At 74.5% G+C, this 41,137-nt stretch carries 38 protein-coding genes (1 of these 38 cut by a window edge); 21 read left to right on the forward strand and 17 right to left on the reverse strand.

What is annotated here, in order from left to right:
* Positions 1-208, forward strand: partial view of an HNH endonuclease gene (locus ACFWDO_RS03555; RefSeq protein ID WP_380317746.1) — the end only. It extends 704 nt beyond the left edge of the window; only the last 208 of its 912 coding nucleotides appear in the window; its start codon lies beyond the left edge, outside the window; its stop codon occupies positions 206-208.
* On the opposite strand, the gene ACFWDO_RS03560 is transcribed toward ACFWDO_RS03555, so the two are convergent.
* On the reverse strand, positions 163-1,305 hold the full coding sequence (locus ACFWDO_RS03560) for an FAD-dependent oxidoreductase (protein ID WP_380317743.1): 1,143 nt from the start codon (positions 1,303-1,305) through the stop codon (positions 163-165). The genes ACFWDO_RS03555 and ACFWDO_RS03560 overlap by 46 nt on opposite strands.
* A 117-nt stretch (positions 1,306-1,422) precedes the next feature.
* Here ACFWDO_RS03560 and ACFWDO_RS03565 point away from each other — a divergent pair, with 117 nt between their 5' ends.
* The 4 genes from ACFWDO_RS03565 to ACFWDO_RS03580 all read left to right on the forward strand — a co-directional run bounded on the left by ACFWDO_RS03565 (position 1,423) and on the right by ACFWDO_RS03580 (position 4,599).
* Complete coding sequence (locus ACFWDO_RS03565) at positions 1,423-1,725, forward strand: putative quinol monooxygenase (protein WP_380317740.1); 303 nt, start codon at positions 1,423-1,425, stop codon at positions 1,723-1,725.
* A 1-nt stretch (position 1,726) separates the two neighbouring features.
* Entirely contained in the window at positions 1,727-2,893 is a 1,167-nt protein-coding gene (locus ACFWDO_RS03570; RefSeq protein WP_380317737.1) for an FAD-dependent monooxygenase, read from the forward strand.
* A 106-nt stretch (positions 2,894-2,999) separates the two neighbouring features.
* Entirely contained in the window at positions 3,000-3,602 is a 603-nt protein-coding gene (locus tag ACFWDO_RS03575; protein WP_380317734.1) for a DUF6318 family protein, read from the forward strand.
* A 1-nt stretch (position 3,603) separates the two neighbouring features.
* Positions 3,604-4,599 (forward strand): hypothetical protein, encoded by a 996-nt coding sequence (locus ACFWDO_RS03580; RefSeq protein ID WP_380317731.1) that lies wholly within the window; start codon positions 3,604-3,606, stop codon positions 4,597-4,599.
* 97 nt (positions 4,600-4,696) lie between these two features.
* Here ACFWDO_RS03580 and ACFWDO_RS03585 read toward each other — a convergent pair whose 3' ends face one another.
* Entirely contained in the window at positions 4,697-6,445 is a 1,749-nt protein-coding gene (locus ACFWDO_RS03585) for a glycosyl hydrolase family 28-related protein (protein WP_380316762.1), read from the reverse strand.
* 216 nt (positions 6,446-6,661) lie between these two features.
* Between ACFWDO_RS03585 and ACFWDO_RS03590 the strand changes: the two genes are divergently transcribed.
* Positions 6,662-7,087: an Hsp20/alpha crystallin family protein gene (locus tag ACFWDO_RS03590; RefSeq protein ID WP_380316765.1), complete on the forward strand. Its 426-nt coding sequence runs from the start codon at positions 6,662-6,664 to the stop codon at positions 7,085-7,087.
* A gap of 153 nt (positions 7,088-7,240) precedes the next feature.
* A complete protein-coding gene (locus ACFWDO_RS03595; protein WP_380325229.1) occupies positions 7,241-8,491 on the forward strand; it encodes an NAD(P)/FAD-dependent oxidoreductase in 1,251 nt (416 codons plus the stop codon).
* A 97-nt stretch (positions 8,492-8,588) separates the two neighbouring features.
* Here the strand turns inward: ACFWDO_RS03595 and ACFWDO_RS03600 are convergent, their stop codons facing one another.
* The 4 genes from ACFWDO_RS03600 to ACFWDO_RS03615 all read right to left on the reverse strand — a co-directional run bounded on the left by ACFWDO_RS03600 (position 8,589) and on the right by ACFWDO_RS03615 (position 11,617).
* The gene (locus ACFWDO_RS03600; protein ID WP_380325226.1) at positions 8,589-9,353 is read right to left on the reverse strand and encodes an ABC transporter permease; all 765 of its coding nucleotides are present in this window, start codon (positions 9,351-9,353) and stop codon (positions 8,589-8,591) included.
* Positions 9,353-10,150 carry an ABC transporter ATP-binding protein gene (locus tag ACFWDO_RS03605; RefSeq protein ID WP_380325223.1) on the reverse strand — a complete coding sequence of 266 codons (798 nt, stop codon included), beginning with the start codon at positions 10,148-10,150 and terminating at the stop codon, positions 9,353-9,355. Before ACFWDO_RS03605 ends, ACFWDO_RS03600 begins: the two co-directional genes overlap by 1 nt.
* Positions 10,151-10,176: 26 nt before the next feature.
* A complete protein-coding gene (locus ACFWDO_RS03610; protein ID WP_380325220.1) occupies positions 10,177-11,016 on the reverse strand; it encodes a DUF4097 domain-containing protein in 840 nt (279 codons plus the stop codon).
* A gap of 82 nt (positions 11,017-11,098) precedes the next feature.
* Positions 11,099-11,617 carry a toxin-antitoxin system HicB family antitoxin gene (locus ACFWDO_RS03615; protein ID WP_380325217.1) on the reverse strand — a complete coding sequence of 173 codons (519 nt, stop codon included), beginning with the start codon at positions 11,615-11,617 and terminating at the stop codon, positions 11,099-11,101.
* Positions 11,618-11,735: 118 nt separating this feature from the next.
* On the opposite strand from ACFWDO_RS03615, the gene ACFWDO_RS03620 reads away from it, so the two are divergent.
* Entirely contained in the window at positions 11,736-12,524 is a 789-nt protein-coding gene (locus tag ACFWDO_RS03620) for a class I SAM-dependent methyltransferase (protein WP_380325214.1), read from the forward strand.
* A 27-nt stretch (positions 12,525-12,551) separates the two neighbouring features.
* Here ACFWDO_RS03620 and ACFWDO_RS03625 read toward each other — a convergent pair whose 3' ends face one another.
* Together ACFWDO_RS03625 and ACFWDO_RS03630 are read right to left on the reverse strand one after the other, a co-directional pair.
* The gene (locus tag ACFWDO_RS03625) at positions 12,552-13,403 is read right to left on the reverse strand and encodes a VOC family protein (protein ID WP_380325211.1); all 852 of its coding nucleotides are present in this window, start codon (positions 13,401-13,403) and stop codon (positions 12,552-12,554) included.
* 36 nt (positions 13,404-13,439) lie between these two features.
* The gene (locus ACFWDO_RS03630; protein WP_380325208.1) at positions 13,440-14,015 is read right to left on the reverse strand and encodes a GNAT family N-acetyltransferase; all 576 of its coding nucleotides are present in this window, start codon (positions 14,013-14,015) and stop codon (positions 13,440-13,442) included.
* A 93-nt stretch (positions 14,016-14,108) separates the two neighbouring features.
* On the opposite strand from ACFWDO_RS03630, the gene ACFWDO_RS03635 reads away from it, so the two are divergent.
* Entirely contained in the window at positions 14,109-15,380 is a 1,272-nt protein-coding gene (locus ACFWDO_RS03635) for an endonuclease/exonuclease/phosphatase family protein (RefSeq protein WP_380325205.1), read from the forward strand.
* A gap of 74 nt (positions 15,381-15,454) precedes the next feature.
* Entirely contained in the window at positions 15,455-16,600 is a 1,146-nt protein-coding gene (locus tag ACFWDO_RS03640; protein ID WP_380325202.1) for a ScyD/ScyE family protein, read from the forward strand.
* Between the two features lie 85 nt (positions 16,601-16,685).
* Here the strand turns inward: ACFWDO_RS03640 and ACFWDO_RS03645 are convergent, their stop codons facing one another.
* Both ACFWDO_RS03645 and ACFWDO_RS03650 read right to left on the reverse strand, forming a co-directional pair.
* Positions 16,686-17,759 carry a Gfo/Idh/MocA family protein gene (locus tag ACFWDO_RS03645; protein WP_380325403.1) on the reverse strand — a complete coding sequence of 358 codons (1,074 nt, stop codon included), beginning with the start codon at positions 17,757-17,759 and terminating at the stop codon, positions 16,686-16,688.
* Entirely contained in the window at positions 17,756-18,910 is a 1,155-nt protein-coding gene (locus tag ACFWDO_RS03650) for a Gfo/Idh/MocA family protein (RefSeq protein WP_380325400.1), read from the reverse strand. Before ACFWDO_RS03650 ends, ACFWDO_RS03645 begins: the two co-directional genes overlap by 4 nt.
* 132 nt (positions 18,911-19,042) lie before the next feature.
* On the opposite strand from ACFWDO_RS03650, the gene ACFWDO_RS03655 reads away from it, so the two are divergent.
* Entirely contained in the window at positions 19,043-20,104 is a 1,062-nt protein-coding gene (locus ACFWDO_RS03655; RefSeq protein ID WP_380325397.1) for a LacI family DNA-binding transcriptional regulator, read from the forward strand.
* 19 nt (positions 20,105-20,123) lie between these two features.
* Positions 20,124-21,254, forward strand: a complete 1,131-nt coding sequence (locus ACFWDO_RS03660) for a threonine aldolase family protein (protein WP_380325395.1) — start codon at positions 20,124-20,126, stop codon at positions 21,252-21,254.
* Between the two features lie 96 nt (positions 21,255-21,350).
* On the opposite strand, the gene ACFWDO_RS03665 is transcribed toward ACFWDO_RS03660, so the two are convergent.
* Positions 21,351-22,619 carry an MFS transporter gene (locus ACFWDO_RS03665; RefSeq protein WP_380325392.1) on the reverse strand — a complete coding sequence of 423 codons (1,269 nt, stop codon included), beginning with the start codon at positions 22,617-22,619 and terminating at the stop codon, positions 21,351-21,353.
* Positions 22,620-22,801: 182 nt separating this feature from the next.
* Here ACFWDO_RS03665 and ACFWDO_RS03670 point away from each other — a divergent pair, with 182 nt between their 5' ends.
* From ACFWDO_RS03670 to ACFWDO_RS03690, 5 genes are all read left to right on the forward strand, one after another.
* A complete protein-coding gene (locus tag ACFWDO_RS03670; protein WP_380325389.1) occupies positions 22,802-23,701 on the forward strand; it encodes a winged helix-turn-helix transcriptional regulator in 900 nt (299 codons plus the stop codon).
* Positions 23,702-23,742: 41 nt separating this feature from the next.
* Positions 23,743-24,216, forward strand: coding sequence for an SRPBCC family protein (locus ACFWDO_RS03675; protein WP_380325386.1), 474 nt, complete (start codon positions 23,743-23,745; stop codon positions 24,214-24,216).
* Complete coding sequence (locus ACFWDO_RS03680; RefSeq protein ID WP_380325383.1) at positions 24,213-25,496, forward strand: glycoside hydrolase family 3 N-terminal domain-containing protein; 1,284 nt, start codon at positions 24,213-24,215, stop codon at positions 25,494-25,496. The genes ACFWDO_RS03675 and ACFWDO_RS03680 overlap by 4 nt, the downstream gene beginning before the upstream one ends.
* 232 nt (positions 25,497-25,728) lie before the next feature.
* The gene (locus ACFWDO_RS03685; RefSeq protein ID WP_380326104.1) at positions 25,729-26,553 is read left to right on the forward strand and encodes a methyltransferase domain-containing protein; all 825 of its coding nucleotides are present in this window, start codon (positions 25,729-25,731) and stop codon (positions 26,551-26,553) included.
* 43 nt (positions 26,554-26,596) lie between these two features.
* The gene (locus ACFWDO_RS03690; RefSeq protein WP_380326107.1) at positions 26,597-27,496 is read left to right on the forward strand and encodes a CHAD domain-containing protein; all 900 of its coding nucleotides are present in this window, start codon (positions 26,597-26,599) and stop codon (positions 27,494-27,496) included.
* A 25-nt stretch (positions 27,497-27,521) separates the two neighbouring features.
* On the opposite strand, the gene ACFWDO_RS03695 is transcribed toward ACFWDO_RS03690, so the two are convergent.
* The 6 genes from ACFWDO_RS03695 to ACFWDO_RS03720 all read right to left on the reverse strand — a co-directional run bounded on the left by ACFWDO_RS03695 (position 27,522) and on the right by ACFWDO_RS03720 (position 36,599).
* Entirely contained in the window at positions 27,522-27,803 is a 282-nt protein-coding gene (locus ACFWDO_RS03695) for a hypothetical protein (protein ID WP_380326110.1), read from the reverse strand.
* Positions 27,800-29,071: an anion permease gene (locus ACFWDO_RS03700; protein WP_380326113.1), complete on the reverse strand. Its 1,272-nt coding sequence runs from the start codon at positions 29,069-29,071 to the stop codon at positions 27,800-27,802. The genes ACFWDO_RS03695 and ACFWDO_RS03700 overlap by 4 nt, the downstream gene beginning before the upstream one ends.
* A gap of 142 nt (positions 29,072-29,213) precedes the next feature.
* Positions 29,214-30,233 carry an NAD-dependent epimerase/dehydratase family protein gene (locus ACFWDO_RS03705; RefSeq protein ID WP_380326116.1) on the reverse strand — a complete coding sequence of 340 codons (1,020 nt, stop codon included), beginning with the start codon at positions 30,231-30,233 and terminating at the stop codon, positions 29,214-29,216.
* 5 nt (positions 30,234-30,238) lie between these two features.
* The gene (locus tag ACFWDO_RS03710; protein WP_380346795.1) at positions 30,239-33,130 is read right to left on the reverse strand and encodes an alpha/beta fold hydrolase; all 2,892 of its coding nucleotides are present in this window, start codon (positions 33,128-33,130) and stop codon (positions 30,239-30,241) included.
* Complete coding sequence (locus tag ACFWDO_RS03715; RefSeq protein ID WP_380325339.1) at positions 33,127-34,149, reverse strand: 3-oxoacyl-ACP synthase III; 1,023 nt, start codon at positions 34,147-34,149, stop codon at positions 33,127-33,129. The genes ACFWDO_RS03710 and ACFWDO_RS03715 overlap by 4 nt, the downstream gene beginning before the upstream one ends.
* Positions 34,150-34,346: 197 nt before the next feature.
* A complete protein-coding gene (locus ACFWDO_RS03720) occupies positions 34,347-36,599 on the reverse strand; it encodes a S9 family peptidase (RefSeq protein ID WP_380325342.1) in 2,253 nt (750 codons plus the stop codon).
* 225 nt (positions 36,600-36,824) lie between these two features.
* On the opposite strand from ACFWDO_RS03720, the gene ACFWDO_RS03725 reads away from it, so the two are divergent.
* Genes ACFWDO_RS03725 through ACFWDO_RS03740 form a run of 4 tightly spaced genes read left to right on the forward strand, consistent with a single transcriptional unit; the run spans position 36,825 to position 41,082 of the window.
* The gene (locus ACFWDO_RS03725; RefSeq protein WP_380325345.1) at positions 36,825-38,291 is read left to right on the forward strand and encodes a branched-chain amino acid ABC transporter permease; all 1,467 of its coding nucleotides are present in this window, start codon (positions 36,825-36,827) and stop codon (positions 38,289-38,291) included.
* Positions 38,292-38,304: 13 nt separating this feature from the next.
* On the forward strand, positions 38,305-39,306 hold the full coding sequence (locus ACFWDO_RS03730; RefSeq protein WP_380325348.1) for a branched-chain amino acid ABC transporter permease: 1,002 nt from the start codon (positions 38,305-38,307) through the stop codon (positions 39,304-39,306).
* A 1-nt stretch (position 39,307) separates the two neighbouring features.
* A complete protein-coding gene (locus ACFWDO_RS03735; RefSeq protein WP_380325351.1) occupies positions 39,308-40,306 on the forward strand; it encodes an ABC transporter ATP-binding protein in 999 nt (332 codons plus the stop codon).
* Entirely contained in the window at positions 40,303-41,082 is a 780-nt protein-coding gene (locus tag ACFWDO_RS03740) for an ABC transporter ATP-binding protein (RefSeq protein ID WP_380325354.1), read from the forward strand. Before ACFWDO_RS03735 ends, ACFWDO_RS03740 begins: the two co-directional genes overlap by 4 nt.
* The last annotated feature ends 55 nt before the right edge of the window (positions 41,083-41,137 follow it).

Here is a 41,137-nt window from a genome sequence, read left to right on the forward strand (position 1 = left end):
GCTGGGCGTGACGCCGGACTACGAGGTGCGCATCGCGTTCCGACTGCTGGAGGAGATCGACGGGCCGATGCTCAAGCACGGGCTGCAGGAGATGCACGGGCGCCAGCTGTCCCTGCCGCGGCGGCACCCCGACCGGCCCGACCGCGACCACCTGGCGTGGCGCTACGAGAGGTTCGGCGCCGCAGGCGAAGCGGCGTCGTCGAGGTAGCGCACGATCCGCACCACGGCGTCGCGCCCGGCGCGGTTGGCGCCGACGGTGGACGCGGACGGCCCGTAGCCGATGAGGTGCACGCGCGGTTCGCCGTCCACCTGCGTGCCGTCCATGCGGATGCCGCCGCCGGCGGTGCGCAGGTGCAGCGGGCGCAGGTGGTCGAGGGCGGCGCGGAAGCCGGTGTTCCAGAAGATGACGTCGACGGGGAGCAGCTCGCCGTCGGGCAGGACGACGCCGTCGGGCGCGATGCGCGTGAACATCGGCCGGCGGTGCAGCACGCCGCGCGCCTCGGCGGCGAGCAGCGTGGGCGTCTTGATGAGGCCGGTGACGGACACGACGCTCAGGGGCGGCAGCCCCTCGCGCACGCGGTCGGCGACCATCGCCACGGCGCGCGAGCCGTCCTCGGGCTCGAAGGAGTCGCGCCACACGGGCTCGCGCCGCGTGAACCAGAAGGTCTGCGCGACGTGCGAGACCTCCTCGAGCAGCTGGACGGCAGAGATCCCGCCTCCGACGACGGCGACGCGCTGCCCGGCGAAGTCCTCCGCGCGGACGTAGTCGGCGGTGTGGAGCTGGCGGCCGCGGAACGTCTCCTGCCCGGGGTAGGCGGGCCAGAATGGCTTGGACCACGTGCCCGTCGCGTTGATGAGCGCCCGCGCGACGACGGTGCCGCCCCGACCGCCGCCCTCCCGTCCGTCATCCCAGCGGACGAGCAGGCCGCCGTCGCCCGCCTCCTCGACGCGGCGCACGCGCACCGGCCGCACGACGGGCAGGTCGAGCTCGCGCTCGTAGTCCCCGAAGTAGGCGGGCAGCACGTCCACGCTCGCCGCCTCGGGCTCGACGTCGGGCTGCTCGATGCCGGGCAGGTCGTGGATGCCGTTCACCGTGCTCATCCGCAGCGACCGCCACCGGTGCCGCCACGCCCCGCCGGGCCCGTCCTCGGCGTCGAGCACCAGGAAGGTACGCACCCCGGGCGCCGGCGCGTCGGCGGGGACGAACCCGCGCCGCCGCAGGTGGTAGGCGGCGGACAGGCCCGCCTGACCCGCGCCGACCACGACGGCGTCGGCTGCACCCGGCATCGCCTCGATCGTCGTCATGCCTGCGGCAACGCCGCGGGCGACGGCGGGCTTCCGGCGTGGGCGTGTGGCGTCGCGCACCCGTGGGCCGATGTCCGTCCAGAACCGTGTCCGCGGCGGGGACTAGCGTCGCGACCCATGACCTACGCGAACGTTGGGACGCTCGGCACGGCCCCCGGGAGGCGCGACGAGCTGGTCGCGCACCTCACGCAGCGCAGCGCGGAGCTCGCGGACGCGGGCTGCCTGCTCTACGAGGTCGGGGTGCGTGACGACCAGCCGGACACCGTGTTCGTCGCCGAGCTGTGGACGTCGGCGGAGGCGCACCGCGCGTCGCTGCAGCTGCCGCAGGTGCAGGCGTCGATCGCGGCGGCGCGCCCGCTGCTCTCCGGCGAGTTCGGGGGCTTCGACTTCACCGTCGTCGGCTCGCCGCTGCGGGGCTGACGTGGGGCGCACGGCCGTCGTCGTCGGTGGCGGGATCGGCGGGCTCGCGTCGGGCGTGGCGCTGGCGCGCGGCGGATGGGACGTGACCGTCGTGGAGCGCGCGACGTCGCTGGACCCCGTGGGCGCGGGGATCGTCGTCGCGCCCAACGCGGTGCGGTCCCTGGACGCGCTGGGCGTCGGGGACGCGACGCGCGACCTGGCCGCGCTGCAGGGAGAGTTCGGCCTGCGGCGGCCCGACGGACGCTGGCTCATGCGCGGCCGGGCGGAGGCCCCGACGTCGCTGTTCGGCGACCGCACCCTCATGCTGCACCGGGCCCAGGTGGTCGGGCTGCTCGCGGACGCCCTCCCCGCGGGCGCGCTGCGGCTCGGCACGAGCGCCGAGGTCGTCGACCCGGGCACGACGTCGCGGCCCGCGCGGGTCGCACTGTCCGGCCCCGCTGGAGCGTTGGACGTCGACGCCGACCTCGTCGTCGCCGCCGACGGCATCGGCTCGGCGACGCGGACGCGCTGGTGGGCGAGCGCCCCGGCACCCGTGTCGGGCGGGTCGACGGCGTGGCGGTTCGTCACGCCGCCGCTGCCCGGCGTGGTCGGGTCGGAGGTCTGGGGCCGCGGGATCGTCGCGGGCGTCATGCCGCTGGCCGACGGCCGGGTCTACGTGTACGTGTCGGTGGCGGACGCCGTCGGCGTCCCCCGCGACCTGGGCGAGCTGCGCGACCGCCTGGCCGGCTGGCACGAGCCGATCCCCGCGCTCCTGGCGTCCGTCGACGACGCCTCCGTGCTGCGGCACGAGCTGCGCCACCTGCCCGAGCCGCCCGCGTCGCTCACGACCGGCCGGGTCGCGCTCGTCGGCGACGCCGCCCACGCCATGCTGCCCAACCTCGGTCAGGGCGGCTGCCAGGCGCTCGAGGACGCCGTCGTGCTGGGGGTGCGGGTCCGGTCGGAGGAGGACGACGTCGCGACGGCTCTGCAGCGTTGGTCCGCGGAGCGGCGGCCCCGCGTCCGGCAGGTGATGCGGATGTCGGCGCGCATGGCCGCCCCCACCCTGTGGACCTCGCCGGTGGGGACCGCCGTCCGCGACGCCGGGATCCGCGCCTTGGGCCGCTGGACGGAGTCGCTGAGCGCCCGAGCCCTGCGCCCGGTGATGAGCTGGCGCCCGCCCGAGGCGTGACGCTGCCCGCCACCTGCGGCGACGGAGTTATCCACAGACACCCGGGCAACCATCTGTCGTCTTGCCCTACAGTGACGCGCGACGTCACCGCCGACAGGGAGCCCCCATGACCCGCAACCGGGCCATCCTCGCCGCCACCTCCATCGCCGCGGCCGCCGCGCTCCTCGTCGCCGGCTGCGACTCGGACCAGCCCGCCGACCCGTCGCCCGAACCCACGCAGACGAGCGCCAGCCCGGAGACGCCCGCGTCCCCCACGCCCAGCCCGACGCCGACCGTCAAGGCCCCCGAACGCCCCAAGGCGATGGACGACGACGGCCCCGCCGGCGCCGAAGCTGCGGCGGTGTACTTCCTCGAGCTCGACGACTACATCATGAAGACCGGCGACACCGCCGAGTGGGAGGCGATGTCACTCAAGAGCTGCGATCGCTGCTCGGCCCGACTCGAGCAGGCTCAAGGCATCGCAAATCGCGGAGAAGCATGGAAGGGCGGCGAGATTCGAGCCCAAGTCCTTCACACATACGAGCAGGACCTTGCCACGGGAGTGTGGCCCGTCGACGTCGAAGTCAAGGTCGCGCCGGTCGAACTCACCGACAAGGACGGCAAGGTCGTCTTCAGCGAAGGTGCAAACCGAGCGAAGTCGCGCATCGAGATGACACGACAGGACAACCGATGGGTCGTTCTCGGTGTCGGCGACATCCCCGGGTCCTGACGTGTTCCCGTCGGCCGCGGTCGCGGCGTTCGCCATCGCACTGACAACCGTCACACCGACGACAGAGACCGATCCGCCTCTCCCGCCTCCGGAGATCCACGGCTTCAATAGCGACGAGTCCGACACGATGGGCGCGGCCGCCGTCGGCAATGGGTTGCGGCACCCCACGAACGGCAAGCATGAAGCCGATGCCGACGCTCCACGGGACAAGTACATCCGCGCAGACGAGACGACCTGCTTCCTCATCGCGAACACGGAGTACGTCCACGACGTCACGCACACCCCCGGCGCGTGCCCGGCGAACCGCAGAGCCATCCGGCAGGAACTCGACTGCCCGCCCGACACATTCCCCCTCGCCCCGCTGTGGGTGCAACGCGTCCGGAACGACGGCACCTACGACAAGCCCGAGAAGATCGACGACGGCCAATGCATCACCCCCGCCGACATCGCCGCCGCCGCCCGCCGCGAGTTCCGCACCATGAAGATCCCCACCCCGAAGGCCACGCTCCAGGGCAACCCACCCATGGTCGTCAACGTGCACTACCCCGCCTACACCAGCGCGGCACCCCAGGAAAGCCAGGTCACCCTGCTCACGGTCCCCGTGATCATCCGCGCCGAGCCCACGGAGTTCACCTGGGACTTCGACGACCCCCACTCCGCCGACGGCACCACCCTGGTCACCACCGACCCCGGACACCCCTGGCACACCGGCGACCCGCTACCGGACACCTCCTGGGTCGGCCACACCTACACCCGCCTCGGCACCCCCGGCACCGACCCCGGCACCCACGAGGACGAACACGGCAACGCCTACCGCACCGACGTCACCGTCACCCTCACCACCACCTGGCAAGGCGGCTTCCGCGTCCAAGGCTCCAGCACCTGGACCGACATCCCCGACACCCTCACCACCACCAGCACCACCACCCCCACCACCGTCACCGAAGCCCGCACCCGCCTCGTGTGCGACGACCTCGACGGCCACAGCACCTGCTGACCCCCAAGACCACAGCGACGTAGTACCCGGCGACGGTTCCGTCGCCGGAACCGTCACCAGGTACTACGTCACCGGGCCGACGCGACAGCCGGCAGGGTCAGCCGCCGATCTTCAGCTGCCGCCGCTGCTCGGCGTAGAGGTCGGTGACCGCGGGCGCCTCGCCGTGCTGCAGGAGCAGGGACTCGAGGTCGCCGGAGAAGTCGCGCGCGAGCCCGCTGCCCGTGCCCTGCACGCCCTGGATGCCGAGGCTGATGCTGCGCGGCGCGACGTCGGCGATCGCGACGGCGTACGACCGGTCGTTGCCGATCCGCACGTTCCAGTGTGCGAACCGCGCGCCGAAGAGCGGCCCGGACGCCTGCGAACCGCCGACGGCGTTGGTGTTCACGAGCGAGATGTCGGTGCGGACGTTCTCGTACGGCAGGGCGCGGTGGGTGTCGAAGGTGCCCTGCGCCATCGTGCCGCGCCGGTACACGTTGCCGGACGAGAGCCCCTCGACGTTGAGCCCGTGGTGCTGGGAGCCGGACGGCAGCGGCACGGTGAACTTCTCGATCTCGAAGTCCTCCACCAGGTTGTCGTGCGACTGCATCCGGCAGGCGACGTCGTGGTGCGTGGTCCGACCTGCCACGACGGCACCCGTGACGGTGTTCGACTTCGCGCCGGTGAACCCGAAGCCGAGGTCGCAGTTCTCCACGCGGACGTCGCGGGCCCAGCAGTCGTGCACCGCCTGGAAGCACACGCCGTTCGAGCCGGGGTGCTGGTTGTGCGGCGTCATGGGCAGCAGCTCGTTGCGGATGGTGAGCGCCTCGACGCCGGAGTCGTGCACGGTGGGCCCGAGCGCGCGGATCCGCGCGGGCCACTCCGGCCGCAGGTCGTACCGCAGCGGTTGCGCGAGCTGCACGAGGCGCGGCCCCAGCACCGCCTCGACCCGCACCGGCCAGGACGGGACCGCGTACTGCACGTACTGCCCGCCCGAGCCGGCGGTCAGCTGGGGCGCCTTCGTGGCCCAGTCGTACACCTGGGCGCCGGGACCGTCTCCGGCGAGGTGCTGCAGGAAGTGGGCGTCGGGCCGGTTCTCCACCTCGAGCAGCACCATGTCCCCGGCACGCAGACCGCCCGTGTCGGAGACGAGCAGCGTCCGCTGGCCGCGCGCGGCCGACGCCACGGTGGCGAGCGTCTCGCCCGGCAGCCAGCCCTCCTGCCCTGCGTAGTCGTCGGCCTCGGACTGCGCCTTGCGCTCGGGCGCCACGAACCACACCTGCCCGCCGGTCCACGACCAGCGGCTGTTGCCGTTCGACTGTCGCGCGCGCCGGTAGCCGTCGTCGAGCGGGCGGGAGAAGTGGAGCACAGTGTCCGCGGGGCCGTCCCCGCGCAGCACCACGCCGGACCAGTGCATGAAGACGGGCGCGGCGAGCAGGTACGTCCCCGCGGGGACGAGGACGGTGCCGCCGCCGCGCTCGTGGGCCGCGCGGAGCGCGGCCTCGAAGGCCGGCGCGCAGTCGGTGACGCCGTCGGCCACCGCGCCGAAGTCAGTCACCTTGGCGACGACGGGCAGCGGGCGCGGGCGCGCGCCGAGCCGATACCCGGCCTGCGCGACGAACGGCACGAGCGGGTGCGCCCCCGGCGCGGCGGCCCACTCGGCGACGAGCCGGGTGGAGTCGTCGACGACGGCCGCGTCGGCGCCGGTCGGCATGGCGTCGGACACGGCGGTCGCCGGCACGGGGGCGGCCGTGGCGACCGCTGCGGGTGACGCGATCGCCCCGGCGCCGGCGGCGGCCACGCCGCCGAGGAAGAGCCGCCGGCTCAGAGGGGAGTGGTTCGCGGAGTTCTGACCTGGTTCTCGTCGCACGTCGTGACCTCTTCGTCGTCGTCGTGATGGATGGTCCGGGGCAGCGCCACGCTCTGCAATCGATTGCAGGCCGAGGCGACAGCACGATCATGGCGAAGGCCGCAGCGCCGGGCAAGGGGTCCGCGTCGGCGCCGTCCGCCGTCGGCGAACCCGGAAATTGAGTCGGAGGCGCTCAAGTTGAACCGGTCAGCAGCAACCCACCTGGAGGAGGACAGCATGACCACCACCCTGACCCGCACCCCGTTCGCCGACGCGTGGCTCCGCGACCTGTGGACCCCGCGCGCCACCGACCTCGCCCGGACCGAGCGGCCCGTGCCCGCGGCCGACGTGTACCGCGACGGCGAGGACCTCGTCGCCCGCCTCGACCTGCCGGGCGTCGACCCGGCCGAGGACGTCACCGTCGAGGTCGAGGGGCGCAAGCTCGTCGTGCGCGGCGAGCGCAAGGACCAGCGCTCGGAGGAGTCCGAGGGCCGCCGCATCTCGGAGGTCCGGTTCGGCGAGTTCCGCCGCGTCGTGACCCTGCCGAAGGCCGTGGACGGCGACGCCGTCCGCGCGTCCTACGACGCGGGCGTCCTGACGGTCACCGTCGCCGGCGTCTTCGCCGGCACGACGCCGCAGCGCATCGAGGTCACCACCGCCTGACCCGCTCAGGCATCACCCGACGGCGTCCGGTCGCACCCGCGACCGGACGCCGTCGCGCGTCCCGCCCTCGCACCCTCGGAGCAGTCACACCTCCACCCCTCGCCTCGTCGTCACCGTGAGGAACGGATGAGGAACGACGACCGAGGAGACGAGATGTCGCACAGGACGCAGATCGTGGTGGTGGGCGGCGGGTACGCCGGCGTGACGGCGGCCAACCGCCTGACGAAGCGCGACGACGTGACGGTGACGCTGGTCAACCGACGCCCGCAGTTCGTGGAGCGGATCCGCCTGCACCAGCGGGCCGCGGGCACCCACGGCGCCGTCGTGGACTACGCGGACGTGCTGGCGGGCGGGGTGCGGTTGGAGGTCGCCACCGTCGACCGGATCGACGCGCCCGGGCGCCGCCTCGTGCTGGCTGACGGCAGCACGCTCGCCTACGACTACCTGGTCTACGCGGCGGGCAGCACCGGCGCGACGCCGACGGTGCCGGGCGCCGCGGAGCACGCCCACCCCCTGACGAGCCTGGAGGAGGCCGACCGGCTGGTCCCCGCCCTCGCGGCGGCCGGGCCAGCCGCGCGGGTGACGGTGGTGGGCGCGGGCCCGTCGGGGATCGAGACGGCGTCGGAGCTGGCCGAGCAGGGCCGCGCGGTGACGCTGGTCTGCGGCGACCTCCTCGGCCCGTACCTGCACCCGAACGGCCGCCGGGTGGTCGCGGCCGCGCTCACGCGACTCGGAGTGCAGGTGGTCGCGGGGGTGGGCGCCACGGTGACGGAGGTGACGGAGGGCGCCGTGCGGCTCGCCGACGGCCGCGACCTGCCGAGCGACGTCACCGTCTGGACCGTGGGGTTCCGCGCGGCGGGCCTCGCCGCCCGCAGCGGCCTGAGCACCGACGACGCCGGCCGCCTGCGCACCGACGAGTCGCTCACCAGCCTGGACGACGACCGCATCGTCGCCGCCGGCGACGCCGCCGCGCCGTCGGGCCTGCCCTACCGGATGAGCTGCCAGGCCGCGGGCCAGCTCGGCGCGGCGGCAGGCGAGACGGTGCTCGCCCGGATCGCCGGGCGGGAGCCGCGGCCGGCCACCGTCGGCTTCGTCGGGCAGTGCCTGAGCCTCGGCCGCGCCGACGGGCTCTTCCAGTTCGCCGGGCGCGGCGACGTCCCGGTCCGCGCGGTCCTGGGCGGCCGGCGGGGATCCCGCGCCGGAGCATGGCTCAAGGAGCTCGTCTGCCGCAGCACCGTGCTGCAGCTGGCCTGGGAGGCGAAGCGGCCCGGCCTCGTGCGGTACCCCGCCTTCGTCGGCGACCCGCACCGCCCGGCCGCCCTGCGCGACCGGGGGCAGGAGACCATGCCGGAGAGCACGCAAGGGACCACCGCGCCCGACGTCGTCCCCGCGGCCTCGGTGTAGTCCCGCCGGAGCGCGACGAGGGCGGCAGCGACGAGCACGGCCGAGCCTCGGTGGCGGTCCACCGGGGCTCGGCCGTGCGACGTCGTGGGCGGGACGGTCAGCCGACGCGCCGCCGGTAGGCGGCGACGGCGAGGGCGTAGCCGATGACGAGGATGCCGACGAGCCAGGCCAGCGCCACCCAGATGTCGCTGCCGACGGGCTGCTCGGCGAACAGGGCCCGCACGGTGTCGACGATCGACGTCACCGGCTGGTTCTCGGCGAACCAGGCGACCGGGGCCGGCATCGTGTCGGTGGGCACGAAGGCCGAGCTGATGAACGGCAGGAAGATCAGCGGGTAGCTGAAGGCGCTCGCGCCGTCGACGGTCTTGGCCGAGAGGCCGGCGAGGACGGCGAGCCAGGTCAGGGCGAGGGTGAACATGACGAGGATCCCGGCCACGGCGAGCCAGGCCCCCACCGACGCCCCGGTGCGGAAGCCCATGATCAGGGCCACCCCCACCACGATCGCGACGGAGACGATGTTCGCCACGACCGACGTGAGCACGTGCGCCCACAGGACGCTCGACCGGGCGATCGGCATGGACTGGAAGCGGTCCACGATGCCGCCCTGCATGTCGAGGAACAGCCGGTAGGACGTGTAGGCCACGCCCGACGCGATCGTGATCAGCAGGATGCCGGGCAGCATGTAGTTGATGTACGACTCGTCGGAGCCCGTGTCGATGGCGCCGCCGAGGACGTAGACGAACAGCAGCATCAGCGCGATCGGCGTCACCGCGGTGGTGATGATCGTGTCGGGGCTGCGCAGGATGTGGCGCAGCGAGCGGCCCGTGAGGACGCGGGTGTCGCTGAGGACGGCGGTGGTCATCAGGATTCCTTTCCGGTGCTCTGGTCTGCGGGGGTGGCGCCGACGAGGGTGAGGAACACGTCCTCGAGGGACGGCTGCTTCTCGACGTACTCGACCTCGGCGGGCGGGAGGAGCTGCTTGAGCTCGGCGAGCGTGCCGTTCTGGATGATCGTGCCCTGGTGGAGGATCGCGATCCGGTCCGCGAGCTGCTCGGCCTCGTCCAGGTACTGGGTGGTGAGCAGCACTGTGGTGCCGCCGCTGGCGAGCTGCTTGACGGTCTGCCACACCTCGATGCGGGCCTGTGGGTCCAGGCCCGTGGTCGGCTCGTCGAGGAAGATGATCGGCGGGTTCCCGATGAGGCTCATCGCGATGTCGAGGCGGCGGCGCATGCCGCCCGAGTACGTGCCGGCCCGGCGGGCGCCCGCCTCGGTGAGCGAGAACCGCGCGAGCAGGTCGTCGGCGATCGCGCCCGGGTGCGGCAGGTGCCGCAGGCGGGCCACGAGCACGAGGTTCTCGCGCCCGGTGAGCACCTCGTCGACGGCCGCGAACTGGCCGGTGAGGCTGATCGACTCGCGCACGTCGCCGGGCTTGGCCGCGACGTCGAACCCGTGCACGACGGCGGTGCCCGCGTCGGCCTTGAGGAGGGTCGACAGGATCCGCACGAGGGTGGTCTTGCCGGCGCCGTTCGAGCCCAGCAGCGCGAAGATGCTGCCCGACGCGACGTCGAGGTCCACCCCCCGCAGCACGTGCAGGTCGCCGAAGGACTTCTCGATGCCCCGCACGCGGATGGCGGGATCGGGGGTCTGTGCAGTGGTCATGTCCGGAGCTCCGTTTCCTGTGTCGTTCACGGCCGGCGGACGACGACGTCGCCGTAGCCGGTGCTGGCGTGGATCTCTGCGGTGGCCTCGTCCTCGACCGGGCCCTCGGTGGGGGTCAGCTGGTTGCGGACGGAGCCGCTGTCCGACGCCAGGTCGAGGAAGGCGGCGGTGCCCTCGGGCACCCCGACCTCGATCGAGCCGTACGAGGTGGTGAGCGTGACGGCGCCGGTCTCGAGGTTGTTCACCCGGATGCCGGCGTGCGCGGACTTCGCGGTGAGGGTGCCGCGCACGCGGCTCACCGCGATGTCGCCGTGCGCCCCGAGCACCTGGAGGGTGCCGGTGACGGATCCGACGGTGGTGGTGCCGTTGGTCGCGCGGATCGCGCCGTCGCCGGAGATCTCGTCGACGAACACGGACCCGGCGCTCACCTTGACGTCGAGCGAACCGGTGACGCGGCCCGCGGTCACGGAGCCGGCGGAGACCTTGACGTCGAGTCGCTCGACGTCGTCGACGCGGGCGTTCCCGGCGGACAGCGTCATGTCGACGACGGCGAGCGCGCCCTCGGCGTAGAGGGAGCCGGCCTTGCCGCTCAGCGAGGACCCCTCGGGGAGCTCGACGGTGATGTCGGCGGTGCCGGCGGCGAACGGGAGCACGTACTGCTTCCACGAGCCGGGGTAGGTGATCGAGACGGCGTCGCCGTCCCGGTCGACGCGGACCTGCTCGGCGGCGCGGGTGCTGCCGGACTTCGCGTTGGTGGGCAGCACGGTGACGACGACGTCGTCACGATCGCCGGCGACGACGTGCACGTTGGCGAAGGGCACGTCCACGAGGACCGGGACGGGCTGGGGGGCGGGGTAAGTGGGCATGACGGAGCTCCAACAGTGGTGTCGGTGTGGTGTCAGGCTGGTCGGTGGGGCGGGTGGCGGTGCGGCGCGATGTCGCGTGGAGTCAGCGCACCCAGCCGGTGACGCGGCCGGAGCCGCGCTGCTGCGGACGGGCCTGGGCGGCCGGACGTCCGGTGGACTGCTCGAGCGCGGCGGCGACCGCGCGGACGAGCCACGTGTTGACGGAGACGCCGTCGCGGGCGGCGGCGACCTCGGCCTGGGACTTCAGGTGGTCGGGCAGGCGGAGGGTGGTGCGGGTGGTGGCGCCGCCCTCGACGTCCGGGGCGGGGAGCGGCGTCTCCTCGGCGGCGGGCGCCGGGGCGGCGGCCTCGGCCGGCGCGCGAGGGACGGTCACGACGAACTCCGGCGACCCGCCGCGGAGGCGGATGTCGACGGAGCCCGGGGCGAGCTCCGCGGAGATCTCCCCGGCCGCGTCCGACAGCGCCTCGAGGAGCACGAGCCGCGCGGCGACGTCGAGCGGGGCGGTGAGACGGCCGGCGAGGTCGCGCGCCTCGTCTCCGCCTGCTGCGGCTGCGGTGGCGAGCTGCCGCTGCAGCTCGTCGGCGTATCGGGTCAGGTCCATGACTCCACTATGACACCACTGTGGTGTCATCGCAAGGGGTTTGGTGTCATGAATGTCGCCGAGTGGTGTCACGCCCCTCGGGGCCCGGCGTCCCGGCGTCGCGACTAGCGTGGGCGAGGTGACCCAGCACCCCGAGGACGCGCACGGCGTCCGCCTGTTCGACGACGTGCGCCCGGACGAGGCGGACCGCGCCTACCTGCCGGGCATGAGCAGCGCGTGGAAGATGCCCTGGTACGACATGCAGAGCTGGTGGCGCCACGCCGGGCGCCTGCACCGCCGCACGGTCGCGCTGGCGGGCGTCACCCCCGGGCAGCACGTGCTCGACGTCGGCTGCGGCACCGGCAACCTGGCGCTCACGGTGCTGCGGGAGGTGCCGGACGCGGCCGTGACCGGCGTCGACCCGGACGGCTCCGCGCTGCGACGCGCGGCCCGCAAGGCGCGGCGTCGCGGGATCGGACGACGCGGGATCGGACGACGCGGGGGCGGACGGCGCGGCTCCCTCACGCTGGTGCGCGGGTTCGCCGACCGCCTTCCCGCCGCGGACGGGAGCGTCGACCACGTCGTGTCCTCGCTCGCGCTGCACCACGTGCCGCTCGACGAGAAGCGGAAGTTCGCCGCCGAGCTCGTGCGCGTGCTACGCCCCGGCGGGACCGTCACGATCGCCGACCTCGACGCGCCCGACCACGACCACGGCGGGCACGACCACGGCGGGCACGACCACGGCGGCGGGCACGGGCGCGGCGGCCACCGGCACCACGAGATCGGCGTGAACCAGCACCGCGAGGACAACGCCGACGGCGGCATCCAGCGGCTGCTGACCGACGCAGGGCTGGCCGACGCGCGCGAGGTGGACCGCGCCACGTTCATGGACACGCCGGTCATGTGGGTGCAGGCGCGCCGTCCCTGAGGCCGCGCCCGTGACACCGGGGCCCGGTCAGGCCCCCTGCGGCGCGAACTGGGACAGCACCAGCTCGGCGCCGAACGGGTCGCGCACGGTGACCGCGCGGACCCACGCGTTGTCGTCGGTGGAGACCACGGTGCCGCCGGCGGCCCGCGCGGCCTCGGCGGCGGCGTCCCGGTCGGCGACGGCGAACACGATGGACCAGTGCGCGGGCCCGTCCGTGGGTTCCAGCCCGGCGACGGCGTCGGCGAACCCGGGCGGGGCGAACCCGGCCTGCCGGTCGTAGATGTCGGGGTCGGACGTCGCGGCGAGGTGGTCGCCGTACCCGGGCACGCGGGCCATGCCGATCGCGAGCTCCGGGTCCACCGCCCAGCCGAGCAGCGGGCCGTAGAACGCGAGCGCCGCGTCGGCGTCAGGCGTGCGCAGGTTGCTGAAGTTCCAGGTGCCGGGCGCGTTCACCACCTGCGCGCCGGGGCGGGTGCCCGCCTGCCAGAGCCGGCCGGGCGCGCCCTGCGGGTCGCGGAAGCGGACCATCGTGCCGGCCACCGACCCCGGCGGCCCCACGGGCTCGGGCGGCGTCACGACCTGCCCGCCGAGCTCCGTGATCCGCGCCGCCGCCGCGGCGGCGTCGTCCACGGCGAGGTAGGTGTTCCAGGCCACGGGGCCGCCGGCGGGGGCCCCCGGGTCCGGCGTCGCGAACGCGGCAACGGCGGTGGCGTCCGTGCCGTCGAGCGACGCGACGACGTAGCGGCCCGGCGCGCCGGGCGGCAGCTTCTCGGTGAACGACCAGCCGAACAGCGCGCCGTAGAACGCGAGTGCCGCGTCGACGTCGGCCACCTCCAGGTCGATCCAGCTCGGGACGCCGTGCGGGTAGGTGTGCGTCATGCCCCCACCCTGCTCCCCGCCGCCGCACCGGCAGCGTCAGGCCGACCCGTCCGTGTCCGCGCCAAGGCCGGTCGCCAGGTCGGTCACGAGGTACAGCGAGTCGCCGTGCGCGGCGTCCGCCTCGACGCGGCCGCTCTCGACGAAGCCCACCTTCGCCAGCACCCGGAGCGAGGCGGCGTTCCAGTCCCGCACCGTGGCCCACACGCGGGGGCAGCCCGACTCCCGCGCCCAGCCGAGGACGGCCCGCGCCGCCTCGGTCGCGTACCCGCGCCCCCACGTGCGGCGCAGCAGCTCGAACGCGAGCTCCGGCTCGTCCTCGGGGCCGGCGTCGCCGTCGATCAGGCCGCAGTACCCGACGACCTCCGCGGTGGCCACGACCTCCACGGCCAGCAGCCCGCGCCCGGGCGGCCGTACGCCGTCGCGGACCCAGGCCTCGACGTCCTCGAGGGTGGGCCGCCCGGCGATGTCGATCCGGCGGTGCGCGGGGACGCGGGGGTCGCGCTCCGCCCACAGCTGCCGCTGGACCGGCGCCTCCTCGACCCGCCAAGGGCGCAGCCGCAGCCGGTCCGTCTCGAGCACGACGGCGGGCCCGCGGGCGGAGAGGACTCCCATGCTCCCGACCCTAGCCAGGGCGGCACCCGCCGTTCATCCACAGGTCGCCGCGCCGCCCTTCCCCCGGCGCCCCCCACTCCCTACCGTGGCCCCATGACCTCTCGCCGTCGCACCCCCGCGCGCAGCACCGTCACCGCGGCCGCCGCCCTCGCCCTCGGCGCGGGCCTCGCCGTCACGCCGCTGGCCGCGAGCGCCGGCGGCACCGGCCACGGGCACGGCGGGGGTGGTGGGAACGGGGGCACGCCGCTGCGCGTCGCGACCTACAACCTGTCGCTGAACCGCGCGACGGAGGGCGAGCTGCAGGCCGACCTGTCCACGGGCGACGACGCGCAGGCGCGCACGGTCGCGGAGGTCATCCAGCGCGCGGACCCGGACGTGGTGCTGCTCAACGAGTTCGACTACGACGCCGCGCACGCGAGCGTGGACCTGTTCCGCGAGAACTACCTGGAGGTGCCGCAGGGCGGCGCCGACCCGGTGCGCTACCGCTACGCGTACACCGCGCCGTCGAACACCGGGGTCGCGAGCGGCTTCGACCTCAACAACGACGGCCGGGTGGGCGGCGGCGACGACGCGTTCGGCTTCGGGGAGTTCGAGGGCCAGTACGGGATGGTCGTGCTGTCGAAGTACCCGATCGACACGTCGCACGTGCGCACGTTCCAGAAGTTCCTGTGGAAGGACATGCCGGGCGCGCTCCTGCCCGACGACCCGGCGACGCCGGAGCCGGACGACTGGTACTCCCCCGCCGAGCTGGACGTCGTGCGGCTGTCGAGCAAGTCGCACTGGGACGTGCCGGTGCGCGTCGGCAAGCGGACGGTGCACGTGCTCGCCGCGCACCCGACGCCGCCCACGTTCGACGGCCCGGAGGACCGTAACGGCCGCCGCAACCACGACGAGATCCGCTTCTGGGCCGACTACGTGACGCCCGGTGTCACGTCCCGGTACATCGACGACGACCAGGGCCGGCGCGGCGGCCTGAAGCCGGGCGAGCGCTTCGTCATCGTGGGCGACCAGAACGCCGACCCGCTCGACGGCGACTCCGTGAACACGGCCGTCGACCAGCTGCTCGACCACCCGCGCATCACGGACCCGCGGCCGACGTCGGCCGGCGCGGTCGAGGCGGCCGCGCTGCAGGGCGGCGCCAACGCGACCCACTGGGGCGACCCGGCCCTCGACACCGCCGACTTCTCCGACTCCGCGCCCGGCAACCTGCGGGCCGACTACGTGCTGCCCTCGAAGGGCCTGCGGGTGCGCGACGCCGGGGTGTTCTGGCCCACGCAGGCCGACCCGCTGTCGCGGCTCACGGGCGTGTACCCGTTCCCGTCGAGCGACCACCGGCTCGTCTGGGTCGATATCACCCTCGGCTGACGCTGCGAGCGCCCGGGGGCGATCGCAGGCTCGAAGGTGCTGTGCCACCTCACCGTCGAGCCCTGGAGCCACCCATGAGACGCGCCCTCACCGCGGCCGCCGCAGCAGCGACGGCCCTGTTGCTCGCCGCGAGCCCCGCCGCCGCCCACGGCGGCAAGCCCGCACCGAAGCCCCCGACCGTCACGGAGATCGCCTCCGGCCTGGTCACCCCGCTCAGCGCCGCGGTCGGCGCCAAGGGCACCTCGTACGTCACCCAGAACTTCGCCGGCCTGCTCACCGAGGTGGACAAGCACGGCGACACCACCGTCCTCTACGGGTCCGCGAACGGCGAGGAGGTCGGCGGGGTCTCCTACCGCGACCGTCGCCTCGCGTTTACCGAGACCCTCATCGACGACGAGACGGGCCCGGTCGCGTCGAGCATCAAGACGCTGCGCCTCGACGCGAAGGGCAACCCGACCGGCCCGGCGCGCACGCTCGCCGACATCCGCGCCTACGAGAACGCGAACAACCCGGACGGCGACGTCACCTACGGGTTCCGCGACGTCGACCAGGCCTGTCTGGACCAGGCGCCGCCGGACGGCATCCCGGTCCGGTACGAGGGCATCCAGGACTCCCACCCGTACGCGACCACCCAGGTCCGGGGCACCACGTTCGTCGCCGACGCGGGCATGAACGCGATCCTGTCCGTGAGCGACCGGGGCCGGGTCCGGACCGTGGCGGTGCTGCCCGCCCAGCCGGCCGTCGTGACCGCGGAGGCCGCGGCGATGTTCGGCCTGCCGGACTGCGTCGTCGGCGAGACGTACTGGTTCGAGCCCGTCCCCACCGACGTCGAGATCGGCCCGTGGGGTCAGCTCTACGTCACCACCTTGCCCGGCGGCCCGGAGGACGACAGCCTCGGCGCACGGGCGGCGGTCTACCGCGTGAACCCCTGGTCGGGTTCGGTGCGGAAGGTCGCGGGCGACCTCCTCAGCGCCACGAACCTCGCCGTCTCGCCGTCCGGGGACGTCTATGTCGCGGAGCTGTTCGGCGGGAAGGTCACGCAGGTGACCCGGGGCGGCCACCGGACCATCGTCGAGACGCCGCTGCCCGCCGGCCTCGAGTGGGACCACGGTGACCTCCTGGCCACCACGAACGCGCTGCCCGGCGAGGACGCCCCGCCCGACGGCCACCTGGTGCGGATCGACCTGACCAGGTCGTACGGCCACGGTCACGGCCACTGACACTGATCCGGCCGCTGGGTGACGAGATCGGCTGGGGCTCGGTCACGAGCCCCAGCCGATCTCGGCCCCCGGCGCTTCCCCAGGATCAGGGCGTGAGCACCCGAGCCTGCTGCTGCGCGAGGACGCTGAGCTCGGCGGCCTTGAACGCGTGCTCCTGCGTCATCGCGTTCTCGGTGCGCTCGAGGCAGTCGAGGATGAGCTGCCCGAAGTACGGGAACCCGACCTGTCCGTTCGCGACGAGGTGGTGCTCGCCCTCGCCGTCGACGAGGAACACGTGCCCGCCGCCCTCACCGGTGCCGACGTTCACGTACTTGCGCAGCTCGATGTACCCCTCGGTGCCGAGCAGGATCGTGCGGCCGTCGCCCCAGGTGCTCAGCCCGTCGGGCGTGAACCAGTCGACGCGCAGGTAGCCGGTGGCGCCGTTGTCCATGACGATGCCGGCCTCGCCGAAGTCGTCCAGCTCGGGGTGGTCCGGGTGGTGGTAGTTCGCGATCGCCGCGTGGCTGACCTCGGCGTCCTTCGCCCCCGCGTAGTGCAGCATCTGGTCGAAGTTGTGGCTCCCGATGTCGCAGAGGATGCCGCCGTACTTCTCCTTCTCGAAGAACCAGTCGGGGCGTCCGGTGCCCAGGCGGTGCGGGCCCAGCCCGATGACCTGCAGCACCCGGCCGATGGCGCCGCGGTCGACGAGCTGCTCGGCCAGCACGGCGGCCTCGACGTGGATCCGCTCGGAGTAGTAGACGGCGTACTTCTGGCCGGTGCGGGCCGTGGCCTCGCGCGCGGCGGCGAGCTGGTCCAGCGTGGTCAGGGGCGCCTTGTCGGTGAAGTAGTCCTTGCCCGCCTCCATGACCCGCAGCCCGAGCGGCGCCCGCTCGGACGTCACCGCGGCGCCCGCGACGAGCCGTACCTCGGCGTCGTCGAGGATCTCCGCCTCGCTGCGCGCCACCCGCACGTCGGGGAACTTGCGGCGCATGACGTCGACCTTGGCCGGGTCGGGGTCGTACACCCACTTGAGCGTGCCGCCGGCGCCGGCCAGCCCGTCGCACATGCCGTACACGTGGCCGTGGTCGAGGCTGGTCGCCGCGAAGACGAACTCGCCCGGCTCCACGACGGGGGCGGGCACGGGGTTCGGGGCGTAGGCGGCACCGCTGGCGGCGCTCATGCCTTGGCCCCCACGATGATCTCGCCCGGCAGGTCGCCCACGGACGCGGTCTTGGAGAAGAAGTGCGGGGCGCGCTCCACGAGGGTGCCGGTGCGGTAGTACGGGTCGTCGGCGCTCAGCGGCAGGTCCACGGTGCGGCGCTCGACGCCGGCCTCGTAGATCGCGGTCACCAGCTCGATGGCGCGGCGGCCGTCCTCGCCGGTGACGGCGGGGCGACGACGGTCGCGCACGGCGGCGAGCATGTCGCCGATCTGCCCAGCATGGCCCGTGTGCTCCAGCGGGCGGTGAGCCGCGGCCACCGCCTCGATCGCGGCGACCCGCTCGGGGTCGCCCTGCCGGTCGGGGAAGCCGGCGGGGTTGGCGGTCTCCGCCACGACCTTCCACGGCTGCGAGACGCGGGCGTGCCGGCCCTGCACGACGATGGCCTGCTCCTCGCCGTGGCTCACCACCGACGCGGTCACCTCAGCGAGCGCCCGGTCGTACTGCAGCACGCTGACGGACAGGTCCTCGACCTCGGCGTTCTCGTGCGCCGCGTTGGTGAGCACGGACGTGACGGCCTGCGGCGAGCCCAGCATCCACAGCGTCATGTCGAGGTGGTGGATGGCGTGGTTGAGCGTGCAGCCGCCGCCCTCGCTCTCCCACGTGCCGCGCCACCACAGGTCGTAGTACTCGGTGCCGCGCCACCAGGCCGAGCTGACCTGGGCATGCGTCACGGGCCCGGCGAGGCCGGAGTCGAGCACCTCCTTGAGGGTGGCGATGTCGTCGCGGAAGCGGTTCTGGGCGACGACGGACAGCAGCCGCCCGTTCCGCTCGGCGGCGGCGATCATGGCGTCGCACTCCTCGAGCGACGGCGCCATGGGCTTCTCGACGAGCACGTCGACGCCGGCCTCGAGAGCCGCGATCGACAGCTCGGCGTGCGTGGACGGCGGCGTCGCGACGCTGACGAGGTCGAGGTTCTCGGCGGCGAGCATCTGGGCGGCGTCCTCGTAGACGCGGGCCCCCTCGAGCCCGAGCTCCGCACGCATGGCCTCGGCCCGGCCGGGCGCCGGGTCGCACAGCGCGACGATCTCGCACTGGTCGCCGAAACGCTGATATCCGGCGACGTGGGCGCGGGCGATGCCGCCGGTGCCGACGATCCCGATGGTGAGCATGGTCCCTCCGATGGAACGAGCTGACGTCGTGCATGATACGTATCATGTGATCGATCACCCAGCGTGGCCGCGACCCGCGGTCGTGTCAAGCGGTAGGAACGGGCGAAAGGTCCGGGAGGTCATACTGTGGCGGTGCCGACCCCACCCACCAGCCGCGACGTCGCGCGCCTCGCCGGGGTGTCGCAGGCGACCGTCTCCTACGCGCTGACCGGTCGCGGCACGATCTCGGCGGCCACCCGCGAGCACGTGCTCCGGGTGGCCGAGTCGATCGGCTACCGCCCCAACCTCGCCGCCCGCTCGATGCGCACGCGTCGGTCCGGCCGACTCGCCGTGATCACCGGCGCGACGCTCGACAACCAGCTCCGCCTCCTCGCCGGCGCGGGCGAGGTGGCCGAGGCCGCGGGCTTCGTCATGGAGACGCAGACCGACGACGACACGGTGGCCCGCCGCTCGGAGCGCGTGCGCGACCTGGCCGCGAGCCGCCAGTACGAGGGGATCCTCACGCTGGTGCCCGTGCTCCCGGAGGTGCTGTCCGACGCGACGGGCGCCCCCGGAGAGGGGGCCACGCCCGTCGTCGCCGAGGCGACGTTCGACGAGCAGATGCGCACCCTCGGCGACCTCGCCGACGCCAGCACCGTCCGGGTGCTCGTCGAGACGCTGGTCGCCGCGGGCCACCGCCGGTTCGCGCACGTCGCGGGGAACGACCAGTACGCGTCGGCCCGCGCGCGGCGGGACGTCTACCTCGACGCGGTCGCGCGGGCGGCGGCGGACCCCGCGACCCCCGGCGTGGTCTCGCTCGGCGTCCTCGGTGGCACGTGGTCCGGCGACGCCGCCCGCCGCGCGATCCTCGAGCTCCCCGCGCACACGCCGCCCGTCGCGGTGGTCGCGGCCAACGACGTCCTCGCCGCGGGCGTGCTGCGCGGCGCGGCGGAGCGCGGTTGGTCGGTGCCGGGCGACCTGGTCGTCACGGGCTGGGACAACTTCGCGATGGGCGCCCTCATGATGCCCTCGCTCACCACCGTCGACGTCGACTTCCCGGAGGCCGGCCGCGCCGCGATGCGCCGGCTGGTCGCCGCCGTGCGCGGGGAGCCGCGCCCGGGCCCGGGCTCCCCGATCCACCGGATCGTGTGGCGGGAGTCGACGGGCGCGGTGCCCGTCCTCCCGGCCGACGACGCCGGGGAGCCTCCCCGGTGACGGTCGTACCCTGAGGCGCGTGACCGACCCCCGCACCCTGCCGCCGTTCGCCTCCGACAACTACGCGCCCGCGCACCCGGATGTCCTCGCCGCCGTCGCGGCCGCGAACGACGGGTACGCCGTCGCGTACGGCGACGACCCGTGGACGGCACGCCTCGACGCCCGCGTGCGCGAGGTGTTCGGCGCGGGGGCGCTCGCGTTCCCGGTGCTCAACGGCACGGGGGCCAACGTCGTCTCGCTCACCGCGCTGTCGCCGCGCTGGGGCGGCGTCGTCGTGTCCGACGTCGCGCACGTCAACACCGACGAGAACGGCGCGCCCGAGCGGGTGGGCGGCCTCAAGCTGCTCGCCTGCCCGTCCGTGGACGGCCGGATCACGCCGGACGACGTCGCCCGGTGGGCCTGGCAGCGCGACGACGTGCACCGCGCGCACCCCGCCGTGCTGTCCCTCACGCAGTCCACCGAGCTGGGCACCGTGTACGCGCTCGACGACCTGCGCGCCCTGACGCACGTCGCGCACGACCTGGGGATGGCCGTGCACGTGGACGGCTCCCGGCTGGCCAACGCGGCGGCGGCGCTCGGCTGCTCGCTGCGGGCCCTGACCACCGACGCCGGGGTGGACGTCGTGTCCCTGGGCGCCGCGAAGAACGGCGGCATGCTCGGCGAGGCCGTCCTCGTCCTCGGGCCCGACGACGCGCCGGACGCCGCGTCCGCCCGCGCCCGGGAGGCGGCGCAGGCCGCCGTGCCGTTCCTGCGCAAGGCGACGATGCAGCTCGCGTCCAAGACGCGGTTCGTCTCCGCGCAGCTCCTCGCGCTGCTCGGGGAGCCCGGTGACGCGGGCGACGACGAGCCGCTGTGGCACCGCAACGCCGCGCAGGCCAACGCCATGGCGGCCCGGCTGCGGGCGGGGCTCGAGGCCCTGCCCGGGTCGGACGACGACGGCGTGCGCGTCACGCGGCCCACCGAGGCGAACGCCGTCTTCGCGACCCTCCCCCGCGACGCCGCCGACCGCCTGCGCGCCGTCGCCCGGTTCTACGACTGGGCCGACGGCGAGACGCCCGGGCGCGTCGAGGTGCGGCTCATGTGCGCCTGGGACACCGCGCCGGAGACCGTCGACGCCTTCGTCGCCGCAGCGGCCGACGCCCTGCCCTGATCGCCGAGGTAGTCCGAAACCCCGCGAGGTAGTCCGAGACGCGGCCAGGTAGTCCGAAGCCCCGCAAGGTAGTCCGGAACCTGCCGCCCTGACCGGTCAGCGCGACGCCGGGGCGGCCTCCGACGGGACCGGCCGAGCGGCGTCGAAGTCCTCGAGGTCCCGCAGCCGGCGCACGGGGCTGAGGCCCACGATGAGCGGGCCGAGCAGCATGACGAACGCGGAGCCGAGCAGCACGGCCCGGTTGCCCACGTGCGCGGCGAGCACGCCGGCCGCGAGCGAACCGAGCGGGATCATGCTCCAGGACACGAACCGGACGGTCGCCATCACGCGGGACAGCAGCGCGGGCGGGCTCGCCACCTGGCGGTAGGTGCGCGTCACGACGCTGCCCGGCACCACGGAGGCGCCGAACACGAGCGTCCCGACGGCGAAGCACAGCCAGCCGAGGGCCCCGGCGCCGAGCGGGATCAGCAGGGCGCCGGCGAACCCGACCAGCCCGTCGAGCAGCAGCACGCGCGCCGACCCGAACCGGCGCACGAGCCATGGGGTGGCGGCCGCGGCGAGCAGCGAGCCCACGCCGTCGGCGGCGAGCAGCACACCGACCATCGCGGGCGGGGCGTCGAGGTCGCGCACCAGGTAGAGGGCGAACAGGCCGGCCTGGACGCCGCACACGAAGTTCACCGCGCAGGCCCACCAGGTGGCCGGCGCCATGACGGGGTGCCGCACGACGAACCGCCAGCCCTCGGCGATCATCTGCCCCATGCCGGGGCGCGTCTCGCCGTCGCCGAGGGCGGGCTCGCGCCGCTCGGGCAGGCGCCGCAGCAGCAGCGCGGACGCGACGTAGGAGGCGACGTCGACCAGCAGCGCGGGCACCGCGCCGACGGCCTGCACCAGGAGCCCCGCGAGCGACGGGCCGCCGAGCTGCGTGGCGGCCTGCGTCCCGGACACGAGGCTGTTGCGGCTGGTCAGCTCGTGCTGCGGCACCACCGTGGGCAGGAAGGTGGTGTTGGCGGTGAAGAAGAACACCTCGGCCACGTTGACGGCGAGCGCGGCGAGGACGAGGTGGACCAGGGAGAGCTCGCCCAGCCACCACACGAGCGGCAGGGCGAGGATCGCGGCGGCCCGGACCAGGTCGGCCACGACCTGCGTGGCGCGCAGCGGGAGCCGGTGCACGATCGCGCCGGCGGGCAGCCCGAGCACCCCCCAGGCGAGGTAGGACGACGCGGCCAGCACACCGGTCTCGACGGGACCGGCGTCGAGCACGGTGACCGCCGTGAGCGGCAGCGCGACGCCGGTGACGGCGGTGCCGACGCCGCTCGTGGTGCTCGCGGCCCAGTAGGTCCAGAACGGCCGTGCACTCGTGGCCACCGGCCACCTCCTCGTCGTCGGGGTCCCGGCTGACCGCTGTGGGCGGGCGTTTGGCCCTCGGTCACCGGGAGAACAGGGCCAAACGCCCGCTCACACCACCGTGCGGGTGTAAGTTTCAAATTGGAACTTACACCACGACGCGGGATGGACGCGCACCCCGGCCCGGCGAGAGGATGACCACCATGCGCCGCGAGGACCTTGCCGACAGCTCGTGCGGCATCGCGCAGTCCCTGGGCGTCGTCGGCGACTGGCAGAGCCTGCTGATCGTCCGCGAGGCCGCCGCCGGCGTCGCCCGGTTCGAGGGGTTCGACCGCGAGCTCGGCCTGTCGCGCCGGGCGCTCACGGAGCGGCTCGGGTCGCTCGTGGAGCACGGCGTGCTCGAGAAGGTGCCCTACTCCGAGCGCCCGCCCCGCCACGACTACCGGCTCACCGCGCGCGGCGAGGGCCTGCTGCCCGTGCTGCTCGCCCTGCAGGAGTGGGGCACGCGGTTCGTCATGGGCGACGGCACGCTGAGCGGCGCCCTGGGCGACGGCGACCTCGCCCGGGCGCGGGCGCTGAAGGGCACGCGGGTGCCCGACGTCGCGCTCACCGCCCACGACGGCTCCACCGTGCACCTCGTGGACCCGGACCGCTGGACCGCGCTGTTCTTCTTCCCCGGCGCGTACGCGCCCGGCACCCACGGGTACCCGCCACGCTGGGGGGACGTCCCGGGCACCGCCGGCTGCACGCTCGAGTGCGTCACCTACGGCCGCCGGCACGCCGACCTCGACGCCGCCGGCGCGCGGGTGCTCGGCGTGAGCACCCAGCACCCCGAGCAGCAGGCGGCGTTCGCCGCGCACGCGGACCTGCCCTACCTGCTCGCGTCGGACCAGGACGGCCTCGCCGCCTCCGCCCTGCGGCTGCCCGTGTTCCGCGCGGGCGGCGCGGACCGGCTCAAGCGGGTCACGCTCCTGGTGGACCCGGCGGGCGTCGTGCGGCACGTGCAGGCCCCCGTGACCGACCCGGCGCAGTCCGTCGACGACGTGCTCGGTCTCCTGCGGGAGCTCGCCCGCGACGGGGCACCCGCTCAGCCTCGGGGATAGGGTCGAGACCTACCGGAGCCGGCGGAAGGAAACCCCCCACGATGACGACCCCGACCAGCCCCAGCAGCGCGTCCTCGCACCGCTACCCGCACGTCGCGGAGGCGTCGATCCACGTGACCCAGCCGCCCGAGCGGGTGTGGGCGGAGCTCATGCACCCGGGCGCGCGGTGGATGCTGGGCGCGAACATCGAGACGGACTTCCAGCCCGGCAGCCCGGTGACCTTCGAGGGGCACTTCTTCGGGCGCCAGTTCGCCGACAAGGGCGTGGTGATCGCCGTCGACCGGCCGCGGCTGCTGCACTTCACGCACTTCTCCCCGCTCGCGGAGCTTGCGGACGTCCCGGACAACTACCACGAGATTCGCATCGGTCTCGAACCGGACGAGACGGGTACGGTGGTGTCCGTGCGGCAGGAGAACATCGACACGGCCCAGCACGCGAGCAGCTCGCAGGCCCACTGGCAGGACGCGCTCGCCACCCTCGCCCACCGCGACGGTGCCCCTGCCCGACGCGCGTGACCCCTCGGCGCGGGGCGGCGCCCGTCGCCGCCCTGCTCGCCGCCGGAGCGCTCGCCGCCGGCTGCTCCGGCCCGGTCGGCGAGCCGTCGCCTGCGCCCGCTCCCGAGTCGTCGTCCGCGGCGTCCCCGACCAGCGCCCCGTCGCCCACCCCCTCCCCGACGCCGCCGCCTTCCCCGACCGCCACCCCGAGTCCGACGCCGACCGCCTCGTCGTCGGCGAAGCCCACGGAGGGCACCGCGGAGCCGGACGACGTGCTCGCCGGCTGGACGCTGCGCCAGAAGGTGGGCCAGCTGGTCATGGTGGGGGTGTCGGTGAGCGACCCGGCCGCGGTGAGCGCCGAGGCGATCCGCGACGACCACGTGGGCAACCTCTTCCTGCACGGCCGCAGCACCGCGGGCGTCCAGGCCACGCGCGACCTCGTCGACCGGTACACCGCGCTGGTCTCGGCCCGTTCCACGCACGGCACCCCCCTGCTGGTGGCGACCGACCAGGAGGGCGGCCTGGTGCAGGTGCTGCGTGGGCCGGGGTTCTCCACGATGCCGAAGGCCACGGAGCAGGCCACCTGGAAGCCCGCCACGCTCGAGAAGCGCGCGCGGGGCTGGGGTGACGAGCTCGCCGCCGCCGGCGTGAACCTCAACCTCGCGCCCGTGATGGACCTGGTCGACGAGGCCGACGCCGCGGACAACCCGCCCATCGGCTACTTCGGCCGCAGCTACGGCTTCACGCCGACGAGCGTGGTGCGCTCCGCGGACGCGTTCAGCGCGGGGCAGCGCGCGGCCGGCGTCGAGACCGTGATCAAGCACTTCCCGGGTCTCGGGCGCGTCACGTCGAACACGGACACCTCCACCCACGTGACCGACGACGTCACCACCCACGACGACCCGTCCGTCGGCGTCTTCGCGCAGGGGATCGACGCCGGCGCGCGGTTCGTGATGATGTCCACCGCCATCTACACCAAGATCGACCCGGACGCGCCCGCCGCGTTCTCCCCCGTCGTCGTCGGCGACCTCCTGCGCGACCGGCTCGGCTTCGACGGCGTCGTCATGACCGACGACCTGTCCGCGGCGGTCCAGGTGCAGGGCTGGTCGCCCGGCCGGCGCGCGGTCGAGGCCGTCGACGCCGGCGTGGACCTGGTGCTCGCGTCCGCCGACCCGTCCGTCGCGCCCGCGATGACCGACGCCCTCGTGGCCAAGGCCCGCAAGGACCCGGCGTTCGCGAAGAAGGTCGACGCGTCCGCGCGCCGCGTCCTTGCCGCCAAGGCCGCCCTCCCCGCGAGGTAGTCCGCATCCCGGCGAGGTAGTCCGAACCCCCGCGAAGTAGTCCAGCTCTCGCCGAGGTAGTTCGAGATCCCGCGAGGTAGTTCGGTTCGCGCCGAGGTAGTCCACTACCTCGACAGGAATCGAACTACCTCGCGGGATCTCGAACTACCTCGGCAGGTTTCGGACTACCTCGGCGGGTCCGCCGGGCGCGAACATCGTTGACCCGCGCGACGGCCGGGTCTTGGCTGACGGCATGACCCCCACAGCACCCGGTGTCCCGGACCCGGCGGAGCTCCGCCAGGTCGCCTCGTCGTTCGGCGTCGACGCCGACCGCTACGACCGAGCCCGCCCGCGCTATCCGGACGCCCTGATCACAGCGGTGGCCTCGGCGGCGGCCCGGGTCGCGCCGGCGGGGCGCACGCCGCGCGTGCTCGACGTCGGGGTGGGCACCGGGATCGTCGCGCGGCAGCTGCGAGCCGCGGGGTGCGACGTGCTCGGCGTGGACGTCGACGACCGCATGGCCGAGGTGGCGCGCCGTGACGGGACGGAGGTGGAGGTCGCCCCGTTCGAGGAGTGGGACCCGGCGGGACGGTCGTTCGACGCCGTGACCGCCGGCCAGACGTGGCACTGGGTGGACCCGGAGGCGGGGGCGAACCGCGCCGCCGACGTCCTGCGCCCCTGCGGGGAGCTGAGCGTGTTCTGGAACGCCGGCGACCCGCCGGCCGCCCTGGCGGCGGCATTCGCGGCCGTCTACGCGCGAGTGCTGCCCGGGTCGCCGATGGCGACGGCGGGGACGATGACGTCGATCGACGGCTACGCGCCCATGGTGGCCCGCGCCGGTGACGGCGTGCGGGCGACCGGCCGGTTCGAGGCCCCACGCGAGCACCGGTTCGACTGGCAGCGCACGTACACCCGCGACGAGTGGCTCGACTGGGTGCCCACCACCGGCCTCGCGACGCGCCTGCCCGCGGAACAGCTGCGCGCCGTCCTGGACGGGCTCGGGGCCGCGATCGACGACGTCGGGGGCAGCTTCGTGCAGCAGGGGTTCACCCTCGCGCTCACGGCGGCCCGCGCCTGACCCCGCCCCGGGCGTGCGCCCGGCCCGCGGGCGAGGATCGAGCATGGCCCGCACGGCCGGCGAGGTGCTCACGGACGCGATCCGCACCCAGGCGGAGACGATCCTGCGCGGCCACGACGACGTGCGCCTCGCGGCGTCGGGCCCCGACGCTCCCGAGGCCGTCCACGACGCGCGCGTGGCCGTGCGACGGCTGCGCGGCACGCTCCGCGCGTTCCGGCCGTGCCTCGACCCGGAGGACGGCACGCTCGACGCGCTGACGTGGTGGGTCCGCACCCTCGGGGCGGCGCGCGACGCCGAGGTGCGGCGCGCGGGCCTCGCGGCGCTCGCCGCCGACCTGACCACCGACCCGCCCGGTGCCGACCCCGAGGTGCACGCGGGCCTGGTGCTGCTCGACGGCGCGCTGCGGGCCGCGCACGAGGACGCGCGGGGCGGGGTGGCGGAGGCACTCGCGTCGCCCCGCTGCCGGGACCTCACCTCGCGGCTGGACGCCCTCGCCGTCGCGCCGCACGCGGTGCTCGGACCCCGGGCGGGCGATCCGGGTGCCGACGCGGCGACGGCGCTGCGCCCGGGCGTCGAGCACGAGCTGGCGCGGGTGCGCCGTCGGGCCGCACCGGTGGCCTCGTGGGCGGGCCCGGACGACGGCCCTCGCCCGGCTCCGGAGGCGGTGCACCGGCTGCGCAAGGCCGCGCGCCGCGCGCGCTACGCCGCCGAGGTGCTCGGCACCTCGGGCGACGCCGGGACCGATCGGTGGGCCGCCGCCGTCGTCGACCGCCATCGCGCCCTGCAGGACCTGCTGGGCACCGTGCACGACGCCGACGTGCTGCGCGCGTCCCTCGTCGGCCTGTCGGGGCCGCGCACGGCCGCCGCCGTCACGGCGTGCACCGCGCTGGGCGACGAGCGCGCCGCGCGTGCTCTCGAGGCCGCCGCGGACCTCGCCCGCTGACCTGTTCCCTTCGAGCAGGGGACGGTCAGTGGCCGCCGGAGACCAGGAAGACGAGGCCGAAGGCGATGGCGCCGACCACGACGCCCATGCACACGATCGCGCCGGCGAGGCGGGCCGGCGACGGGCGCGGGATGGCGATGACGCGGGGCGCGGGGCCGTCGGCGTCGGACGAGGTGGCGGGCGTCTCCGCGGTGGTGCCGGCCAGCAGCCGGAGCCCGAGGGCGAACAGCGCGGGGATGCCGGCGCCGACGATCAGCCCGGCGACGAGCACCTGGCCGAGGGCGCCCCACTCGATGAAGTCGGTCATGCTCCCACCTTCTGGTTCGAGGCCCCGCTGAGGGAGGCGACGGCCGGGGTGACGGACGATGCGGTGGCGACGGCGGGGACCGGGGCGACGCGCTCGCCGCCGGCCTCGCCGGTGGTGGCGGCGACAGCCTCGACGGACGCGCCCTTCTCCTCGTCCCAGGCCTCGTTGACGTTGGTGTGGTCGACGGGCTTGCGGCGCGACACCAGCCAGATCGCGGCGGAGACGACGACCAGCAGCGCGAAGACGGCGATGGTGCCGGCGGCGCCGCCGATGGACGACTCGAGCCAGTGGCACAGGGCGCCGACCAGGCCGGCGGCCGGGAGGGTCACCATCCAGGCCACGAACATGCGGCCCGCGACGCTCCAGCGCACCTTGGCGCCCGGCATGCCGACGCCGGAGCCGAGCACGGAGCCGGTGGCGACGTGCGTCGTCGAGAGCGAGAAGCCGAAGTGGCTCGACAGCAGGATGACGGCGGCCGAGGAGGTCTCGGCGGCCATGCCCTGACGGGTGTCGATCTCGACGAGGCCCTTGCCGAGCGTGCGGATGACGCGCCAGCCGCCCAGGTAGGTGCCGAGCGCCATGGCGAGGGCGCAGCTGATGATCACCCAGAACGGCACGCCCGAGTCGGCCGGCACGGCGCCGCCCGCGATGAGGGCGAGCAGGATGATGCCCATCGACTTCTGCGCGTCGTTGGTGCCGTGCGCCAGGGAGACGAGCGACGCGGAGCCGATCTGGCCCCAGCGGAAGCCGCGGCTGGTGACGTCCTGCGGGACGCCGCGGGTCAGGCGGGCCACGAGCCAGGTGCCGAGGCCGGCCACCGCGATCGCCACGACCGGGGCGATGAGGGCCGGCACCAGCACCTTGGACACGACGCCGGACCACAGCACGCCCGACGTGCCGACGGCGGCGAGCACGGCGCCCACCATGCCGCCCACGAGGGCGTGCGAGGAGCTGGACGGGATGCCGAACAGCCAGGTGATGAGGTTCCAGGTGATGCCGCCGACCAGCCCGGCGAGGACGACGGGGAGCGTGATGACTCCCGCGTCGACGATGCCCTTGGCGATCGTGGCGGCGACGGCGAGGGAGAGGAACGCGCCGACGAGGTTGAGGACGGCGGACAGCGCGACGGCGGTCCGGGGCTTGAGGGCTCGGGTGGCGATGGAGGTGGCCATCGCGTTGCCCGTGTCGTGGAACCCGTTCGTGAAGTCGAACGCGAGGGCCGTCACGACGACGAGCGCGAGCAGAAGCGTCTCGGTCACGGCACCCATCGTGGGGGGTGAACCTCGGAGTTTTCGACGGTCTGCCGTCCGTTCGGTGAACTGTTCCGGGACTGTTCACCTGCTGTTCATCTTGAGGCGGCGTGTCGTGCTCGCGCGTGGCGGGACGCGCGACGAGACGGCCACAGCACGGCTATCGGGGCGACGGCGCCGAGCCCCCGTAGTGCGCGGCCAGGCGGCGCAGGCCCTCGTCGACGTCGACGGCGGGCGTCCAGCGCAGGTCGCGGCGCGTGGCGCGCTGGTCGAACCAGTGCGCGGTGGACAGCTGCTCGGCGAGGAAGCGCGTCATCGGTGGCTCGTCGGCGCCGGGGCGCACGCGCCACAGCGCCTCGACGAGACCGCCCGCGGACCGCGCCAGGCCGGCAGGCACGCGCCACGCGGGCGGCGTGACGCCCGCGGCACGGCAGATCCCGGCGAGCAGGTCCGCGACGGTGCGCGGCTCGCCGTTGGTCAGCACGTAGGCGCGCCCGCCGACGACGTCGGGCGCGTCGTCGAGGCGGTCGAGGGCGGCGAGGATGCCGTCGGCGGCGTTGTCCACGTACAGGGTGTCGATGAGCGCGGCGCCGTGCCCGAGCAGCGGCAGCCGCCCGCGGCGCGCGCGGTCGACGACGCGCTCCACGAGCTGGGTGTCCCCCGGCCCCCAGACGATGTGCGGACGGACGGCGACGACACGCGGCGCGGAGGAGCCCCGGCCCGCCCCGCCGCCGTCCCGGCCCAGCGCCAGCACCTCGGCGGCGGCCTTGGTGCGCGCGTACTCGCCGCGAGCGCGCTCGGGGTCCGCGGGCGTGGCCGGCGCGCCCACCAGCGACGTCCCCAGGTGCGCGACCGACGGCGACGACACCTGGACGAACCGCGCCACCCCCGCGCGCTCGGCGGCGTCCAGCAGGGTCCGCGCGCCGTCCACGTTCACGGCGCGGAACTCCGCGGGGTCCCCGGCCAGCGACACCTTGGCCGCGAGGTGCACGACGGCGCCGACGCCGTCGACGGCGCGCGCGACGACGTCCGGGTCGGTCACGGTGCCGAGCACGTCCGCCGCGCCCTCGACGCCCGACGGCCGCCGCTGCAGCGTGCGCACGTCGTCCCCGCGCGCCACGAGCGCGCGGGCCACCGCGCCGCCGAGCAGCCCGGACGCCCCGGTCACCAGCACGGTCACCCCGGTCACGGCGCGCCCCACCGGCCGCCGGTGAGCACGCCGTCGGCCCAGGCGGCGAGGCGGCCGCGGTCGATCTTGGAGTTGTGCCGCACGTCGGTGGGCATCCGCGGCACCACCAGCACGGCCGCCAGCGGCACGGGGGACGCCGCGCGGACGGCGGCTGCGAGCGCCTCGGACGCGAGCCCGGGGCGCCGCACGCCGGCCACGGTCTCGACCACGGCGACCGCCTGCTGCAGCCCGGCCGGGCCGACGCCGACGACGGCGGCGCGCCGCACCTCGGGCACGCGCTCCACGTGCTGCTCGGGGCCCACCGGAGCGAGCGGGCCGTCGGCGGTGCGCAGCACGTGCGCGAGGCGGCCCTCGATCCACAGGCGGCCCTGGTCGTCCAGGTGCCCGACGTCGCCGGTGCGGTGCCAGCGCCCGGGCGGGGTGTCCCGCTCGGCGGCCAGGTCCGTCAGCCACAGGCGGTCGTAGCGCTCCTTGAGGTGCCCGGCGCGCACCAGCACCTCGCCGAGCACGCCGGGCGCGTCGGACGGCGCGCCGGTCGCGGCGCCGTCGTCGTCGAGCGCGCTGACCAGCACCTCGCCGCCGCCGACGGGCAGGCCCACGCACACGCCGTCGTCGGGCGCCGCGGCGGCCTCCCGGATGCCGTCGAGCGTGACGTCGGTGACGAGCAGGCACTCCGTCATCCCGTACGGGGTGTGTGCGGTCGCGGCGGGCATGAGCTCGGCCGCCGAGCCGAGCAGCGCGGCCGAGATGGGCGCCCCCGTGGACAGGACCGTGCGCACGCGGCCGAGGGCGGTGCGGTCGTCGTCGTCCAGCGCGTCCGCGGTCGCGACGACGTTGAGGATCGCGGCCGGGGACAGGAAGACGATGCGCGCGTCCGACGCCCGCACGGCGTCGGCGACCGCCCTCGCGGTCAGGGTCGCGGGCGAGGACACGTCCATCACCGGCGTCACCGACCGCGTGCCGAGCGCGGGGCCCAGCAGGGCGAACGGCGCGAATCCCGTGACCAGGCCCGTCTCGGGCCCGACGTCGAAGTGCGCGGCGAGCGCGTCGCGCAGGGCCGACAGCTCGGCGTGCCGGTAGACGACGCCCTTGGCCGGGCCCGTCGAGCCCGACGTGAACAGTACGGCGGCCTCATCCTCGGGCCCCGGCTCGGGCGGCAGCGGGAGGCCCTCGCCCGCCCGGGCGACGTCGACCAGCTCGTGCGTCACGCCGAGCGCCCGGCGCGCCGCGGGGGCGAGCGGCTCGGCGGAGATCCGCACCCCCGGCCAGCCCAGCGCCCGCGCGGCGGCCAGGCCCTTGCGCTGCGCCACGACGAAGCGCGGCCACGCCCCGCGCTGCGCGCGCGTCAGCCCGCGCACGCCCAGCCCGGCGTCGGCCACGACGACGACGGCGCCGATCCGCAGGCACGCGTACACGACGGCGGTCAGCGTGGGCCCCGGCTCCACCAGCAGCGACACGCGGTCCCCGCGCCGCACGCCGATCCCGTGCAGCCCGGCGGCGATGCGCCGCACCTGCCGGTCCAGCGCCCGCCAGCTCGCCGTGAACGGCCGCCCGTCGGCCCCGGGCACCGACATGTCCAGCACGGCAGCCCCTGGGTCGCCGGCCCGCGCGTCCAGCGCCGCCCACAACGGCACGAAGCGGGACACAGCACCCGCCCCCGCACCGCCGCCGGCTGGGCGCGTCGACGCACGCCCGGTCGGCTCGGCCGACAAATCGAAAGGCACGTTGTCGTACGAGGCGGCGGGGTCGACAAGCTCGGGCGCGGATGTAGACCTTCCCGAAGTGGAGGGCCCCCTGGGGCCCGTGAACGCATCCGCGCCCGAGCTTGTCGACCCCGCCGCCGAACCTGACCCCGCCGCCGAACCCAACCCCGCCGCCGACGGCACCCCGGACAGGAACCGCAGCACCGCCGGCACCCACTCCACGTCCTCCGCGATCAGGTGACCGGCGTCGACGAACCGGTGCACGTGCGCGTGCGGCAGCCGGTGCACGAGGTCGTCGAGGTAGCGGTCGGAGAAGATCGGGTCGTGGGGGCCCCAGAGCATGACGGCGGGCACGGTCAGCGCGGCGACACCGGCCGCGATGCGGTCCAGCTCCGCCGCGCTGGGGTGGGCGTCGTCGACCGGGATGTCGGCGACGAACCCCTCGATGCCGTCGCGCTCGCCGGCGGTGAGGTACGGCAGCCGGTAGGCCGCGGCCACGTCGTCGGCCAGTCGCGGACGGGCCAGCGCGAGCGTGGTCTCGAGGAAGGCGCGCGTGGTGCGGGTGCCGAGCCGGTGCACGGGCCCGGCGAGGGCGAGGCGCAGCGGCGCGGGGACCGGCGCGCCGTCGGGCTGGTGCACGGCGGTGTTGAGGAGCGCGACGCCGGCGAGCTGGTCGGGGTGGTCCACGGCCCAGCCGAGCGAGACGACGCCGCCCCAGTCGTGGCCCAGCGTCACGACGGGCCCCGTCAGGCCGAGCGCGTCGGTGAACGCGCCGAGGTCGGCGACGCGGCGGGCCAGCGGCCGGTGCTCGCCGGTGCGCCCGGACAGGCCCATCTCGAGCTGGTCGACGGCGACGACGCGCCACGCGGGCGCCCCGCCGACAGCAGCGCCGTCGCCCGCGCCGCCGGCCGCGTCGACGGCCGCGTCGCCGGCGCCGGTCACGAGGCGCCGCCACAGGTACGACCAGGTGGGGTTGCCGTGCACGGCGAGCACGGTGCCGACGGGCTCCACGCCCCGGGCGGCGAGCTCCGGCCCGTTGTCGAGGTAGTGCCACGACCCGCCGCGTGCGTCGGTCAGCACGTGGCTGTACCGGGGGTCGAGGCCGGGGAGGCCGGGCGGGACGGTGTCGGCGGGGCGCAGGACGGTCACGGGACGGGTCACGGGGCCGGTCACGACGCCCGTCACCAGGCGAGCTCGAGCATGGCGGTGTTGATGCCGGAGCCCACGCCCATGAGCAGCACCCGGTCCCCGGCGCCCAGGGTGTCCTGCTGCTCCGCCAGCGTGATCGGCACGGACGCCGGCCCGACGTTGCCCAGCCGCTCGTACGTCGTGGGGACGGCGGCGGGGTCCAGGCCGACGGCCTCGACGATCGCGGTGGTGTGCACGCGCGACACCTGGTGCGTGACGTACCGGTCCATCCCGGACCAGTCCCAGTCGGCGACGGCGTCCTTCCAGGCGTCCACGACGAGCTCCAGGCCGCCGTCGAGCAGCGCCTTCGCGTCGGTGAACATGCCCTCGGTGCTGCCCACGCACAGGTCGTGGAACTGCGTCGCGGCGCGGGTCACGCCGCCGACGACGCGGTGCCCCTCCGGGTGCTCGTCGGCGCGGCCGAGCACGGCGGCGGCCGAGCCGGAGCCGAGGGTGAGCGAGGCGAACTCCTGCATGAAGTCGTCGCGGGTGCGGTCGGCGCGCAGCAGCCGCTCGATGGTGCGGTCGTGGATGACGTCGGCGTCCTCGCCGTCCACGACGACGGCGTAGCGGACCTGGCCGGAGTCGATCATCCCGGCGGCGAGGCTCATGCCGTTGATGAAGCCGAGGCAGGCGTTCGCGACGTCGAAGTTCACCGCCGACGACGGCAGCCCCAGCCCGTGGTGCAGCCGCACGGCGACGGAGGGCTCGAGGTGGCGCCGGGTCACGGAGGTGTTGATGAGCAGCCCGACGTCGGCGGGTTCGACGCCCGCCACGCGTAGCGCCTCCTGCCCGGCGGCGACGGTGGCGTCGTCCACGTCCTCGGCGGTGGTCCAGGCCCGGCGCTCCTGCACGCCGGCGACGCGCTGCAGCAGCGTCGTGGGCAGCCGCAGCCGGCGCAGCGCGGGCGCGAGCCGCTTCTGCACGTCGGCGGAGGTCCGTACGCCGGAGGGCAGGCGGCTGGTGACGGCCAGCAGCGAGACGTTGGCGAACCGGGTGGTGGCGTTCCCTGACACACGAGCTCCAGACGGCCGGTCGTGCGGGCGCGCACGGAGCCGGCTCAGCGGCGACGAAGCGGGGCCGCGCGACCCCGGCCCCGCGACGGTACGACGTCCGGGGCGCGCCCGCCGTTCCAGCATCGCGATGTGGGATCGACCACCCCGGGTTCACCCGGGCCGCTCGCGGGCCCCCCTCCGTCCGCCCGCCGGCCGCCTCAGCCCTGCCCGACGCCGAGGACGTCGAGCGTCCACGCGTGCTCGAACGCGATCTCCTCCCAGCGCGCGTACCGGCCGGACACGCCGCCGTGGCCGGCGGACATCTCGATCTTCAGCAGCGCGGGGGCGCCGGCGGCCCGCAGCCGCGCCACCCACTTGGCCGGCTCCACGTAGAGCACGCGCGTGTCGTGCAGCGACGTGGTGGCCAGGACCCGCGGGTACGCGGACGCGTCGTCGGGCACGTTCTCGTACGGGCTGTAGGCCTTCATGCGGGCGTACACGTCGGCGTCGTGCAGGGGGTCGCCCCACTCGTCCCACTCGACGACGGTGAGCGGCAACGTCGGGTCGAGCATCGAGGTCAGCGCGTCGACGAAGGGCACCCCGGCGAGCACGCCGGCGAACAGCCCGGGCGCCAGGTTGAGCGCCGCGCCCACGGTGAGCCCGCCCGCGCTGGCGCCGTCGGCCACCATGCGCTCGGGCGACGTCCAGCCCGTCTCCACGAGGTGGCGGCCGCAGGCGACGAAGTCGGTGAACGTGTGCTCCTTGGCCGCGAGCTTGCCGTCGTCGTACCAGTGCCGGCCCAGCTCGCCGCCGCCGCGCACGTGGGCGACGGCGAACACGACGCCGCGGTCCAGCAGGCTGAGGCGCGGCACGGAGAAGTAGGGGTCGATGCTCGCCTCGTACGCGCCGTACCCGTAGAGCAGCAACGGCGCGGGCTCCGCGCGGGTGCCGGCCCCGTCGAGCGTCACCGCGTCCCGCCGCCACACGAGGCTGATCGGCACCCGCGTGCCGTCCTCGGCCGTGGCCCACTCGCGGCGCTGCGCGTAGTCGGCCGGGTCGTAGCCGCCCAGCACGGGCTGCTGCTTGCGCACGTGCCGCTCGCCGGTGGCGAGGTCCACGTCCAGCACGGTGGCGGGCGTGACGAACGACGTGTGCTGCACCCGCAGCAGCGGCTGCTCCCACGTGGGGTTCGCGTCGAGGGCCACGGAGAACAGCGGCTCGTCGACGTCGATCTCCCGCGGCGTCCACGGCTGGTCCGCCGTCGTGCGCGTGAGGTCGACGACGGCGATGCGCGGCAGGGCCTCGCGCCGCAGGCTCAGCACCACGTGGCGGGCGAAGGCGTCCACGCCCTCGAGCCGCACGTCCGGGTCGTGCGGCACGACGACACGCGCCGCGGCGGGGTCGAGCGGCCCGGCGGAGTGCTGGCCCGCCCGGGCGGGGACGTCGGTGGCGACGAGCGCGAAGTTCTCCGCGCCGTCGTTGTGCAGCACGAGCAGCACGTCGCGGCCGTCGGTGCCGGAGCCGTCGTCGTCCGACGGCAGGACGGCGTGCTCCACCGTGTACTCGACGCCGTCGCGACGCTCCCAGACCGTGCGGAAGTCGCCGGTCGGGTCGTCCGCCTCCAGGACGCGCGCCTCGCTGGTCGTCTTCGACCCTGCCTCGATCACCAGGTAGCGGCGGGAGCGGGTGAGCCCGACGCCGATCCAGAACCGCTCGTCGGGCTCCTCGAGCACGAGCACGTCGTCGGCCGCCGGGGTCCCCACCTCGTGCCGCCACACCCGGTACGGCCGCCACGCGTCGTCGACCGTCGGGTAGAAGAGGTACCGGCCGTCCGGGGTGAGCATCGCGCCGGGGAACGTGTCCTCGACGACGTCGGGCAGGTCCTCGCCCGTCGTCAGGTCGCGCACGCGCAGCGCGAACCGCTCGTCGCCGGTGGTGTCGACGGCGTACGCGAGGCGGGCGCCGTCCTCCGAGACGTCGAACGACCCGAGGGCGAAGAAGTCGTGCCCCTCGGCCGCGGCGTTCTGGTCCAGCAGCACCTGCTCGCCCGCCGGCACCGTGCCCGGCTCGATCCGCGGCGGAGCCCATTCCCCCGCCGCGGGCACGCGGGCGTGGATCGGGTACTGCCGGCCCTCCTCGGTGCGCGTGTAGTACCAGAAGGAGCCCATCCGGACGGGGACGGACAGGTCCGCCTCCAGGGTGCGTGCCTTGATCTCGTCGAACACGTCCTGCCGCAGCGGCGCGAGGTGCGCGAGCTGCGCCTGCGTCCACGCGTTCTCGGCGGCCAGGTGCGCCAGCACCTCGGGCGAGTCCTTGTCGCGCAGCCACTCGTAGTCGTCGACGACGTCGTCGCCGTGGTGCGAGCGGACGGTCGGGCGGCGCTCCGCGACGGGGGCCTCGGCAGGGGCCGCGACGGGCGCGTCCTGCGAGGTGGGGGCGAGATCGGCGGCGGGCGTGAGGTCGTCGGGCACGCGGCCAGCCTAGGTGCCGCCGGCGCCCGGACGGGATCCGCCCGCGTGATGCACGACTGTGACCTGGATCTGTCAGGTGCGTCACATTTTGCTCGCTACACTCACGGCACGCTCGCGAAACCCTGCGGATACATGGGGCCTTTAGTGTCCCTGCATCGACGGGGCGAGCGGGTGGGACCCCGGGCTCGCCCGGGGAACGACACCGACCTACGGAGGACCCGGCCGATGACGACGGACCGACCGACCAGGGCGATCGTGCTGCGCCGCACCGCGGCGGCGCTCGCGATCGCCCTCGCGCCCCTGGCGCTCGCCCTGCCACCAGCACAGGCGAGTCCCGGAGCGGAGAGCGCGGCACACACCACAGCCGCCGAGAGCACGAGCACAGCCATACCCACCGACTGCACCCCCGGCGACTCCACGGCCTGCATCGCCGTCCGGGTGGTCGACGAGGCGGGCGACCCCGTGGCCGACGCGAAGCTGACGATCACCGGTCCCGGCGGGTTCGACGAGACGGTCACCACCACCACGGACCGGATCTCGATCCCCGTCGAGGAGGTGGGCCGGTACACGGTCACCCTCGACCCGTCCTCGCTCCCCGCCGGTCAGGCACCGCCCGCGGAGACGACGACGGAGGTCGTCGCCCAGACCGGCGGCACGGGCCGCGCGGCCTTCCTCCTCGGGACGGCCGCGGAGGACGAGGCCAGCCCGTCGGCCGAGGCCACGACGAGCGCCCCCGCCGACGACGAGACCGCCACCGAGGGCGACGCCGTGGGCACGGCCCCGGAGGGCGACGCCTCCCAGGGCGACCTGTCCTGGGGCCAGGTGTGGCAGCAGTTCGGCTCCGGCATCCGTTTCGGCCTGCTGCTCGCGCTCGCGTCCATCGGCCTGAACCTCGTCTTCGGCACCACCGGGATGTCGAACTTCGCGCACGGAGAGCAGTTCGCCCTCGGCGCGGCACTGGGGTTCATCGCCATCAACCACTGGGGGATGTCGATCTGGCTCGGCGGCGCGCTGACCATCGCCCTCTGCGCCCTCACGGGGCTCGGGCAGGACGCCGCCATCTGGCGGCCGCTGCGCCGCCGCGGCACACCCGTGATGCAGCTGATGATCGTCTCGATCGGCCTCTCGATCACCCTGCAGTACGTGATCCAGCTCTTCATCGGCGGCAGCTCCCTGCGCATCGTGTCGAGCAACCCGAAGCCGCTGACCCTCGTCGGGATCACGCTCAGCACCACGTCGTGGATCTCGATGGCGGTCGCGCTCGTCTGCCTGGTCGGCTTCGCGCTGTTCCTCACGCGCACCCGCCTCGGGCGCGCCACCCGCGCCGTGTCGGACAACCCCGCGCTCGCGTCGGCCACCGGCATCGACCCCGACAAGGTGATCCGCATCGTCTGGGTACTGGCCACCGCGTTCGCGGCGCTGGCGGGGCTCATGTGGGGCATCTCGTACGGGTCGTTCAACTGGCAGGTGGGCGTGCAGCTCCTGCTCCTGATGTTCGCCGCGGTGACCCTCGGCGGGCTGGGCACCGCCTTCGGCGCCCTCGTCGGGTCGATCCTCATCGGCCTCGTCGTCGAGCTGTCCAACCTCGTGATCCAGAGCGACCTGCGGTACGCGTCGGCGCTCGTGATCCTCATCCTCGTGCTCCTGATCAGGCCGCAGGGCATCCTCGGCCGCCGCGAGCGGATCGGCTGAAGGGAGACCGACCATGGACGAGTTCCTCAGAATCCTCACGCAGTCCCTCGCCGAGCTCATCGCACCCACGACGGCTGCGTACGCGGTCGCGGCGATCGGCCTCAACCTGCACTTCGGGTACACCGGCCTGCTCAACATGGGCCAGGCCGGCTTCATGCTGCTCGGCGCGTACGGCTTCGGCATCGCGACCATCGCCGGCGCGCCGTTCTTCCTCGCGCTGGTGATCGCGCTGGCCGCCGGGCTGCTGTTCGCCCTGGTCCTCGGCATCCCCACGCTCCAGCTGCGTGGTGACTACCTGGCCATCGTCACGATCTCGGCGGCGGAGATCATCCGCTGGATCGGCCGGTCCACCTGGCTGCAGGAGTGGACCGGCGGCGCCTCCGGCCTCCAGGGGCGCAACTACAAGGGCACCTTCCAGGACCTGTCGCCCCTGCCGGACGGCCGCACCGCGCTGGGGCCGCTGGAGTACATCAACACCGGGTCCGACTCCTGGTGGACGCGGATCTTCGCGTGGGGCGTCGTCGCCCTGGCCCTGCTGTTCGTCTGGCTCGTCACCCGCAGCCCCTGGGGCCGCGTCCTCAAGGGCATCCGCGAGGACGAGGATGCCGTGCGTGCGCTCGGCAAGAACGTCTACTCGTACAAGCTGCAGTCGCTGGTGCTGGGCGGCATGCTCGGCGCGCTCGGCGGCGTGCTCTACGTGCTGCCGATCACCATCGCGCCCGACGCCATGGGCCGCACGATGACGTTCTTCGTGTGGACCGTGCTGCTGCTCGGCGGCGCCGCCACCGTCTTCGGGCCGGTCCTCGGCGCGATGATCTTCTTCGGCGCCTACATGCTCATGCGCACCGGGATGCGCGCCCTGTCCGAGAACACCGGGGTGGGCGAGATCATCAGCACCACCAACGTGGAGCAGATCGGCGGCATGCTGGTGGGGATCACCCTCATGCTCCTCGTGATCTTCCGGCCGCAGGGCATCCTCGGGAACAAGAAGGAGCTGGCCTTCAATGTCCGCTGACATGTCCGAAGAGACCTCGGCCGGCCAGGACGCCGGCACCGCCCCCGAGCCCGAGTCCGTCGTCGACGCCGCCGCGGCGGCCGCCGTCGCCCCCACCTCCGCCGTCGCGGCAGAGGCCCGCGACGACCTCGCGCACGTCGAGGCCGTCGTCGGGGCGTCCAAGCCGGACGCGATCCTCGTGGCCGACGACGTCGTGCGCCGGTTCGGCGGCATGACGGCGGTCGACGTCGAGCACCTCGAGGTGCAGCGCGGCGCCATCACGGCGCTCATCGGCCCGAACGGCGCCGGCAAGACGACGTTCTTCAACCTCCTCACCGGGTTCGACACCCCGCAGAGCGGGCGCTGGAGCTTCGAGGGGAGGTCGCTCGCCGGCAAGAGCGGGGCCCGCGTCGCCCAGTCGGGGATGGTCCGCACGTTCCAGCTCACCAAGGCGTTGTCGCGGCTCACCGTGCTGCAGAACATGCTGCTCGCGTCCCCGAAGAACCCCGGCGAACGGTTCTGGCTCTCGTGGCTGCCGTTCACCTGGCAGGGGCACGAGAAGGCCGCCACCGAGAAGGCGATGGAGATCCTCGCCCGCTTCAAGCTCGACGCGAAGGCGGACGACTTCGCCGGGTCGCTCTCCGGCGGGCAGCGCAAGCTGCTCGAGATGGCGCGCGCCCTCATGACCGACCCGACGATGATCATGCTCGACGAGCCGATGGCCGGCGTGAACCCGGCCCTCGTGCAGTCGCTGCTGGGGCACGTGCAGGCGCTTCGCGACCAGGGCATGACCGTGCTGTTCGTCGAGCACGACATGCACGCCGTGCGGCACATCTCCGACTGGGTGGTCGTGATGGCGGAGGGCCGCATCGTGGCCGAGGGCCCGCCGACGACGGTGATGCAGGACCAGGCCGTCGTCGACGCGTACCTCGGCGCCCACCACGACACCGACCTCGGCGACGACTCGCTGCTCGACCCCGAGATCCTGGCCCGCCTCGAGGCCGAGGAGGAGAAGCGATGACCGACACCCTGACGACCGAGGCCCACCGCGGCGGCGTCCCCGAGGGCAAGGAGGTCCTGCTCCGGGCCGACGCCCTCGTCGCCGGCTACATCCCCGGCGTGCACATCCTCGACGGCTGCTCGATCGAGGTGGGTAAGGGGGAGCTGGTCGGCATCATCGGCCCCAACGGCGCCGGCAAGTCCACGCTCCTCAAGGCGCTCTTCGGGCTGGTGAAGATCCACTCCGGCACGGTGACGCTCGAGGGCGAGGACATCACGGGCATGAAGGCGAACGCCCTCGTGGCCCGCGGCGTCGGGTTCGTGCCGCAGACCAACAACGTGTTCCCCTCGCTGTCCGTCGAGGAGAACATGCGCATGGGCGTCTACCTGCGGCCCCAGGCGTTCGAGGAGCGGTGGTCGTTCATCCGCGACCTGTTCCCCGTGCTGCACGAGCGCCGCACCCAGCGCGCCGGCGCGATGTCGGGCGGAGAGCGGCAGATGGTCGCCATGGCGCGCGCGCTCATGATGAACCCGTCCGTGCTGCTGCTCGACGAGCCGTCCGCCGGCCTGTCCCCCGTCCGCCAGGACGAGACGTTCCTGCGCACCCGCATGATCAACAAGGCCGGCGTGTCCGTGATCATGGTGGAGCAGAACGCCCGCCGCTGCCTGCAGATCTGCGACCGCGGCTACGTCCTCGACCAGGGCAGGGACGCCTACACCGGCACCGGCCGGGAGCTCCAGTCCGACCCGAAGGTCATCTCCCTCTACCTCGGCTCCCTCGCGGAGGACACGAAGTAGCACGGCTCCGGGACGACGGCGCGGGCTGGTCCGCGCGGGCATCACGCGCCCGCGC

It is taken from the genome of Isoptericola sp. NPDC060185 (genome assembly GCF_042728595.1).
Classification (GTDB): domain Bacteria; phylum Actinomycetota; class Actinomycetes; order Actinomycetales; family Cellulomonadaceae; genus Isoptericola.

What these genes read in the sequence shown, in the direction of transcription:
- ACFWDO_RS03560 (WP_380317743.1), bottom strand. Translation starts at nt 1,305, where the DNA reads ATGACGACGATCGAGGCGATGCCGGGTGCAGCCGACGCCGTCGTGGTC.
- ACFWDO_RS03565 (WP_380317740.1), top strand. Translation starts at nt 1,423, where the DNA reads ATGACCTACGCGAACGTTGGGACGCTCGGCACGGCCCCCGGGAGGCGC.
- ACFWDO_RS03575 (WP_380317734.1), top strand. Translation starts at nt 3,000, where the DNA reads ATGACCCGCAACCGGGCCATCCTCGCCGCCACCTCCATCGCCGCGGCC.
- ACFWDO_RS03590 (WP_380316765.1), top strand. Translation starts at nt 6,662, where the DNA reads ATGACCACCACCCTGACCCGCACCCCGTTCGCCGACGCGTGGCTCCGC.
- ACFWDO_RS03595 (WP_380325229.1), top strand. Translation starts at nt 7,241, where the DNA reads ATGTCGCACAGGACGCAGATCGTGGTGGTGGGCGGCGGGTACGCCGGC.
- ACFWDO_RS03600 (WP_380325226.1), bottom strand. Translation starts at nt 9,353, where the DNA reads ATGACCACCGCCGTCCTCAGCGACACCCGCGTCCTCACGGGCCGCTCG.
- ACFWDO_RS03605 (WP_380325223.1), bottom strand. Translation starts at nt 10,150, where the DNA reads ATGACCACTGCACAGACCCCCGATCCCGCCATCCGCGTGCGGGGCATC.
- ACFWDO_RS03610 (WP_380325220.1), bottom strand. Translation starts at nt 11,016, where the DNA reads ATGCCCACTTACCCCGCCCCCCAGCCCGTCCCGGTCCTCGTGGACGTG.
- ACFWDO_RS03615 (WP_380325217.1), bottom strand. Translation starts at nt 11,617, where the DNA reads ATGGACCTGACCCGATACGCCGACGAGCTGCAGCGGCAGCTCGCCACC.
- ACFWDO_RS03625 (WP_380325211.1), bottom strand. Translation starts at nt 13,403, where the DNA reads ATGACGCACACCTACCCGCACGGCGTCCCGAGCTGGATCGACCTGGAG.
- ACFWDO_RS03630 (WP_380325208.1), bottom strand. Translation starts at nt 14,015, where the DNA reads ATGGGAGTCCTCTCCGCCCGCGGGCCCGCCGTCGTGCTCGAGACGGAC.
- ACFWDO_RS03635 (WP_380325205.1), top strand. Translation starts at nt 14,109, where the DNA reads ATGACCTCTCGCCGTCGCACCCCCGCGCGCAGCACCGTCACCGCGGCC.
- ACFWDO_RS03640 (WP_380325202.1), top strand. Translation starts at nt 15,455, where the DNA reads ATGAGACGCGCCCTCACCGCGGCCGCCGCAGCAGCGACGGCCCTGTTG.
- ACFWDO_RS03645 (WP_380325403.1), bottom strand. Translation starts at nt 17,759, where the DNA reads ATGAGCGCCGCCAGCGGTGCCGCCTACGCCCCGAACCCCGTGCCCGCC.
- ACFWDO_RS03650 (WP_380325400.1), bottom strand. Translation starts at nt 18,910, where the DNA reads ATGCTCACCATCGGGATCGTCGGCACCGGCGGCATCGCCCGCGCCCAC.
- ACFWDO_RS03670 (WP_380325389.1), top strand. Translation starts at nt 22,802, where the DNA reads ATGCGCCGCGAGGACCTTGCCGACAGCTCGTGCGGCATCGCGCAGTCC.
- ACFWDO_RS03675 (WP_380325386.1), top strand. Translation starts at nt 23,743, where the DNA reads ATGACGACCCCGACCAGCCCCAGCAGCGCGTCCTCGCACCGCTACCCG.
- ACFWDO_RS03685 (WP_380326104.1), top strand. Translation starts at nt 25,729, where the DNA reads ATGACCCCCACAGCACCCGGTGTCCCGGACCCGGCGGAGCTCCGCCAG.
- ACFWDO_RS03690 (WP_380326107.1), top strand. Translation starts at nt 26,597, where the DNA reads ATGGCCCGCACGGCCGGCGAGGTGCTCACGGACGCGATCCGCACCCAG.
- ACFWDO_RS03695 (WP_380326110.1), bottom strand. Translation starts at nt 27,803, where the DNA reads ATGACCGACTTCATCGAGTGGGGCGCCCTCGGCCAGGTGCTCGTCGCC.
- ACFWDO_RS03700 (WP_380326113.1), bottom strand. Translation starts at nt 29,071, where the DNA reads ATGGGTGCCGTGACCGAGACGCTTCTGCTCGCGCTCGTCGTCGTGACG.
- ACFWDO_RS03725 (WP_380325345.1), top strand. Translation starts at nt 36,825, where the DNA reads ATGACGACGGACCGACCGACCAGGGCGATCGTGCTGCGCCGCACCGCG.
- ACFWDO_RS03730 (WP_380325348.1), top strand. Translation starts at nt 38,305, where the DNA reads ATGGACGAGTTCCTCAGAATCCTCACGCAGTCCCTCGCCGAGCTCATC.
- ACFWDO_RS03735 (WP_380325351.1), top strand. Translation starts at nt 39,308, where the DNA reads ATGTCCGAAGAGACCTCGGCCGGCCAGGACGCCGGCACCGCCCCCGAG.
- ACFWDO_RS03740 (WP_380325354.1), top strand. Translation starts at nt 40,303, where the DNA reads ATGACCGACACCCTGACGACCGAGGCCCACCGCGGCGGCGTCCCCGAG.